Below are 57,671 nucleotides of genomic sequence, written 5' to 3' on the forward strand. Positions count from 1 at the left end.
TGAAAAGGGATTAGCACCTGACATTCCACCAGACATTTTTGATAAACGAGCAATCATAAAGACAGCGATTCCCATTATTAATAATCATGGTACTAATTGTATTAACATCGCTTGTCACATTGGAACAAACTCACGGTCAACTGAAACAAGACCACCTTTTAATTTATTTTTAAAATTTTGATCTCATGTATTTGTTGGTATTTCGTCCTTGTAAGTATAAGCTCTAAAACCTTCACGGTTTCATTCCGAACTATAGCGAACAGTTTTGATAACACCACCCTCATAATATCGAATTACTCCTTCCATAACTACAGTATTTTTACCAACATTAGCCTTAATAGTAATTTCATCAATATTTTGATTGTTATACTTTTGAGTATTACCAATTTTTTGCATATCTCCTTCGCTAATTTTGGTAATATCTGATTTTGTTCATAATACAATTGTTAAAATAATCAAACCAATAAAAATTAACGAACTTATAATTGCAAATCACATTCTTTTTTTATTCATAACTATTTCCTCTCTATTAAGACTTTTAAAATTAATTTTTTTCGGTCATTTGAAACAATGACCCAATTCTAGACTATTTTATCATAAAAAAAAATAAATTGTATTTTTCCGCTAAAGTATTATTAATAAATTTATTAATTTTTAAATCAACTAAATTATTCGCATAAATAAGGTTATTATCCTTATCTAATACAAAATAACTTTTTCGTGCTAAAAGCGATATTTTATTTTTGATAAATCAACGATTTAAACGCATCTTATTAATCATTACATTTCTTAGCAAAGATAAATCGTTGGTAATTGTGATTGGTCATTGTGCTGCTGCTATCATAAAATCATACTTATTTTTAGTTCCCCAATTAATAATATTTTCTTTTCATTTTATTGGTAATCCAGTTGTTGGTGTTATTTGAATTGTTGTTAATTCTAAAAGTTCATTATTAACAATTTCAACATTATCATATGATTTAATTAAAGAATATCTTGAATTAATTTTAAGAATAATATTTGGTTTTAAACTTTTTAATTCCTTAATTATTTCATCTAAAAACTTTCTTTTTTTATTCCTAATTAAATAAACAACCTTATTAATTTTAAAATAATTAAAAATAATAATTTTTTGCAATTGAATATTATTAAGAGCATTAAAATTAGTAACATTAATTTGCCCAAAATTTTCAATCAAATAATTTTTTGCAACTAACTTTAATTGTTCATTTTCCTTATTTTTTTCCTCAATTTCTAATAACATATCTTGTAAATTAATATCCTGAATTTCATTACGAATAATATTTCGATTATAAATCGCTAAGATATTAGTTGAATCAATTGCATAATTAATTTGCTGATGAAATAAATATTCAATAATTTCTTCTCTTGATATTTCTAACATAATCCGCAATATTTTTAGTTTTTTGTTAAACAATTGAGAATAATAATAACTAGTTTTATTTAGACCATAATATTCAACAATCCCATTTCGTTGTTTTTGCAAAATATATGTTTCAATATGATCAGTCAAATTATGGGCAATTAAAACACCCTGGCAACAATATTTTTCACTAATTTGTAAAAAAAAATCATATCGTATGCTACGAGCAACTGCTTGAAAATTATGAGAATTAGTCTGATACTGTTCATAGTCTTTCACTGTCACTTTTTTACATAGACCTTAATATTTCGTTTTTGGCAATATTCAACAACAATTTGTTCATCATAATCACTATCTTTTCGCTTCTGATAATTTACCAAACATACAATGAAATTATTAATATCTAACTCTGAATTATTATAAATATTGTCAAGTAAAAACATACTATCCGGACCACCAGACACCCCGATAACATATTTTTCATTCTGTTTTAAAAGTTTAGTTTCCATTTCTATCACCTATTTTCGAAATAATTTTAAAACTTGTTCTGTATAATGATAATTCTTATTATGAACAATGATTGGTTTTTCAACAATAAGGCCTGCCCCACTTTGAAAACGAGCTTCAATTAAAACATTATTTGCTTCACTTTCTACAAAAGGATGAATAAATTGTAGTCGCTTAATATTAAAACCATACTTAATTAATAATGCAGTAATTTCTAATAATCTTGTTGTACGATGAATAATCGCAAAATACCCTCGATTTGCAACTAATTTCTTAGCAGCAAAAATAATCTCTTCTAATGTGACATCTGTTTCATGGCGTGCTGGAATTAATAATTTATTTTTTTCATTTAATTTTGCTCCATCAACTTTAAAAAACGGCGGATTGCAGACAATTAAATCATATTTAACATTAGCATTAGTTTTAACATATTCATTAATATCATTATGAATAATTTTAATCTGTTCAATTTTATAATTTAATGCAACATTTTCCTCTGCTAATTGTACAGCTTCTTTTTGCAATTCAATGCCAGTAATTGGTGCTGAAGTTAAAGTTGATAAAATTAACGGAATTGCCGCATTATTAGTACCAATATCTAAAATATTTTTTATTTTTGTATTTAATGTTGCAAAACGAGCCAGTAGGACTGTATCCAATGAAAAATTAAACATATCAGTTCGTTGGTTAATTTTAATTCCCTCATAATCTAATAAATCATTTAAAACTTTCACTTTACACCTCGTTATATCAATCAATCAATCCCTTTTCTAAAATTAATTCTTTATTTAAATTTTCCAATAATAAATTGGCAATAGTATAACAAATTTCAATTAACTTGCTATTTTTATGATTTAATTTTTGAATTAAATCTTGATTTGTAATTTGATATTTTTCTCATTCTTTCTTTTTTAAAACATTAGCAATTGCTAAAAAAAATTGGCGGCATTCAACACTATCATAATTATTTAACTGGCGAATATGAATAAAGTTATTTGTCGAGTTACTTGCAAAATTGTTAAAAAAGGTAGAAATAAATTCATTTTTAAAATCATCAACTTCTAATAAATCAGTTGTATTTTCTAAAATAATATTTAAACAACGTGATTTAATAGTATCAATAACATTTGTTTTATTAGTTGTTAACAAAAAAGCGTATGTATTTTTACTAGGCTCTTCTAAAAATTTTAATAATGAATTAGCCGCTTCTAATGTTAATAAATCAATACCATTAATAACATATACTTTTATTCCTGTTTGTTCTAACGCAGAATAATTAAAGGTTTGAATAATTTCTTGAATTGCTTCTTTTTTGATTGTTGTTTCAAAATCACTTTTAATTTTTAAATCATAATAAGTTTTATTATTAATGCGGTGACAAATATCACATTCACAATCTGCTCCTTGTTTTTTAAAACACAATAAAAATTTAATAACTTCTGTTGTAAATTTTTCTAATTTAACTTTATTATTGCAAGAAATCAAAAGTTGATTTGATAAATTATTTTTTAAAATTAAATTTTTAAATAGTGTCATTTTCTCAACATCATTTTTTGTAAATAAATTATCCATTTTCTTTGTCCTTTATTTTTTGAATAATTTCATCAACATAATAATATACTTGTTCTAATACTTCATTCACTGGTTTACTAGCATCAATAACTTTAATGCGATCTGCATTTTCACTAATTAAAACTTGATATCCTTCATATACCTTCTTATGAAACGAATTTTTTTCTAAATCAAGACGGTTCATTTCAACCTCATTTCGAACTTTCATTCTTTCACTTGCCATTGTTGGTTCAATATCAAAAAAAAGAGTTAAATCTGGCTTTGTTGTGCCCAAAACAATGGATTGTACTTCATCTAATGTTCGAATTCCTAATCCACGAGCATATCCTTGATATGCTGAAGTAGAATCCATAAAACGATCACAAATTACAATTTCTTCTCGTTTTAACGCCGGTAAAATATCTTCAACAACATGTTGCCTACGAGCAGCAATATATAATAAAGCTTCTGTTCATGGGTCCATTCCTAAATTATGTTTACTTAAAATAACATTTCTAATTTGCTCAGCAATTTCATTGCCCCCTGGTTCTCGTGTTAAAACAACTTGATATCCTTCTGACCGTAATTTTTCTTTTAATAATTTTGAAATCGTTGTTTTCCCAGAACCATCAATTCCTTCTAATGTTATAAATAGCATCATTACACTCCCTGTTCTTAAACATCTTTACGTCCCTCTAAAGCTTGTTTTAATGTTACCTCATCAATATAATCTAAGGAACCACCAATTGGTATCCCTTGGGCTAAACGTGATATTTTTATATTAAAAGGTTGCAAAAATGTTTTTAAGTATTGAGCTGTTACTTCTCCTTCAAAAGTAGCACCAACAGCAATAATCACTTCTTTTATAATTTTATCATTCATTCGGGATTCTAACGCAGAAAAAGTCAATTTATCTGGTGTAATGCCATTTTTTACATTAATTTCACCATTTAAAACATGATAAACTCCATTAAAAACTTTTGTTGCTTCAATTTTTATAATATCAAAAAAATTGCTAACAACACAAAGCTTTGTTTGTTCACGTAAATTATTATGGCAAAACAAACAAACATTATTTTGCATTAATGTTGAACAAATTGAGCATTGATGATAATTATTTTTGATTTCATTAAAAATATGCTCTAATGATTCCAATAATGATGGTTTAATAATTAATTTATTAAAAATCCTTTCCGCAGTCTTTTTACCAACACCTAAAATAGTTTTTAATTCCATAATTAATTCTTCATAGTTCATTTCAAATCTCCAATCAATTATTCTACTATCTTAATGTTATCAAAAATTTGTTTACCTGTTTCAAGAACATCTTTATGTTCTTCATAGTTATCAATTTGTTTAACTAATAAATTTTGGTAAAACTCTTCAACATCAATTAATGTTGGTTTTGGTAATTTATTTGCTTGTCTAATTTTAACATAATCATTGCGAACACTAGTTCACTCAGTTTCACTTAAGGCAATAATAATAAAATCAAAATCAAATGCTTGGAAAATCTTATTGCGAAATTCTCAATCACACATTTCAAAACTAATTCAATTTGCTTCTGGTTTTGTATTAGTTACAATAATCAGTCCTTGTTCTGATGCAGCCGCATATTTAACATCATAGAAACTAATTAATTTATCTAATTGAACTATTTTACCTTTTTCGTTAATTAATTCCATAAATTTATTTTTAAATTTTTCTCGCTCTTCTTTACTAGCTTTAATTAAAATATTAAAAATTTGATTATTAGAATAATTAATATTAGAAAATTCATAGATATTAACTTTTTTTTTCATATCGTCACGATATTTTTGTAAGTCAGTTATGCCTTCTAATTCTTTTCCATAAGAAATTTGCTCTGATCCAATTGACTGAAAACTTTCTTTTTCCTTTGTTTGTTCAAAATTAGTTTGAAGATCATTTTTATCTACTATTATTTTATCTTGTTGTGGTTCTATGTTACTAAAAGAACTATCATTAGGTTCTTTATCATTAAATAATGAAAAATTATGAAATAATGGTTGGTTATTAGGTAATTTCGGTTCTTTTAAATGAATTATTTCATCATTGTTTTTTAATGGTATCACTTGATCTTTTTCATAATTATTTTCTATTATTTCTATATTTTTAGAAATTTGTTCTATTTTATCATGATTAATTTTTCTTTCCTCTGTATGCTCTAAAATCACTAAATCACTTAATTTTAAATTCTGTAAATTCTTAGTATTATTTTCAAAGATTGCTAAAGCTTTTAATAAAATTAATTCAAAATACATTTCTTGTGTTTTACTATTTCGCATTTTGCTTGCTGCTTCAGTAAACAAATCAAGTAACATAATTAATTCTTTTGAACTTAATTGTTCAGCAAATTCTTTTGCTTGTTCTTCTGATAATAAATTTAAAAAAATTGAATTATTCGTTTGTTTAAACTCAAAAATTTCTTTTAAAATATCTAATAAATTTAATGTTAAAATTTCAAAATCAGAACCTGCTTGATAAATTTTTTTACTAGCCATTAAAACTTCTGTTGTTTTATATTCTAAAATATCTTTTAATAATTTTAATTTAATAGTTTTTGAAACTGTTGCAAAAATAATATTTACATTTTCTAAGGTAACATTTCGATCAGAAAACATAATTACTTGTTCTAAAATACTTAATGAATCGCGAGCACTACCATCAGCCAAAAGAGCAATTTCTTTAATTGCAGCCAAATCATATTTAATTTCCTCTTTTTTTAAAATATTAATAATATTATTTTCTAATTCAACTTTTGAGATCTTACGAAAATTATATTGTTGACAACGTGAAATAATTGTTGTAGGAATCTTATGACTTTCAGTTGTTGCTAAAATAAAAACAACATGTTGTGGCGGTTCTTCTAATGTTTTTAATAATGCATTAAAAGCTGAATTAGTTAACATATGAATTTCATCAATAATATAAACTTTATATTTTGTCATTGTAGGAAGTAACTGAACGTTATTTCTAATTTCTCGAATTTCATCAACACCATTATTTGAAGCAGCATCAATTTCAAATACATCAACTGCTCCAGCACGGTTTATTTCCTGACAACTGACACATTCATTACACGGATTCCCTTTATCTAAATTAATACAATTAATTGCTTTTGCAAATATTTTTGCAATCGAAGTTTTCCCTGTCCCATGTGGTCCTGAAAATAAATATGCATGCGAAAATGTATTATTTATAATTGCATTTTTTAAAGCTTTTCTAATTTCAATTTGTCCAACAATTTTATCAAAATTATTTGGTCGATATTTACGATATAAAGAAATATAATCCATTTTTTATGCTCCCGTCCAATATTATTGTTATAATAATTTTATTTTACTCCTTTAATTACAAATATTCTATCTTAATTGTTCAAAAAATTTCTTTATTAAATCTTTTAAAATCATATTTTCCTTATGTTTTCTAACATGTTGAACTTTTAATTTTGAAACATCAAAAGTATGATTAGACTTTAAAAAACCATATTTTTCATTTGATAAATAATAATTAATAACTTTAATTCCTGAATTAATTATTGCTCCTAGGCACATCATACATGGTTCAACAGTAACTCATATTGAACAATCACTAATTTTATTTGTTCGTTTTTTTCGACATGCTTGATTTAAAGCATAAATCTCAGCGTGTGTTGTTACTGAATTTTTTGTTGTTTTATTATATCCAATGGCAATAATTTTACCATTTTGGTCAACAACTAATGCAGAAATTGGAACATGTTTTTTCTTATATGCTCGTTGTGATAACTTATATAATTTATTGAAAATTAATGTAGTATCTGTCATAAATTCACCCTTATCATAAAAAATGTCATTACACATAGTCCTTAGTCTTATGGCTGCTGCCTTCCGGTCCTGACCAATTTCAAATGTAACTATTGTAATGACATAAATAATTATAGCATAGAATTTTATTTTCCATATCCTTTTTATTAAAAACCGAAATGTTTCACGTGAAACATTTTAAACAATAACAGTTTGACCTTGAAAATAAGGTTGCAATTTTTTTGGAATTGTAATAGTCCCATCTTCATTTTGATAATTTTCTAAAATGGCAGCAATTAAACGATCAATTGCTAAACCTGATCCATTTAAAGTATGAACATATTTTATTTCATTATTATCATCACGATAACGTAATTTCATCCGACGTGCTTGAAAATCAAGACAATTTGAACAAGACGAAATTTCCCGATATTTATTCTGACCAGGCATTCATACTTCTACATCATATGTTTTTGTTGAAGAAAATCCCATATCACCTGAACACAACAAGATTACACGGTATGGAATTTCCAATAATCGAAGAATATTTTCTGCATCTAATACCATTTTTTCTAATTCTTCAAATGAAGCTTTTTCGGTAGTAAATTTAACCATTTCAACCTTTTTAAACTGGTGTAAACGAATAATTCCTTTTGTATCACGCCCAGCAGAACCAGCTTCCTGACGAAAACATGGTGTATAAGCAGTATGATAAATTGATAACTGATCTTCCCTAAAAATTTCTTCACGGTATAAATTAGTTACTGGTACTTCTGCAGTTGGAATTAAATATAAATTATCTTTTTCAATATAATATAAATCCTCTTTAAATTTTGGCAAGTTTCCTGTCCCATACATAATTTGTGGTTGTACTAAAATTGGTGGTTCAATTTCAATATAACCTCGTTTTGCATGTTCATCTAACATAAAGTTCATTAAAGCACGTTCTAATTTAGCTCCCATTCCTTTATATACTACAAAACGTGAACCTGATATTTTAGTTCCCCGATCAAAATCAATTAAGTCTAATACTGTCGCTACTTCTCAATGTTCTTTTACTTTCTTATGATTTGAAATTTTACCTCATTTACGAATTTCCACATTATCGTTTTCATCTTTCCCACTAGGAACTGAATCATCTGGAACGTTAGGCGTAACTTCTAAAATTGCTTTAATTTTTTCTTCAACTTTATTTAGTTGTTCATCAATTACTTCCATTTCTTGTTTAATAGTATTAATTAATTCTTTAATTGTTTGTACTTCTTGGTCTTTTTTTTCTGCTATTAAAGTTCCAACTTTTTTTGATTCAAGATTTCGTTTTTCTTTTAATTTTTCTGATTTAACAATTAATTCGCGACGTTGAACTAATAATTTTTTAATATCTTGTAAATATGAAAAATCATCATGACGGCGATTTAATTTCTTCATTATTTCGTCAAAATTTTCAACAATTTTTTTCTGATCTAACATTTTTATCTTTCTCCTTCAATGTTAATTTTCTTTTTTAAAATTTCAATAACTTCTAATTTATCATCCTGTTCTAATCGCATAATTTTAACACCCGATGTTGTTCGGCCAAATAATGGAATTTGTTCTAGCGAAACACGAATAATATTTCCTTTTTTTGTTCCTACTAAAATATCTTCATCACCACTTACAGCTTGAACAAATTTTAAATATCCTGTTTTATCTGTTAAGTTCATTGACTTAACACCCTTAGTATTTCGTCCTATCAAACGATAATCTTCAATTACTGTTTTTTTCGCATAACCATTCTCAGTTACTGATAAAACATATTTCGCAGACCGTCACCGTCCTGAACTCACCCCAATGGTTTCTCCAACAGCATTGTTAGCAATTCCTTTAACCCCTACTGATTGTCGTGTCATTGGTCTAATTTCTTCTTCATTAAATCGAATTACTTTTCCAATATTATTTCCAATAATAACATCATCATGTCCTTTTGTAATAATCACGCTTACTAATTCATCATTATCTTTTAACTCAATTGCTACTTTTCCTGTTTGACGAATTTGATTAAATTCACTTATCTTTGTTTTTTTAATAAGACCTTTTTTTGTCACAAAAAATAAATTATCCTCTGTTGAAATTGACTCATCTATAGCAATAATTGTTTGAATGCTTTCTGTTTTATCAATTGCGATTAAATTAATAATTGGTAACCCCCGTGCATGTCGTGAATATGTTTCAATTTGATAAGCTCGTAATTTATACACTTTTCCAAAATTTGAAAAAATTAATAATGAGTCAATACTATTAGCACTAATAATTTTCTTTAAACTATCTTCAATATTTGCTAAACCAATAATCCCTTTTCCACCACGATTTTGTAATTTAAAAGTATCATCAGCTACTCGTTTAACATAACCATCTTGTGTTAACATAATTAAAATGTCTTCCCGGCGAATTAATTCTTCTGGATCAATTTCTGTTAACTCTTCCTTAATAATGTGACTACGCCGATCATCACCATATTTTTTCTTGATTTCTGTTAATTCCGTAATCATAATGTCAATTTGTTTTTCACTATTATTAATAATCTCTTCTAATTCAGTTATTGCTACTTTAATATCTTTAATTTCATTAATAATTTTTTCAATTTCTAATCCAGTTAATCTTTGTAAGCGCATTTCTAAAATTGCTCGTGCTTGTTCAACTACCAAATTAAATTTATTAATTAAAGCATTTGATGCAATCTGTGTTGTTTGTGATTGTTTAATAATTGTAATTACTTCATCAATATTATCAAGCGCAATTTTTAATCCTTCTAAAATGATTAAACGATTACGATTTTTCTTTAATTCAAACTGACTACGTTTAATAATAATATCAATTTGATGTTCAATAAAATATTTTAAAATTTGTTTTAAACCCATTACTCTTGGTTGGTTTTTGTATAATGCTAAAATATTTAACGAAAAATTAGTTTGAAGTGGTGTTAATTTATATAACTTATTTAAAATAACATTTTCTTGAGCATCACGTTTTAATTCTAAAACAATACGAACCCCCTCCATGTTTGATTCATCACGAAGATCACTAATTCCATTAATAATTTTGTCGCGAATTAATTCTGCAATTCGTTCCAACAATTTTGCTTTATTAATTTGATATGGAATCTCTGACACAATAATTCTTCTTTTATTATTATTTTCTTCAATATCAATTTTTGAACGAATTGTAATTGCTCCATTTCCTGTTTCATAAGCTTTAATTAAGCCGTTTCCAGCCGTAATTAATGCTCCCGTTGGAAAATCAGGTCCTTTAATAATTTTCATTAATTCAACAGTTGTTATTTCAGAATTTTTTGTTACCGCAATAACACCATCAATTACTTCATTCAAATTATGAGGTGGAATATTAGTTGCCATTCCAACAGCAATTCCACTAGCACCATTAACTAATAAATTTGGAAAATATCCTGGTAAAAAAGTCGGTTCTTCTTCACTGCCATCATAATTGTCAATAAAAATTGTTGTTTCTTTTTCAATATCTTTGATTAGTTCACCAGCAATTTTACTCATTTTTGCTTCCGTATATCGCATTGCCGCTGGAGCATCACCATCCATTGAACCAAAATTTCCATGCCCATCAATTAAAGGATAACGATAAGAAAAATCTTGTGCCATCCGAACCATTGCTTCATAAACAGCAGTATCACCATGGGGATGATATTTCCCAATTACTTCACCAACAATTCGAGCTGATTTCTTATGTTGTTTATCGTAAGTCATTTTTAAATCTCACATTGCATAAATAATACGGCGATGAACTGGTTTTAATCCATCACGAACATCAGGAATTGCACGTGAAACAATAACTGACATTGCATAATCTAAAAAGCCATTTTTTATTTCATCAGCAATATCAATATCACGAATTTTACCATCATAATCATATCCATCATTTTCTGATTTCATCATTATATCTCCCTTCTAGACATCTAAATTTTTAACATATTTTGCATTTTCACGAATAAATTTTTTTCGTGGTTCAACATTTTCACCCATTAATTCATTACAAATTAAATTTGCTTCAAATGCATTATTAACAGAAACTTTCAATAATAAACGCCGTTCTGGATCCATTGTTGTTTCTCATAATTGTTCTGGATTCATTTCTCCTAATCCTTTATAACGTTGAATTGTATAATTTTTATTTTGTTTTAATAATTCTTCTTTATAAAGTTCTAATTCATTATCACTATAAGCATATTGAATCTGATTACCATTTTGAATTTTGTATAATGGTGGTTGAGCAATATAAATATTGCCATTTTCAATCAAATCTTTCATATAACGATAAAAAAATGTCAATAATAAAATTCGAATATGTGCACCATCAACATCAGCATCAGTCATAATAATTACCTTTTGATAACGTAATTTTTTATCATTAAAATTATCTTTAATACCTGCTCCTAATGCGGTAATAATTGAATTAATTTCATTATTTTCAAATATTTTAATTTGTTTTGCTTTTTCAACATTTAAAATTTTTCCTCGTAATGGTAAAATTGCTTGAAATTTTCGATTTCGACCAGATTTAGCACTGCCACCAGCAGAATCCCCTTCAACAATATAAAGTTCAGCTATTTTAGCATCTTTTGTTTCACAATCTGCTAATTTACCTGGTAATGAAAAACTATCCATTACGGTCTTACGACGTGTTGTTTCTTTTGCACGTTGTGCAGCAATTCTTGCTTTTAATGATAAACTTATTTTTTCAATAATTTTTTTTGCATCTTCTGGATTTTCTAACAAATAACTACTTAATCCTTTTCCAACAATATTAGAAACATTTTTTTTAACTTCACTATTTCCTAACTTTGTTTTAGTTTGACCTTCATATTGCGGATCCGGATGACGAATAGAAATTATTGTTGTCATTCCTTCTTTAATGTCATCTCAAGTAAATTTATCTTCGTTACCTTTATTATTTTTATTAATATTTTTAAAATAATTATTTATTTCACGAACAATGGCTAATTTAATACCTTCTTCGTGAGTTCCACCCTCATGGGTATTAATGTTATTACAAAAAGAAAAAATATTTTCTGAATAATTGTCATTATATTGTAACCCAAATTCAACAACTATATTATCTTCTATTCCTTCAACATAAAAAACATCGTTTAGTGGCGTACCAATTGTTTTATTTAATTCTAAAACATAATTTTTAATTCCATTATTAAATTGATAAACAACCATTTTTTCTTCATCATCTTCTCGTAAATCAACTAATGATATTTCTAATCCTTTATTTAAAAAAGCTAATTGTTTAATTCGATTTTGAATTGTTGAAAAACTAAAAATTGTTATTTCTTTAAAAATCTTTTCATCTGGTAAAAAAGTTACTGTTGTTCCAGTTTCTGAAGTTGAACCAACTTCTTTAATTGGTGTTAAAATTTGACCACCATTATGAAACTCCATTACATATTTTTTATTTTTTTTTCTAACTTCAACTTTTAAATATTTACTTAAAGCATTAACAACACTAGCTCCTACTCCATGTAAGCCACCAGAAATTTTATATGTATTTGAATCAAATTTTCCTCCTGCATGTAAAATAGTAAAAACAGTTTCTAATGTTGAAACTTTTGTTTTTGGGTGAATTTCAATTGGAATTCCACGGCCATTGTCAACAACTGTAATTGATTCATCTTTATTAATGATAATTTTAATTTTATTAGCAAAATTAGCTAAAACTTCATCAATTGAGTTATCAACAATTTCTCAAACTAAATGATGTAAGCCTCTAGCATTTGTCGCCCCAATATACATTCCTGGTCGTTTTCGAACTGCTTCTAAACCTTCTAAAATTTGAATTGATTCTGAATTATAATTATCACCCATAAATAATTCTCTCCATTTCTGCTTTCTTTTATTTTACCATTACTACCTAATTTTAGGGCTAAATTATCAAATATATTTTTAAATATTCTAAAAAATATTTTTATATTTTTAGTGTCTAATTTAACCCTATAAAAAAGTTATAAAATAAAAAAACTCAATAATGAGTTTTTAATATGATCGAATTGGTAAAACTAATTGTTGTAATGTTGGATCATCATTAGCAGTAATAATTAATGGTTTTGTTTCATCAATCATTTTAATTGTAATTTCTTTTGTTTTAAAGGCTTTTAAAGCATCCAAAATATACTTTGAATTAAAAGCAATTGTTTGGTCTGCTCCTTCAACTTTAAAATCTTTAATTTCTTCTTCTGTGTTACCAATTTCTTGCGTAAATGAAATAACTAAAACTTTTTGTTCTTTTATTTTTAATGTAACAATTGTTGTCATCGCCTCATTTGATAAAACACTAGCTCGCTCAATAATTTTAATTAGTTCACGATTATTGATTGTTAATGAAGTATTAAAGGAAGTTGGAATAACTTTACTTGTATCAGGATATTTTCCTTCAATAATTTTTGTTTGAACAATTGTATTATTAATAATAATACTAACTGACTTATCAGTAATTTTCATTTTAATTTCTTGGTCATTTTCTGAAATTAAACGGCCAATTTCATTAATAAATTTTCCAGGAATAATAACATCAAAATTATAATTATTACTATAAGCAATCTTTTTACATGATAATCGAAATGAATCAGTGGCAGTAATTATTAATTCTTTATTATTTTGATCTGTTTTAATATTTAAACCATTAAAAACTATTCTTTTTTCTTTTTCTCCAATTGCAAAACTTGTTTGTGAAATAATTTCTTTTAATACTATACTTGTAAAATTTATTTCTTTACCCTCTGTTTCAAATGATAAATGTGGATAATCTGCTGAGTTTAATGTATTTAAAACTGAATCAAAATTACTTGCTTTGATTTTAATTAAATTACCCTCAACTACTTCCAAGGTAATAAATTCATCTTCAATTTTACGAATAACTTCAACAATAAATTTATTTTTAATTAAGACACTTCCAATTCGAGTAATACTTAAATCATTGCCCATAATTTCTGATTTAATTGATGTATCACCATCAGAAGTAGTGAAAGTAATTTTGTCTTTTTTAACTTCAATTAAAATTCCTAGTAGTGAAGGAATTAAAGTCTTTTGAGAAATTATTCGACTTACTTTCAATAATTCATCTAATATTTTATCTCTTTTAATGTTTACAATCATTTTGTTACTCCTTACTTTAGTATATTCTGTAATATATAAATAATTATATACTATTGTTAAAACATTGTTTTTTATTTATTAGTATTATAATGTAGAAAATGTGGAAAACTTGATAAAGTTTTAAATAATATTATTTTTTATTAAAAAACAAGCGTGGAAAACATTGTGCTATTTTCCTTCAATTTTTCTACGAATTGCATTTACTAAATGTTTAAATTCTTTGTTTGTGCTAATATGTGCTTCAACTTTTTTAACACTATTCATAACAGTTGTGTGGTCTTTACCACCAAACTCAGTTCCAATTCTTGTAAATGATTCATCTAATAATGTTCGACAAAAATACATTGCTAATTGTCGTGCTTGCATTACATTACTAACTCGTGATTTACTCATCATTGCTTTGATAGTAATATTATAATTATCAGCAACAATTTGTTTAATTTTTTTAGGGGTAATTTTTTCATTGTTTTGCAGAGGAGCATTTTTAAATGCTTTTTCAACATCAGCTAATGTAATAATTTCATTTGGTTTTTTGTTCATAACAGCTAAAAATAATAATCGCTTAATTGCTCCTTCTAATTTTCTAACATCACTGTTAAAATTTAAAGCAATAAATTCTAGTGATTCTTCTGAAAATAATCCTAAGTTATTTTGATGTTTTAGTTTTTGTTCTAATATTTTAAGAGCTGTTTCAAAATCTGGTGAATCTAAACCAATACTTAAACCATATGAAAAACGAGAAATAATTCTAGATTCAAAACCACCTAAATCATCAGGATATTTATCAGAAGTAATTACAATTTGTTTATTTTTTTCAATATATGAGTTAAAAATATGAAAAAATAATTCATTTGTTTTATTACGTTTTGCTAATAATTGTATGTCATCAATTAATAAACAGTCGTAAATATCATAAGATGTTTTAAAAGCTTCAATAATTTCATGTCCTTGATTTAAAATATCCATAGCAATTTTCCCAAACTCATCAGCTTTTAAATATTTTACTTGGTTATTTGTTTTATAAATTTCATTTACCTTATTTTCAATTGCGTGTAATAAATGTGTTTTTCCTAGTCCAGAGTCTCCATATATGAATAATGGATTTCATTTTTTTCCAAGATCTAGAGCAACTGCTAAAGCTGCTTGCATTGCTTCATGATTAGAATCTCCACGAACAAAATTTTCAAAAGTATAATTTTCATAATAAACAATGTTATTGTTTTCTGTTAATGTATCAATTTTACTAATTACAGATGCTTGCTTATTAATATTTTTTTCTAATTCAAAAGAAATATTATATTGGATTCCAGTCAGTTTTTTTAAAATATTTTTAATTTTTTCATTTAATCCTGCTTCAAAAACACCAATTGCAATTTCTGATTTTGTTGTAATTAAGCAGTTATTATCAGATACAGTATATAAGTTTGTGTCACTAATATAGTAGTTGTAAATTTCTGGGGAAACTGATTCATCACGAGATAATATTTCTTTAACTTCAATCCATAATTCTTTTGTGTTCATTAATTTCATCTCCAATAGTTTTTATCGTTATTAATTATAAAAAAAAATGTGGAAAAGTATTAAAAAATGAGCAAAATTAATAAAAATTAATAGTTTTCCACATTAAATATTTTTTATATTATCTTTAAAAGCATTGTTTTTATTGATTATTTTTATTGTTTTCCACATTATTAACATTTTATGGTGTAAATTGTTTTTTATTGTGGAAAGTGATAAAGTTTTACAATAATATTTATTAATGAAGCATTCCGAACAAGATTTATCCAATTATTTGGTGAAGAAAATTTAAATCATTTATCATATGTTCAAAATTTATTTAGTCAATTTAAATTAACAAATCATGGTAGTGGGCATAATTTATATAATAACAGGATAACTATTCATTTAGTAGAAACTGTTTTTCGTAATCGTGTTGTTGATTACATAAATTCTAACTTATATAGATTTCGTGGTGAAAATCGTGCAACATTTAGTAGCGCAATTTTAGCTGAAGTAAGAGTGTTAGGATTAGATAATTTATCAGAGGAACAATTAATTGAAAATTATTTGAATAATATGAGGCTAATAGGTACTTGGACAGGATCTATTGAAATTGAAGCAATAACTAATATGTTAAACACTAATATTATGAGGAATAACGAACTTTTTTATTTAGAAAATCAAAATAAAAATGAAATTAATCATATATATATTTACTATATTAACCATAATCATTATAATTTTGTTTTAACAAGAGAGACTAATCAAGAGGAAAATAAAATGGATATTGATGAGTCAGAGCAAGTTTCAACACCGATTCCTTTTTCAAGTGTTATTACTAACACTTATTTAGGACAGTTATCGGATAATACTCCCGAAATTATTATTAATAGAATATCACAATTAAATCCTAGATTTGACTTGAATCAAATTTATGTAACTGATATTCAAGAAAATAATGCAGTAGTTTTACCATTTGTTCCTCCTTTATGAAAGGGGAAAATTCCAACAGTAGTTCATTTTTCTTTATTTCAGGATAGAAAAAAACAACCCATTATTCAATATAAAAATGTTCATCAAGATGATTGAAAAACAAAAGAAATTGATTTAAAAAAACAACAATACCTACACCAATAAATTCTCAAATACATTCTAGTTTTTGTACTTTAGCAGTATTAGAGAATCTATTAATTAATAATATTGCAAAAAATCCTAATGTTTCTTTATCACAAAGTGAACTTTTTATTTTTTTAGAAAAGTATAAAATCAATGATATTACTAAAAATGGATTAAACCTTTATGCTATTTATAAATTTTTAAAAGATGATCCTGAAGTTAGTAAAAGTTTAGTAGGTAGATATTCTTATTTTTTCTTTCATAATTTATTTAATGATAAAAAAAGAATGATATAGAGTGCACCCCAAAAAGTAAGTAAAATAAAAAAAGATTTTGCTAAATTTTTATAGGGGGTGCATTTTTATATGGCAAAAAAAGGACAAAAATATAACAAATATACATCAGAATTTAGAACAAAAATCATTGAGGAAATTAAACAAAAAAGTTGTTGAATAGTAGCAAAACAATATAATATAAATGCAAATACAGTAAAATCTTGATGAGCAAATCATAAAAAAGGAAAATTAAACAATCCTAAAGGACCTAAAATTTCTTTTGCCAAAAGAAATTTAGAATATTATAAAACAAGGTATGAATTATTAAAAAAGCTCCATAACTTTTACAATTAAGCAAACTAAGAATTGTCTCTTTTATTAAACAAAATTTTTGTGAATATTCAATAAAATTATTACTAGAAGTAACAGGGTTAAAACGTAGTTATTGAGATAAATATAAAAATTATGACAGTAGCAAAAAAGATAAAAAAGCAATAAATGATATTGTAAAAGTCTATGAAGAAAATTTAAAACAATTTGGTTATCGAAGAATTACTAAATATTTAAAGGAAGATTATGGTATAAAATATAATTCAAAAAAAGTTTTAAGAATTATGCGTGATAATCAAATACAATCTGAATATGTAAGAAAAATGAGAAGAAAAATGAAATATAAACAGAATAAAGAAAAAAGCTTATTGCAATATCCTGATTTAATTAATCGTAAATTCAATGATATAAAAACAAGGTTTTCAGTACTATATACTGATGTAACATATTTAATTTGAAAAGGAGAAAGATATTATCAATCAACAATTATTGATGGATATACTAAAGAAATAGTTGATGTAAAGTGATCTAAATATAATGACAATAAATTAGTAATGGATAATTTAAATGATGCAATTAATAAAATAAAATTAATAAAAAAAGATCTGAATGGAATAATAATTCACTCAGATCACGGATATCAATATACATCCACTATTTATCACGATAAATGTTTATCTAACGGTATTACAATTTCAATGGGAAAAAATTACCACTGTGCAGATAATATTGTTATAGAAAGTTTTCATTCATTACTTAAGAAAGCTACAATCCATAATAAAATATATAATTCACATGAAGAATATATACAAGATGTTATAAAATGAAATACATGATATTCAAATCGTAAAGAAAAAGATATAATTAAAAAAAAGTAAATACTTTTTATTAGTACTTACTAAAATGGGTGCACTCTAATATTATTTCTAATGTTAGTATGAACTTCGCTTTATTTTAGTACTCCTGTTATAATGGGAACATTTAATAGTAAAGGAATGGGACATCGTATTTCAATTTCAGGAATTAGACCAAATGAAAATCCATTTAAAACTGAATATATAATTAGAGACCCCGATATATGAGAAAATAATGTAAGAATCGGGCAAGAATTAAGTATAAATGGGAATGATTTATATAGTTCTTTGTTTAAAAAAGAAGGTATATTTGGTGCTTTATTAATAAGCACTTATGTTTTTGGATCTATATTTATTCCAAGTTTTATAAATATGATGCGTGAAAATATGCCATTTTTTCAAAGTGCTTTGGGAACTATTGACCGTATTCCTACTCCGTTAATAAGTGAAGATAGCATTGCTACTGAAGATGATATTTTAAATTCAAATTATTTATTTGATAATGAACTTTTAAACATATTGTTTAAGAATTTTATGTAGTTAATATGCATTACTAATTGATAAATTTAAATGATTTTAGGAAATGTTTATATAATTTAAAATATAGTTTTAGTAACTTTAATTTTGTTAAAGAAAAAGTGAATTGGTACATTAATTGATATAATAATGAACGAATTTTTGTAAAATATCAAATGTCTCCTATAAATGCACAAAGTTTATGAGAAAATAAGATAAACTTTAAAAAAGTGAACTTATATGGGTAGATACATAGGTATAGTTTTTACAATTTAAATGTAAATTTTATTGGTCTATTTTACTTTTTTTGTTATAATTAATACAATTTAATACTTACAATAATCCTATATATACTAAAAATATGGTCTAGTGTCTCTACAGTTAACCTTAAATTAAATACTATAGGTCTTAATTTATTTTTAATTTGTTAAGACTGTTTGTTAATTGGTTTTAATGGTCATGTTTCTTTTATTAAATTTTTTGTATTAAATATTTTGGAGGAACAAACATGCAAATTAAAAAATCTTATACCTTTGATGATCTACTATTAGTTCCACAAAAATCAGATATTTTACCATATCAGATTGACTTAAGAACTAAACTAACAAAAAATATTGAATTAAATATTCCTTTTATATCTTCAGCAATGGATACTGTTACTGAATCAAAATTGGCAATCGCAATTGCTCGCGAGGGTGGAATTGGAATTATTCATAAAAATTTATCAATTGATAAACAAGCAGCAGAAGTTGAAAAAGTTAAACGTAACGAATCAGGTTTTATTATTAATCCGATAACATTAAAACCAACAATGACAGTTCAGGATGCTGAAAATATTATGGCTCAGTATCGTATTTCTGGTTTACCAATTGTTGATGAAGAAAACAGATTATTGGGAATAATTACAAATCGGGATATTAGAGCATGTCATGATTTAACTGCTTCTGTGGATAAATTTATGACTGTAAAAAACTTAATTATAACTCATGAAAATATTGATTTAGAACAAGCAAAAGATATTTTGTTAAATAATCGTATTGAAAAACTACCAATCGTTAATGAAAAAAATGTGTTAATTGGGTTAATTACCATTAAAGATATTAATAATCGTGACAAATATCCTAATGCTTGTAAAGATGAACAAGGACGATTACGAGTAGGTGCAGCCGTTGGAATTGATGAAAATACATTATTACGTGTTGAAAAACTTGTTGCCGTTGGGGTTGATGTAATTGTTGTTGACTCAGCGCATGGTCATAGTCAAGGTATTATTAATATGGTTAAAAAAATTAAAAAAGCTTTTCCAACGATTAATTTAATTGCTGGGAATGTTGTTACTGCTCAAGGAGCTTTAGATTTAATTGCAGCTGGTGCTAATGCAATTAAAGTTGGTGTCGGACCAGGAAGTATTTGTACAACAAGAGTTGTTGCTGGAGTTGGAGTTCCTCAAATAACAGCCATTAATGATGTTTATGAGGTTTGTAAAGGAAAAGAAATTCCAGTCATTGCTGATGGTGGAAATAAATATTCTGGGGATGTTGTTAAAGCACTTGCAGCTGGTGCTAATGCAGTAATGATGGGTTCAGTTTTTGCATCAACATTTGAAGCACCTGGTGAAGAAATGATTGTTGAAGGTAAAAAATATAAAACATATATGGGAATGGGCTCATTAGCTGCTATGAAAAAAGGTAGTGCTGATCGTTATTTTCAAAATAAAAATCGTAAATTAGTTCCAGAAGGAGTTGAAGGACGAGTTTTATTAAAGGGTAAATTAAGTGATATTTTATTTCAATTTATTGGTGGTGTACGGAGCGGTTTTGGTTATTGTGGTGCAAAAAATATTTTAATGTTGCAAAAAACAGCTCAGTTTGTGGAAATTTCAAATAATGGTTTAAAAGAATCACATCCACATGATATTGCAATTACCAAAGAACCACCAAATTACACAAAATAATATTATTATAAGTAAAAAGATAAATGAAGATGAGAAAGCATATCAATCTCCATTTTTATTTTTTAAAAAAATATTATTTTAATTGATATTTTTTATTAATTAAGATACTATTTATATGATGTCTTAATAATTTATATCATAAGGAGGTGCTAGTAATGAAAGGAACGTGACAACCAAGTAAAATTAAACATAAAAGAACACATGGTTTTCGAGCAAGAATGGAATCAGCTTCAGGCCGTAAAGTTTTAAGTAAAAGAAGAGCGAAAGGAAGAAAAGTATTATCAGCTTAAAAATGCTGGTAAAATACTTTATTTTTCTATTTGTGTCGAAATGTGAAAAAAAATTTATTGTTAAAAAAAATTATGAATTTCAAAAAATAATAAATCATCGTTCTTTTATTAAAACTAACCCTTATTTTATTTATTTTAAAAGAAATGATCTTAATTATCATCGTTTTGGAATATCTGTTGGTAAAAAATTAGGAAATGCCGTTGTTAGAAATAAAGTAAAAAGACAAATTCGAAGTATGTTAAATTTTGATTTTTCAGCAACAGAAAGTTATGATCAAATCATTATTGTTCGAAAATCATATTTTAACAATAGTTATTTAATTAATAAAGAAATTTTATTAAATCAAATCAAAATGTAAAAAGGAGGCGAAATAGTGAACTATCGTGATTATATTTTCTCCGATGGGAAAAGAACACGAAAACCTTGATATTCAATTGCCTGGAAATGAACAAAATTAGTCCTGTATCTTTTTTTAATTATATCAATGTTATGAGGTTGTGGGCAAATGATGGTTCCAAAATATGGGACTGCCCAAATTTTAGATGTTTCTGGTCAGAAAGTATATAAACCAGGAGTTTTCTTTGAAATTATTTTAGGATACGCTAATGTTGGGAAAGAACATTTTTTTCATTTTGAAAATGGACAACTATATGAATATCCATATTTAGCAATTAGAACATGATCTGATGCTTTTGTTAAAACATCTTCACCATTTTATGGTTGTTTTGTGTTTCCTGTTGCTTGAATTTTAGTTAATTTAATTTATGGTTTTGGTGGATTAGATAATGGTGCAGGAATTATTGGCGCATTATTCTTAACTTCATTAATTGTGCGTTTAATTACTTTAATGTTTAGTTGAAAAGCACAACGAAATCAAGACAAAATGCAATTAATGCAAATTAAACAAGCAGAAATTCAGGCCAAATATAAGGATTCAAAAGATCCAACGGCAAAACAAAAGCAACAAATGGAAATGATGCAGTTGTATCGCAAAGAAGGAGTTTCACCATTATCCACAATTGGTTCGTCTTTTTTATCAATTCCGTTTTTAATTGCGATGTATACTGTTGTTAGAGCAACACGAGAATTAAAAATGGCGACAATTGGGCAAATTTCTTTAATTGAAAAGCCATGAGATATGATTACTAGTGGGAATTATGTTTATTTAGCTTTATTATTTGTATATTTGCCTATTCAAATTCTTTCAATGATTTTACCTACTATTTTTAATCTTCGTAAAACAAGAGTTATTACAAAGGAACAGAAAAAAGCACGTAAACGGCAATTTATTATGCAAGGAGTAATGATTGTTGTCTTCTTTGTAGTTACAATTTCAATTGCATCTGGGGTTGCTATTTATTGAATTTTCTCAGCCTTTATTCAAATTTTACAAACATTAGGATTTCATTTCTTACGAGTTAAGAAACGAAGAAAAAAAAAAAAAAAAGAATCGTTTGGACAAAGAATTAAACATTTATTTGTTAGAAAACAACATTTAAAAACAACTAATAATATTGAAAATGTTGAAATTACAAAAACAAAACAAGTAAAAATAAATAATGCCGATAAAATTTCTTATAATCCGGTTAAATCAAAACCTAAAAAATCTAAATTTTCTTTACATAGTAAGAAAAAAAAGATTAATGATTTTGTATAGTGTAAATGCAATTAGTTATTTCCTACTCTTATTAATTAAAATAATAGAACTTAAAAATAAGTTTGCAAGTATTTTTAAATTATTTTTTTAATTTATTTAAAATTAGTATATTTGGGCACACTAAAAAATAATTTATTAAGTTTTTTTATTTAATAAATTTATTAAATAACTGTGTTGGTGTTTCTCAATTTAAACAAGGTCTTATCTTATCATTAATTGTATTAATTATTCAATCTATTTTATCTTGTTTAATAATTCTAAAATCAGTACTTTTTGGTAATTCTCGCCTTATATCTCTATTCATTCTTTCTACAATTGGTTTTTGTGTAGGACTACCTTTATCACAAAAATATACATTTGTTTTAAGATGTTTTTCAATATCTTTTCAATTTCAAAATTCTTTTCCTTGATCAGTTATAATTCCCTTTAAATGTTTTTTTAAAAGTTTATTTTTAAAAATTTGTTTTAAAGTTTCTAATACTTCTGTTGAATTTTTTTCTTTTTTTAAAAAGGTAAATTTAGTTAATTCTTCTGTTAATGTTAAACATGCTGATTTTTTATCTTTACCAACAATAGTATCCATTTGAAATCAACCAAAAGTACCTTTTTCATGTTTTGCTTGTTTAATAGTTTTAAAATCATTGCTTAAATTACCACGTTTATATTTTTTCCCTTTATGTATCTTTTTTTACTATGAAAATACAAATTACGTTTATTTAAACCAAATAAACCTAAATAAATATATTTATAAAGTGTTTAAAAACACATAGGGAATTTATCATTAAATTCAATTTCATATAATTTACATATTTGTTTAGGTGTATAATGAAATTTATTAAATTTTTCATCTAATCATAATAATTGTTTAAAAGTTAAAGTAGTTTTCTTTTTACAATTTTTACGATTTTCTAAATATCGTTTATGTTCTTGCATAGGATGATATCGTTTAATATGTTTATAATGTTTTAAGTGATATTTAATAGTACTTTTACTACGACCCATATATCTTGCTATTTTTGATATATTAAGAGTGCCATTTTTTTCTTAAAAATATCAGATTCTAACGCTTCTTTTAAATTACATCTTTCAATAAAACTTAAATGTTTGAACTTTTTCATTTTTTCCTACCTTTTCTTAAAATATTTACATAATACAATAAAAAAAAAAGTAAATTATTGACATTAAATTTAATTATGATAAGATAATATTGTAAATCTAAAAAGGCAGAATTTTCCTACTCTTAACCTGTTTTAGAAAATTACAAAAATATAGACTTGCAAAAGTCTTTTTTTATGTAAAATATAGATAATAAAAAAAGAACTTGTGAGAGTTCTTTTATACATTAATACAGTTTTTTACTCTTTTATTTAATCATATTGTTTAAATAATAGCAATTTTAATATGCAAAAAAGAGTAAAAAATGGCCAAAAAATGCCAAATTGTAAAAGAAAGGTATTAGCAAGATTTAAAAAAGATAAAAATGGTGATTTAGTAAGAAAAATGCAAGGTGATTGACCAGTGCAATTATGTATTAGTCATTTTAAAGAGTTTCAAATTAAAATGAATGAAACTATTTTATATATGGAACAAAAAAATAAAGAGTATAAAGATATGATTAACACAATGATTGTAAAAAAAGAATTAAATTATGGTATGATATTTTTATAAGGTTAATCTTCCTTTTATAAAAGAGTCCTACCTATAATTTGTTAAAAGTGTTAATCCTACACTCAAATAAGGAGCGAAAAATAATGGCAAATTTAGAAAAAATTAAAGAAATTTTAGAAATTGATGATGAAAAAACGAAAGCAGTTGATGAATTATTATCTGCTCAGGCTAAACAAATTCGTGAATCAATTAAAAATCGTGAAGATGTAGTTGATAAAACAGATTTTGAAATTGTTAATACTAAATTACAAGAATTAAAAAATAAAAGTGATTTATTAGAAAATGAATTATATTTAAAAAATTTTACAGATAAAGATAAAAAGATTATTTCTTCGTTAATTAATAATGATGAATATAAAGATTTATCTAAACAAGAAAGAATAAACAAAATAGCAGAAGAATATAATATTAATTCAGTAGATGGTACTGTTGATGGTGGGTCAGTTATTGATTAAATGCTAAAAAGAAGTGAAGAAATTAAATCTAATCGCTTAGAAGAAATTAAGAAAAATGGTGCTAAAACTGACCAAGATATTATTGATTATGCTAAAAGTTTAACATGACAATAATAAGGAGGATAATAACCTATGGCAAAAGTAGGTGGAAAATCAAGTATTGCATTACCAACAGTTTTTCAAGTTGGTGGTAATACTGCAACAGAAAAAGCAATTAGAGATGTTGCTGTTTTACAAATTAAAAAGATTTTAGAAGCAGATAGTGAATATATTGATGCTACTGAAATGATGATGTTAACTGCTCAACAAGTGTCTATGGCAGAAGGTTTTGAAGCAGGACAATATGTATTCCCAGAGCGTATGGTTTGGGGTAATGATTATGATAAAGATTCTGGAATGGAACAACAATCCGTAGCAGTGCGAAGAGCAACTGTTATGATGGATCAAATGTTAACATTTAAATATGATGTTCCTACATTTGATGTTGTTCGTTTTTTGGAATCACCAGTTGAAGTACGAACTACTACAATTGGAGAGTGAATGAGAACAATTACTCGTAATTGATATTCAAATATAAATGCAATTTATTTACAAGGTGTTGTAGATTCATGTATTGCAACAGGTCAATTTATTAAATTACCTATTCCAAAAGATACTGATACAGCACAAGAAACATTTTATAAAATTAATGCTATTTCAATTAATTTAGTACAAAAAGTAAATGCTTTAATGTTTGGTACTAAAAAAGACGATTTAATGGTACATGTTGCAATGCCAGCATTTGCTCAATTTACAAAAGCATATACTAAAATTTTAGACCAAATAGGAGCAGATACATTAGCAACTGGTCAATTATGGAAAAAATGATTGTAAGCAATTAAACTTGTTGTACTTGTTGCTACTAATGAAATTGTTCCTATTATACTTAATAATTTTTTCATTCCAATTAACCCTCTTTCTATTAATTTCTTACATTATATATACAAGGTTAAGTTAGTTAGAATTATTATCTTTATCACTTTTGTTGTGACTTATATAAAAATTAATAAGATATTCGATTCGTTGTGAATAAGTAAAGTCATTAAATTCATTTCAAACTTTTTCTTGGTTTTCATTTAAATAAATATTAACATTACGAATTAATTTAGAATAATATTTTCCTGTTTTTTTGATTAAATGAATGTTTCATAATATTAACCCTTATAATTAGCAATAATAATGGCATCTCGTAAATGATTACTAATTTTGTCATTATTATATTTTCAACCCTTACCATATTGATAAGTTAAATTACTATCAATTCCCCAATAAATTTTATTTCCATAATACTTACTTTCATTTTCTATATTTTTAACAACTGATTTAGTATGGCGTGGTGAAACATTAGCAATATATCCTTATGTTTCTAACGAACCTAATAATTTCAATAAATCATCTCTTTCTTTTGAGTTATTGGCATTTGTATATAAACAATTTTTTATAAAAACTAAATATTCTAGTTTATGATTATTTGATAATATTTTCCAAAATGGTTTTTCATTTTTTAAATAATTTAGAATAAATTTAGAATGTTTTTTTCAATCTTTATTTATAAACTCTTGTTTATCTAATAAGATATTATTTTCAAAAACAACAATAGCCGTAGTATCAGATCCAGAAGGGTCAATACCTATTTTTATCATGCGTATACATCCTCATCATTGTTAATTGCTGGTACTACATTAGAGATATCTTCTTCTTTAACTACATTATCGTTTGTGTACGCTATTTCATCATTACATGGGGTAAAATTTATATTATTTGATAATGGTTCATGGCTCATATGCCCCTGATTTTTAACGATATTACTATCATTATCAATATAAATCTTTTCATCATTAGTTGTAATAACTGCTTGATCTGATTTATATGCTTGTTGTAATTCAACTGACATAATACCTCATTTTCTTAATAATGATTTTTATACTGTTTTTAATGCCATTTCATCAAAAGTAGCAATCATAAACTTTTTATTTTTAGCATAAGTTTTAGAATATTTCACAAAATGATTTTCGATTTGTTCTCTTGTCATATATAAAGTTTTTTCAAAACCATTAACCATTTTAAAATATGCTGCATAACCTATAATTGGTAATTTTTCTTGTTCATCTTCATTTTGTATTCAATTAAAACTAGTTCCTTTTAAACGATCATAATTTATTAATTCACCATCTTTGACATCAGATACTAACATATCTAAATATTGACCGCTTCTTTGGGCTAATTGAATATAACCTTTATAACCCATTTGAAATTGTGCTTGAATAACTCATTCTTGTATTTCGCGACCATTAATAATTCTTGTTATTTTAGTATTATATGGAACTACATAAGCATATCCAAATTGTTTTTCCATCGGTAAGTTTAATAATACTCCTTGATAACATGCAGTCATAATTGTTTTTGGATCTGCTTTTTGTAACAATTCATTACTATTTGTTATTGCTATCAAATTACTTTTAAATCTTACAATTTCATTTTCATTTGAAAATTTACTTTTAATTCAATCATTTGCTACATCTGTTCTTAAAAATTCTACTATATTTGCCATTTTATTTCACTCCTTTAATTTGAATATTTATTCCTTTAATACCAATTACTTTATTTTCTGTATTTATATCTCATTGTGCTTTAATTATGTTTTTAACTAACTTTTCATCAACAATTAAATATTTAATTAGTTGTTTTAATTCATATTGATTAGCATTTTCTACAAAATCATCATCAATTCCAATTATTTCAATATCTCTAACTAATAATTTTTCTTTACGAAAATTACTAGTAATAATTTTTAATTCTTGCACTTGTTTTGCTACACTTTTAATTTCTAAAAATTGTTCTTTTTTATGATTTTCAATAATTTCATTTTGTTTTTGAAATTGAATATTAATAACACTATTTTTAAAAGAATCATGATTACTTTTAATATTATTTTCTAAATTCAAAATATCTTTTCTAATAAAATTTAATTCATCTTTAAAATTTTTTTTAATTCTAATGGTTCTCTAAAAATATAATCAATTTTTGAAACTACTAATTTTAAATCTTTTAATGATTGTGATTTATATTCTCCATTTATTAATCAAGCTTGTTGTCGATATATAAATTCTGCTAATTCTTGTCCATTTTCATCAATTCATTTTTTAATTGTTAATGCTTTTAAACTTAATTCTTTAAAATCAGAACCTTTTATATAAAACGGAAATGTAATATTATTTACTGTATTTTTTACAATATCACTCATTATTTATCCGCCTTACTAGGTAATTTGTCATATTTTGAACTGTCAACTAATATTCAATCGATAGAACCTGTTGAATATGGATTTTTGTAAAAATCTTCTTTATATAATTGTTGTTGATCAATTTTTTATCTTTTTCAGCAAGTTTTTTTAAGTGTTTCATTTTCTTCTTTTAGTTTGTCAAATTTAATTGATTCTGTTATAGTCATTTTAAAGTTCCTCCAAATTCTTTTCTTCAATTAAAGTATCAATATATTCATAAGCACTTTCTTCTGAATGACATTCTTCTAATGCTTCATTAAATAAATCTTCTTCGGTATAAACCTTACCATCTTCATCTTTTCACATATTATTCACATCCTTTTCATTTAATATTTTCATTTTTTAAATCAATAATTACTGTTGGATAATACTTTTCATTTTTAGCAGTTATTTTTGCTTCTTCAAAAGTATAAAATTAATATGTAGTTAAATATTCATTTTTAATAATTAATAAGTATCTTTTAGTCATAATTTATTCCTCCGAATTCTTTTTATTTACAATTAAATTTTCTAATTGATAAATTTTTAATCAATGTTCTTCACATAATATAATTTCTTTTTTATAACCTAAATTTTACTCTAATTTATCACCAATTTTTTCAATATAATTATTTCCAAAATAAGCATTTTTATTATTACAATTAATTTTTTGACATTTCATAGGTTAGTTTCTCCTAATTTTGTTTTCCTAATGCTCAATGCTCATCAGTCATATCTTCAAATGATACTGGATAACTTTTAAGCATTAATTCTTGTAATTTATTTTTTTGATCGCATTTTGAACAATAACCTCAATATCTTTGTTTAAGACAAGTTTTATTTAACTTTTTCATATTTATTTAATTCCTTACTATTTTCTATTCTTGCTCTTTCATTAGCACGCTCATTTTTTTTCTTATGTAATTGCTTTTTACTTAAAAACTTTCAAGGTTTTTTATTTAACTTTTTCACATAAACCTCCTAAATTACTCCTTTAATTTTTTGATCAATTTGTAATATTCTTCAACCATCTGATGCTAAATCTAAAATATCGTTAATTTTGTAATGTTGCATATAAGAAACAATAACATCTCATCTATTTTTAAATAAATTTAAGTACATTTTGGCTCATTCTAAACATTGCAAATCATAATGATTTTTATGATGTGAAATACGACAATTAATAGGCTGACAATTAACTCAATCAAATGATGTTGTTATTTCATTCCAAGTTTTATTAATATATTTACTTTTATATTCTGTCATTATAATTCCTCCTAGTTTTAACTTGCTGGCACTCACTCCCAAGTGAAAGTGCCAAGCGAGAATTAGTTATATAAGTATTTATCTATTTATTTACTACGCCATCCGCTTCACTGGGGTGAGCGGTGGCGGTATGTTAATTATTTAAATGTTTAATAATACACAGTTGTTTTTTAATATTGACGCCAGACATATATATGTCTTCCTTTATCCGTGCCCATTTGTGCTTTCGCTCTGGGATTTGACGCTCAGTTTTTGAAATTAAATTTACTCGCACCCATACAAAGGACCGAATGCTAAACGCAAATTTAATTGTTTGTGTCACCATCTCAATATTTATTGTCGTTTGATGTTAGCCTTGGACACATCACGACTATCGCTTAGTTCTAATGAACCAGCGCCGATTTACATATTTCCTCATACACTGTTTCAGTACTCGCCTCGGCTGGCTGTGGGAATGAGTATAAACTCATGTTCTTTTGGAAACACTTAGTTATTTAAAATAACCGTCCCACTCTGCATTAAGTTGTTTTGTAAAATTTAAGTTTTAAAAACCCAGTTTCTCAATCAAAGATAATTTTTGAATTTTCTAAACGTTTATAAAACCGCTTTTGTGTTTTATCTTTTACTTTATTCAATAAATCTTTATGTTTTTCACAAGTTCATAAAACTTTATTTGATAAAAATTCTTCAATAATGAATGATATTACTTTATAACAATCATTAACATCACATATTTTTTATTGCTTAATTATCATTACCTCCTTTTAGGAGTTGTTTTATTTCAAATAAAAAAAACAACCCTTTAATAAGAGTTGTTTTGTTCTAATTGGTTTACACTATACAACATCATAAAATTTATTAATGTTATATTGTTTAACATAATTATCTCAATTTTTATATAAATCCATAAATTTATCACTAGGTTTATTGTAAGAAACACCAGTTGAATAACTATCCTTTAAAAAATCTAAGTATCATTTATCATTATAAGTTAATGATTTTGATGTTTTTAAAGTAGGATTAATAAAATAATTGGTATCACTTCAATTTTCAAAAAAGTACTGCGTAAAAACATTGTATTAATAAAATCAGTTTCATTAATACCAGTTTCCACACTCCGCTTTGTTCTTGATTTTTCTGTTGTTTGTGATTGATGGTTTTGTTGTAATATCATTGCCCCTAATGAGAAAAAAGAAATCAATAAAATTGGTACAAAAGAAAATAATACTAAAAACTTACGCATTATTCTCTACCAACTTATTTTTACAATTTTCTTTTATTAATTTAATAATTTCATTAAATAAATAACCATAAAAATAATGAATTATTAAGATATATCACAATATATCAAATCATAAACCATAAATTATATAACCATTTATACCAGCATATTTCTCTTTTAATTCTTCAATCGTTGAAACTGTATCTAAAATACATACAAGCGTTAACGAAAAACTTATAATAAGATATAAAATTAAATCAACCCAAGAAATAAACAAACCATTTTGTTTCTTTTCTTTTTTATTTTCTACATTACTTTTCATAAATTCAACTCCTAACTATATAATGTTTTTGAAATAATAAAACCAATAATATATAAACTTGATATTGTTAACATTAACGGATGACTAAATAAAATCGCCATTTTACCAAAAATAGATAACAACCAAGTATCAGAATTATATAAATCCATAATAATATTTTTTGCTGATGTCAACTGATTAATAATAACTGTAATAAAACCAGTTCCAAATATAGCGATTGCCGCTACCAATAAAACTAACTTAATCATATAAATTCAACTCCTTACTTATTTTTTTATTCTTTTAGTGCTATAAATTCTTTTAAACCCTTGTTCTCTTGTTTTTGTTTGTTTTGCTAAACTTGATAACTGTTGTTTATTGCGACTAACTTTAAATTGTTTTCGTTCTTTAATGTATTTTTGTAAACCTTGTTTAGTACTAGAAACACCCCGAACAGTAGCACCGTATAGTTTAGAACTATTAATAACACCACTTTTAACTGTTGAACTTAAATCGTTATAATTAGTTGATGTTCCATGAATTGCATAAATTGATAACTTAATAACCATAAAAAAGATTAAAAAATAAGCAATAGTTATATTTGTCATTGGTAATTTAGTATTTCAAATCACATCAAAAACAAATAAAAAAGTATCAAAAATAAAACTAAAAATCTTATTTCAATTATCATTATTAACGCTTTCACTTAATAAATTACTCATTTTTTATTTTTCCTTTCCTTTTTTTGCTTTTAAATTTTCTTTCAAAATATCAATATCAAACAATTCTAAGCGTTGTTTATTGTTTAATTTTGATATATCTTTTCAAAAGTATTCTTTTTTATTAATAACTTCATCATTTTTTAAATCACGAACAAAACTTAATCAATAACTATCATATTTATTGGCAAATTCAAGCGGAATAATTATCTTAAAAAACCGAATTCCTAAACCAACATCTGATTTATGTTTTGCTCTTTTACCTTCTGCTGTTCGTTCTACTGATTTTGTTTTTCAAATTTCATAATCCGTAATATCTTGGAAAATACCAATTCGCATAACAAAACTACGATTAAAAATATTACCTAATTTTGACTTAACAGGTTTTTAAAATGAAATCGGAATAATAATACCACTTGCTAAATGACGAATATTATTTCACATCATACCCTCACGCTGTACGGTAAAAATCGTTCTATTTTTAAAATGTCTTGCTAAAACAATCCACACATTTTTACCACCATGAACTTTTTTAACTTCGTGGGGACTAGTTCCATCAATATATAAAAAACTCTCATCAAACAAAATTAAACTATCATCAGGTGGTACTAATTTAGTTCTATCAGTAAAATCTAAGTTATTAAAAGTTAAAAGTTTTATTGCATCATCTTCAATTGGATAATTACTATAAATTTTCTTCGTTAAAAGTTTCATAACTTGTGATAAAAAAGTTAAAAGTAATGTTTTACCAGTTCCTAATTTACCAATAATTACGGATAATGGATTATCTCAAATAAAGTAAACTAAACGAAAAACATTTAACTGATAAAAAACATTTTTTCAAACTCACCAAACAAAATATACACATTGTAAAGCAAATAATAGTCAAAATACTAAACCAGTATAATTTTGTTATTACTGAGGGTGGTAATAATAAAGGCAAAATATCTGTAACAAACGGTTACAATGATGAATTAGCAATTGATGATCTAACTAGTGGCGGTGAGTTTGTTAATTATATGAGAACACGACAAATTGGAATTAAATTAATGCCTACTCAAACAAAAAACAGGTGAATTAGAAATTTGAGACCCTTCATTTAAAAATAATGATATAACTGCTAACTTTGAAATTATTAAAAAAAGTACAACATCAGAATTAAAAATAACTGATGACACATTACCAACTACAAAATATATTAATGAACATTATCAAATTAAAAGTAGTGATTGAGAAATTGTAGATATTACTGATTGAACTCCTAATGTTAGTGAATATCAAATAAAAGATTGAGATAAAAATAAATATAAATATAAAGTATGAGTTGATAATCAATTTTTAAATAGTTTTTATTTATCAACTTATAAAGGATTTACAGAAAATATATCAAGTGGAATAACAACTACTGGTAATGAAAATCAAATTGCACAATTAAGAAATAATAAAAAAATTATAATATATTCAAAAAATGCTGCTGCTAAAATGACTAAATTATATATTGAAAGAAAAAAAGTAAGTTAGGAAGGAGATGTTTTTATGCCAAAAGTAGAAGTTAAAGATGTAATTATGTTTTTGAAAATCTTTGGAGTTTCATCATTGTTTTTTATCGCAGGAATTATTATTTGTTTTATAGGACCTACTAAATTAGGAATTGGTTGATCTGCATATGTAATTATTGGTGCAATGCTTAATGGTTTGGGGTTGTTGTTTTAATTATTGAAACTATTAGATTTATCAAAACACATAACAAACAACAAAAACAAGATAGTATTGAAGATGTTATTAAAAAAGAAGATACAAAATAAAGAGGTGTTATAAATGGGATTATTACCAGCAAAAAAGAAATTAAAAAAAGAATATGATAGAGTGCACCCCAAAAAGTAAGTAAAATAAAAAAAGATTTTGCTAAATTTTTATAGGGGGTGCATTTTTATATGGCAAAAAAAGGACAAAAATATAACAAATATACATCAGAATTTAGAACAAAAATCATTGAGGAAATTAAACAAAAAAGTTGTTGAATAGTAGCAAAACAATATAATATAAATGCAAATACAGTAGAATCTTGATGAGCAAATCATAAAAAAGGAAAATTAAACAATCCTAAAGGACCTAAAATTTCTTTTGGCAAAAGAAATTTAGAATATTATAAAACAAGGTATGAATTATTAAAAAAGCTCCATGACTTTTACAATTAAGCAAACTAAGAATTGTCTCTTTTATTAAACAAAATTTTTGTGAATATTCAATAAAATTATTACTAGAAGTAACAGGGTTAAAACGTAGTTATTGAGATAAATATAAAAATTATGACAGTAGCAAAAAAGATAAAAAAGCAATAAATGATATTGTAAAAGTCTATGAAGAAAATTTAAAACAATTTGGTTATCGAAGAATTACTAAATATTTAAAGGAAGATTATGGTATAAAATATAATTCAAAAAAAGTTTTAAGAATTATGCGTTATAATCAAATACAACCTGAATATGTAAGAAAAATGAGAAGAAAAATGAAATATAAACAGAATAAAGAAAAAAGCTTATTGCAATATCCTGATTTAATTAATTGTAAATTCAATGATATAAAAACAAGGTTTTCAGTACTATATACTGATGTAACATATTTAATTTGAAAAGGAGAAAGATATTATCAATCAACAATTATTGATGGATATACTAAAGAAATAGTTGATGTAAAGTGATCTAAATATAATGACAATAAATTAGTAATGGATAATTTAAATGATGCAATTAATAAAATAAAATTAATAAAAAAAGATCTGAATGGAATAATAATTCACTCAGATCACGGATATCAATATACATCCACTATTTATCACGATAAATGTTTATCTAACGGTATTACAATTTCAATGGGAAAAAATTACCACTGTGCAGATAATATTGTTATAGAAAGTTTTCATTCATTACTTAAGAAAGCTACAATCCATAATAAAATATATAATTCACATGAAGAATATATACAAGATGTTATAAAATGAAATACATGATATTCAAATCGTAAAGAAAAAGATATAATTAAAAAAAGTAAATACTTTTTATTAGTACTTACTAAAATGGGTGCACTCTATGATATTGATAGTTATTATCTTAATTTAGCATCAACGATTACTAATCGTAAAAATGTTACTGTTCAAAAACATAATGAGATTTTAGAAAAAAGAATTTGTGAAGATAATGCTAATTTTTTAAATCCGCGAGATTTAGAAATTAGCATTTATAATCCACTTACTAATCAAAAAATAGATACTAAATTAATTAATAGCTTTTTAAAAATGCAGGACTTTACCAATAAGAATTGATATAACGAATATAAAATTAATAAGAATGGTAAAGGTGCATATTTTATTTTTGCTAATAATTCAAAACTTAATTTTATTACTATTGATTTTTACAATGACCAGTATGATGAATTAAGTAATTTAGTATCTTGCACTTTTGATTATGACCCTTATATTAAAAATGACCAGAGTATTTTTATTACTGAAAAATTAGAGATTGATGCTGTAACTAAACAAGTTAAAGTTATTAGAAAGTTAAAAACACGATTATATAGTACTATTACCGATTTATTTATTGAAAAATATCAAAATTTAAACACGATACAAATAAAGGAAAAAAAATGAGGCTTGAGATCCATTAAAACCATATTATATTGATCTCTTTTTATGGGTTTTTGAAACAAAAGAACAAGATTTATTAATAAATGATCAATCAGAAGGTAAAAAAGAACGAATTTTTTGAAATGAAGATAAGGGACAAAATTTTAAAGCAGTTTATCGTTGAAATGGTGATGGTGAACCTCTTAAACCTTTAATTGATTCAAGTACTGGAAAAATTATTGATTGAAATTTAAAACAACAACCAAATGTTAATAATAACAAAGATAATGAAATTAAAGTAAATGTTAAAAACAAAGATATTTCAGAAAATCCTATTTATCAATTAGAAGCAAATTTTTTTAATTAATTATCATTAACAAATGAATTAGAAACAAATAACATTCCTTCTCTTATTCCATCAGAAAATTTTATTAAAATAGACTATATTTATAGGGGTGGTTGATATTTTTGGGTGGTTATATAGTTTAATTTATAAATTATTTTGTTCTGAAAGGATGGATGGCCACTGTTTGAGTAAGGATGAGAAAGGAAGTAAAAAAATGTTAAATGATACATTAATGATTGCTTTACTTGTATTAGCGGGTGCTGGTGGAATGGGTAGTCTTGGTATTCTTGGATTATCTGCTAAGAAAATTAAAAAATATAAAGCAGAAATTAGAGAATTAAGAACAGCTGTTATTGCACACGAAAAACATTTACGAGGACCTGAATATGCAACAGAATTAGCACTTAAAACAGGTCAAATTAAAAATGTTAAAAAACAAGTTAAAGTAAACAACAAAAAACAAGAACAAAAAGATGCTATTATACAACTAACAAATAGTATTTAAAAAAATAACCTTAATTGGTTATTTTTTATTTTTCTTTATTGTGTTTTATATAAAAATTAATAAGATGTTCTATTCGTTGTGAATAAGTATCAAAATTTAATTTATTTCAAACTTTTTCTTCATTTTCATTTAAGTAAACATTTATATTACGAATTTTACAAGAATAATATTTTCTTGTTTTTTGATTGTATGATTGTTTCATAATATATTACCTCTCATAATGAGCAATAATAATTGCATCGCGTAAATGATTACTTATTTTATCATTATTATAAAATCAACCCTTACCATATTGATAAGTTAAATTAGTATCTTTATCAAATTTTCATAAATAACTATCATTATATTTACTTAAATTTTCTATATTTTTAATCACTGATTTAGTATAACGGGGTGATATTCAATTAACATTATTTAATTTGTGTGTATCATATTTAGTTACTCCAATTATTTTTAATAAATCATCACGGTCTTTTGAACCATTAGCATTTGTATATAAGCAATTTTCAATGTTTACAAGACAAACACTATTGCAGTGTTTAAATAATATATCTTTAATAAAATCAACTTGTTTTATTCATAAATAATTAGTAAATTCTAATTTTTCCTTTAATTTATTATCTTCATAAACAACAATAGCGGTAGTACCAGTTCCTGATGGGTCAATACCTATTTTTATCATTATCTTAAAAATCTTTCTTTAAATTGATAATAAAAATCTTCGCTTTGTTTTCTAATCAGAACTGGTGATAATTTTTCAACATTTAATTCTTCTTTTAATCAATTTTTACCTTTTGAAATAATATCTTGTTCTATTTTTGTATTTGTAATAAAATTTTTAATATTATTGAAATGCTGTTCACTCATTCAATTTGGATTTGAGTTGTTAATAATTTCTGTTTGTTCTTTTTCTTGTTTAGAATTAATTTTACTTATTTCACTATTATCGGGGTCTAATTCTTCGGTTGGTAAACCTAATAGTTTGCTTAAAACATATTTAACTCCATAAGTTAATGCTGACCCAATACTTTTACCGGGGTCAGTATTTTTCCCTGTAAAAGGTCAATAAGTTTTAATTTCTTCTGTTTCTTTACATAAAGTTAATTCCATTTCAAAATATGGTATATCATTAATTACTTTTAAAGTATCTTTCACATAACTCCAAATATATGTAATATGATGCTTTTTAAATTCTTTTTTAACTAATTCTAATACTTGTGCTTCACCAAAATAGTTATAAATTGTTCTACCATTCATTTGCATTGTTTGGTTTTTTTCTAAATATAATGATAAATCGTGTTGTATTTCACCAATACTTGCTATTAATGTTTTTTTAGTTTCTTGTGGCATTTTCTCATTCCTCTCTTTCTTGTCATATTAAAATTGCTTCTTTAATTTGTTCTAAATTTTGTTTAGTAATATCAACTTTTTCTTTAATTACTATTTTTAATTTTGGATTTATAATTATCATTAATATTTTTTTATTATCTATACAAAAGTCTTTTTCTAATAAATAATAAAGTTTTAATTGCCAAATATAGCGTTCAATATCTGTTTTCTCATTAGAACTAGTAATTTTTCAATCACATATTATATATTCATTATCAGTTGTTATTCCAATAAAATCAGTTGTCCCACACATTAAAGGACTATAAAGTGTTTTTTCAGTTTCATAATATTTAAATTTAATATCTTTAAAAGTTTCTTGATATAGTTTTGTAAAATTTTTAAATAATTCACGATGTGATTTTATTTCACAATCAATAAATTCAATTAATTCATCATCAAAATTATTTTTTATTCAAACATCAATCATATTATGTAAACATATTCCACGATTTTGTGCTAATTTTAAAATATTCTCATCAATTTGTGAAAAATCTTTTAGCACTAAAATATTAACAATTTTACTTACACTAGGTATTAAAATACTATACTTATGTAATTCATCATTAAAAATATATAAAGGTTTTAAATCTAATCTCATAAAATTGTTTCATCATTACCAATATTTTGATTATCATTATTAAATAATTCTTTTTTATTCTGTCATTTTTTTCCTCCTAGTTTTAACTCGCTGGCACTCACTCCCAAGTGAAAGTGCCAAGCGAGAATTAGTTATATAAGTATTTATCTATTTATTTACTACGCCATCCGCTTCACTGGGTGAGCGGTGGCGGTATGTTAATTGTTTGAATGTTTAATAATACACAGTTGTTTTTTCTTTTTGAAGCCAGAGAGTTTTTTCTCTCTTCATCCGCACCATTTCAGGTCAAAGCGTTTAGTTTTTAAAATAAATCTACTCGCACCTTGAAGAGCCTAATGCTAGCTTTGTGGTTATTAAAACCGCTGCCATCCTCTATGGGATAAATCTATCGCAAATTTATTTATAAAGTGACCATCTCTTTGTTTATTGTCGTTTGATGTTGACCTTGCACTTATCACGACTATCGCTTAGTTATAAAACCAGCGCCGATTTACTTTTTTCCTCATACACTATTTCAGTACTTGCCTCGGCTGGTTGTGGGAATGAGTGTAAACTCATGTTCTTATGGAAGCACTTAGTTAAAAATAACTGCCCCACACTGCATTAAGTTGTTTTATTAAATTAAAGTTTTAAAAAACCAGTTTCATAATCAAAGATAATTTTTGAATTTTCCAGTTTCTGATAAAACCGCTTTTGTTTTTTATCTTTTGTATGATTTAATAACTCTTTATGTTTTTTACAAGTTCATAAAACTTTATTTGATACAAATTCTTCGGTAATGAATGATATTTCTTTATAGCAATCACTAACATCACATATTGTTTGTTGATTATTAATTTCCATTACTTACTCCTTCCTTTATTAAGTTTTTTTATTAGCAAATTAATTAACTGAAACAGAGAAAGGACAACACCTTAAAATTAGAGAAAAAACAGGTACACTTTGTAAAAATTTCTAAGATATTTAATAAATGTGTAAACAACTTAAAGAGGGTATCAAAAAGTTGTAATAAAAGTTTCTATTTTAAGAATTTAAGATGCTGTCCTTTCTCTGAATCAATTAATAATTTTGGTTTAACAAATAAAAAAACCATTTTAGTAAATGGTTTAATTTATTATTTCTATTCAATTTCTATGTATTTGTTAAAACCCTTCTTTTTTCCATGCGCCCCTTTTAGCGGCAGTAATTTCATCTTGGCTTGGTTGTTTTTCCAAAATAATTTTACATGTTTTTGGATATAAAATTGTTGGTGTTGCATATTGTATTTTACCAATTCATTTAGGATTAGCAGTATCATTATCTAAAACTTGTTGAATAGTATCTATATTAATTGGATATGCTCATACTTGTTTATTAATAATTAAACCATTTACATTAGTAAAATTATAACCTTTATCACGATTAACTTGTCCTTTTGTATATATTTTTTCTAAATGAAAACTTTTAGACACAGGAATACCCATTGCAGTATTTTCATATAATTCACCATTAACCATTGCTTTTAATTGAGCTTGTGAACCAATTACTTTTAAATAAGCAGGTGTTAATCCTAAATATGCTCTTCGTCCTAAAACCATAAACATTTTATCTGTTGGTAAACCAAAATATAAATTACTAATTTGATTTGTTAATTCAATCAAAGTTTAATTTAATGTAAAGAATGCTTTATTTGCATCATCAGCATTTTCAGCTGTATAACTACGAAATGGAATTACTTCATATTGACCATCTGCTAAACAATAATCATAAATAGCCTGAATTAATTCACATTCTAAATTAACAAATTTATTCTGTACAACACTAGAAATAGCATTAGCAATAACACCATTTTTAATATTTTGTTCTATTAATGCCAAATCAAATGCTTCATTCATTAATTTTAAATTAAATCTTTTATCAATAGGAACTGGAATTCTTGTTAATCCCATTGTTTGAGTTGTCCCACCATTTGGTAATGAATAATCATCTTGTCATACTACACGATGAGTTAAATTATATAGTGCTTGTCCTGCATTTGATAATCAAGCAACTTGTTCTGCGGTTGCAGTAGCATACTGCATAATACTTGCATATTCATTATATAAAGGTCCACGCAATAAAGCATTAACCATATCAACATACGCTTTTTGATCTGTTGTATTACCTTGTAATATAAAAGGTACTTGTGGCAAGTTAATTGTTGCCATAATATTTCACTACCTTATTATCTAAGGTTTTTAAGTGTATAATCAGTTAATTTTTTAATTTCATCAGGAGTATATGCTCCTTTTTCTTTAATAGTTTCAATTTCATCATTCTTATTTTCAGTTGATTTTTCAATCATATCTTTAATAAAATTAGTTGGTGAAACTGATGGTTGTTCTTCAACAAACAAATCAGGTTTTAATTCTTTTAAAGTTTGCATTTTTTCAATTAAAGAACTACCACTAACTTTTTCTAAATTAGTTTTAATATCTTCAATTTTAGTAGATGGAACATCTTTAAATGCTTTTAATTCATCTAATTCATTAGATAATTTAATAAAGTCTTCTTTTGATATAACATCTTCGCGTTTTTGCACACTTTCTCTAATTTGCTTTGCTTCATTATTAAACTGATTTAAGATATTTTCTGCAATCTCTTCACTTAAGCCTTGTTCTATTAATTGTTCTTTTGTAAGTGCCATTTTATAAACTAGAGTGCACCCATTTTAGTAAATACTTTTTATTAGTACTTACTAAAATGGGTGCACTCTAATTGACTCTTTTTTTGCTAATAAATATGAAGAAAGTAAAATTTTATTTATAGAACATATTAAAAACCTTGATGATGAAATATTTTCTAAAAAAGAATATAAGAAAGATAAATGATTCGTAAAAGAAAAACGATCTAGAAAAATAGTTGATGAATGAGGAGAATTAATTTATCTACGAAGAATTTATCGTAGATGAAATAAAGAAACTAATTCATGAGAAAACAAAGCATTTGTAGATGAAAAAATAGGAGTTTTAAAATATCAAACATTAACTTTAAATTTAGAATTAAAAATATTAGAATTATCTGAGGGAAAAAGACAAAAAGATATTTTACATTGTTTTCCAAACATAAACTTAACTAGAATGAAAATTTCAAATGTTATTAGAAAATGTGATATTGAGTATTTTAGTAGTCATTTATTTAATGAATTTGAAAAGATTAAGTTAGAAGAAAATTCATGTCTTTATATTTTTATGGACGAAGGTTTTGTTTCATTAAAAGAAGATAAACAAATTAAAGATTTTAGATGTCGGATTACAACATTTAATACTGGTTTTAATTTTAAAAAATGTAAATATAACAGAAAAGTATTAGCAAATAAAAGAGGTTTTGTTATATTAAAAGAACAAAAAACAGGTGAAATTAATACCGAAAATTATGTTCAAAGAATATTAATGGAATTAGAAAGATATTATATTTTACCTGAAAAATTTAAAATTATTGTTGGTGGCGACGGTGACGGTTGAATTATACAAACAGCTTCTTTTTTAGGAGCTAAGTATGTTTTAAATCGATTTCATTTTTCGAAAGAATTAAAAAGAGCTTTTTAAAAGGAAGAAAAACCGAAACAAAAACAAATATTTATAATGAATGTTATAATTTGTTTATTAATGGTAAGTATGATAAATTATTAAAAATTGCTAATTCTTATCACAAAACTAAATTAGTTAGATATATTAAAAATCATAGTAAAGGCATTAAAAACCAAAAAATAGAATATAACATTGGTGTTTCAGCTGAAAGTGATATATCTTGATTTCTTAAATCAACTTTGGGGTATGGGGCAAAAGCCTACGCATATAAAACATATAAAAATTTACTATACTTAAAATTAGCAAAAATAAATAAAATTGATGTAATAGCAAATATTAAGAATTTTTATACTTTTAAATAATTAAAATAAGGTAAATTTAAAAATTTATTACTTTTTGGTCGTCTTATTAAAATAATGTGTTAATATAAATTTAACAAATAAAGAGGGGTTGTTTCATTTAGGAACAATAATTAATCCTTAAAAAAACCCGTATTTAATTTACTTACCCATTATGGAATAATTTTTAGGAAAGATTAAGATTTATGTTATAATGTTTTTGTATTGTATTCTCTATCTGAAATTAAATATAGAGACTAGCAATTCATTTTATTGATTAATCACAAATATATTAATCTAACTAATTAATTTAACAAGAAACAGGAGAACAAAATTACATGGCTTTATTTAATAGTGCAAAAAAACCGGCTTTCGTTTCTATGGATTTAGGAACTGCTAATACATTAGTATATGTTTCAGGTTCAGGAATCGTTTACAATGAGCCTTCAATTGTTGCTTACAGAATTAAAGAAAACAGAATTATTGCTGTAGGAGCCGAAGCTTACAAAATGATCGGAAAAGGAAATAAGTCAATTCGTATTGTTAGACCAATGGTTGACGGAGTTATTACAGATATTCGTGCAACAGAAGCACAATTAAGATATATCTTTACAAAACTACGTATTACAAAACAATTAAAACATTCAATTATGTTATTGGCTTGTCCTTCAGTAATTACTGAATTAGAAAAAGCTGCTTTGAAAAAAATTGCTATGAACTTAGGAGCATCAAAAGTTTTTGTAGAAGAAGAAGTTAAAATGGCTGCATTAGGTGGCGGGGTTGATATTTACAAACCTGCTGGAAACCTAGTGATTGATATGGGAGGAGGAACAACAGATATTGCTGTTATGGCCTCAGGAGATATCGTATTATCAAAATCAGTTAAAGTTGCTGGAAATTACTTAAATGATGAAGCACAAAAATTCATTCGTTCACAATATGGTCTAGAAATTGGATCAAAAACTGCTGAACAAATTAAAATCGAAATTGGGTCATTATCAAAATACCCTGACGAAAGAAGAATGAAAGTTTATGGACGTGATGTTGTTTCAGGATTACCAAGAGAAATTGAAGTAACGCCTGAAGAAATCAGAGAAGTATTAAAAGTACCAGTATCAAGAATTATTGACCTAACAGTTCAAGTGTTAGAAGAAACACCACCAGAATTAGCTGGTGATATCTTCAGAAATGGAATTACAATCTGTGGAGGAGGAGCTTTAATCAAAGGGATTGATCGTTACTTTACAGATACATTACAATTACCATCAAAAATTGGAGAACAACCATTATTAGCTGTTATTAATGGAACTAAAAAATTCGAATCAGACATCTTTGATATCTTAAGATTGGAATCAATGCATGTAAAAGAATTAAATTACTAGAATAATCATTAATTAATTGATTATAATAGTTATTAAATTGTTAAGGAGGACAAAAACGTGAGACCAGAAACTAGACCATTTATTTCTCTTGACTTAGGAACTGCTAATGTTTTAGCATATGTTTCAGGACAAGGTGTAGTCTACAATGAACCATCATTAATGGCTTATAACAATAAAACTAACAGTTTAATTGCTTTAGGGAAAGCTGCCTATGATATGGTAGGAAAAACACACGGAGATATCAGAATGGTGACACCATTAGTAGATGGAGTTATCGCAGACATGGAAGCTGCACAAGATTTATTAAAACACATCTTTTCAAGAATGAAAATGATGAACATTTGAAAAAATGCTATTGTATTATTAGCATGTCCAAGTGGAGTTACTGAACTTGAAAGAGAAGCATTAAAAAATGTTGCTAAAGAAATGGGCGCTGAATTAGTTATCATTGAAGAAGAATCTAAAATGGCCGCATTAGGAGCAGGAATTAATATTGAATTACCTCAAGGTCATTTAATCATTGATATTGGTGGAGGAACAGCTGATTTAGCTATTATTTCATCAGGTGATATCGTTGTTTCAAGATCAATTAAAGTTGCCGGAAATCATTTTGATGATGATATTCGTAAATACATTCGTTCAGAATATAACATTGCAATTGGGCAAAAAACAGCTGAAGATGTTAAAAAATTCATTGGTTCATTAGTTAAATACCATAACGAAAGATCAATGCAAATCTACGGACGTGATATTGTTTCAGGATTACCAAAAGAAGCAAAAATCTCTTCAGAAGAAATTAGAAATGTTTTATTAAATGCATTTTCTAAAATTACAGATTTAGTAATTGAATTATTAGAAAATACACCACCAGAATTAGCTGGTGATATTATTAGAAATGGAATTACAGTTTGTGGGGGAGGAGCTTTAATTAGAAATATTGATAAATATTTCTTTGATATTTTCCAATTACCAACCAAAATAGCTTCAGATCCATTAAATTGTGTTATCGAAGGAACAAAAATCTTTGAAAAAACAATTAAGAAAAACATCGAAAATGGTTTATATAATTTCCAAGAAAAAGGATTATTATCATTAGGTAAAAAAAGAAAATAAATTGAAGCAAAAAAAATATTAGGTTAACCTAATATTTTTTTATTGTAATTTTTAAATTTAAAATTAAAAACTAATCAAGGTTAAATAACTTGCGTGCATTCTTATTAGTAATACGAATCATTTCTTCAACTGGCATATTCTTTAATTCTGCTAATTTTTTAACTGTATACATAATAAATTTAGGATAATTCTTTTTCCCTCGATATGGATCAGGAGTTAAATATGGTGCATCAGTTTCCACTAAAATTTTATTTAATGGTACCATTTTAGCAACTTCCCGTAATTCCTGAGCATTTTTAAAAGTAATATTACCAGCAAACGAAAGATAAAATCCTAAATCTAAAAATTTTTGAGCCATTTGAATTGTCCCATTATAACAATGCATCAAACCTTGTGTTATTTTTTGTTCTTTTAATATTTCATAACAATCTTCATAAGCATCACGGCAATGAATGGCAAGTGGAAGATTATGTTGTTTTGCTAATTCAATTTGTTTAATAAATCAATGCTTTTGTAAATCTGGAGAAACAGTTTTATGAAAATAATCTAAACCAATTTCGCCAACAGCAATTACTTTATCACTATTTAATAATTGATCTAATTTCTCTAAATCTGAAAACCCATATTTAGCAACATCAGTTGGATGAAACCCAATTGTTGCAAAAACATTATCATACTGCATTGCATGGCGAACTGCTGCTTGGCTAGAATCTAAATCATAACCAACATTATTAAGTCAAAACACGCCACTAATTTTAGCATCAGCTATTATTGCTGATGTTTCTTCGTTCTCATATTCATGTGACATTAAATGACAATGTGTGTCAAAAATTCCTTGCATATTTTCCTCCTATTTTCCTAGGCAATACTTACTAAAAATTGTTGTTAATAAGTCTTCTTCATAGTTTTCACCTAGAATATCACCCAATATTTCTCAAGCCTCATGTAAGTCAACATTAATAATATCAACCGGAAATCCACTCGTACTATTATTATATGCATTTTTTATTGAATTTGCTACCTTCTCCAATAAAGAAATTTGTTTTATATTTGACAAAACTAGTTGATCATCTTTTGTAATCTGGGCTGTTTTATATAAATTTAAAATTTTTTCAATAAGAGACTTGATATCTCGGTTTAATGCTGAAATTAAAAGAATATTTTGTTGCAAATTTTCATTTTGTACTTGCATATTAAGTAAATCGCTTTTATTTAAAACTAACAAATATTCTTTATTTTTAATTAGTTTTTTAAGTTCGAGACTTAAATTCATTAAATCAGCATAATTATCAGCAACAATTAAAATTAAATCAGCATTAATAACTTGTTGACGTGCTTTATCAATTCCAATTTGCTCAATTTTATCAACTGTCTCACGTAAGCCAGCTGTATCAATAATATTTAATGTTAATGGTCCTAAATTAATCTTTCCTTCAACAATATCTCTTGTTGTTCCTGGCAAATCAGAAACAATAGCTTTATCTTCGTTCATTAATGCATTTAATAATGATGATTTTCCAACATTTGGCTTTCCTAAAATTAAGACATTAATACCATCATCAATCATTTTTCCAACTTTACTAATTTTAACTAAATCATTAATTTTTTGTTCTAAAATTAATAACCGCAGGTTTAATTCTTGTGTAGTTAAATCACCAACACCATCATATTCAGGATAATCAATATTTACTTCAATATTTGCAATGATATCTAATAATTCATCACGATATGTACTAATTAAATAAGTATTTTTATTTTGCAAATTATTCAAAGCTATTTTTGCACTAGTATCATTTGTCGCATTAACTAAGTTATTAATAGCATCTGTCTGAATTAAATTAAGTTTTCCATTTAAAAACGCTCGTTGTGAAAATTCACCTTTATTTGCTAAACGTGCTCCATTTTTTAGTAATAACTTAATAATATTATTTGTAACTAATACGCCACCATGGCAATTAATTTCAATAATATCTTCTCCAGTAAAAGAATTAGGTTTTTGAAAACAAACCAAAATAACTTGGTCAATAATCTCTTTGCCATCTCTTAAATAACCATAGTAAATTTGATTCCCGTGTGGAATAATTTTTTTTGAAAAAACTTTATTAATAATTTTATAACTATCCACTCCAGACATGCGAATAATTGCAATTGCTTGCTTTACCATTGCAGTTGCTGGAGCAATTATTGTATCTTCAATCATTTTATAAAACTCCTCTTTTATTAATTTATTATATTATATCAAACAATAAATTATAAATTCAAGTATAAAATATATAATTTTTTTGACAAATTAAAAGGAAAATATTTTATATTTTCCCTAAATTTAATGTAAATATTACACTATCTAATTCTTTTTTTAAAACGAAAATAAAATCAAACTATTCCAATTATTATTCCAATTATTGGAATAATAATAACTGGTAACAATCATCCTAAATATTTTTTATCTCCTGACGTTGGCATTTCTGGATTTATCGGATCAATTGGATCAACAGGGTTAGTCGGATCGGTTGGATCAGGATTAGGTTTATTACCATCAATATAATTTTCAAAAACAAATTCGGTTTTTCCTTCAGCTAAATCACTTGCATCATTAGCATATACTATAACAGTTATTTTTTTAGAATTTTCTAAATTATTTAAGAAATCAGAAAATATTTCATCATTAAAATAACCAGGAACATTATTATGATTTTCATCCGTTGGTGGAATATCATTAATTGAAATTCCATAGTCTTTATTAAAAACTAAATCTGTATAATCAGATTTTTTTAATCCTAAATTAATATATTTTATAATTCAATTTTTTATTTCTTCAATTGAAAAATCACCAAAGTTAAATTTTTGATCATTAAATTTAATTTTTGATAAGTCTTTTACTTTTTCTGGATCATAATTTCGTGAATTCTTAATACTTCCATTAGCTTCATCAATTAATATAGAGGAAAATTGTTTTGTTTTAATTATAATATTAAGATATTTTGTTTCCGTCGCATTATCTAACAATGGTTTTAAAGCATCAACATTACTACTAATATCAATACCCTCTTTTGTTACGACATAATAATCAATACCTAATTTTGCCCCACTTGCTTTTTGGTTAATATAATTTTGAGCATAAGCTAAAACTAAGGAACGAATTTTATTCGTATCAATTTCATTCATTTTAATTGCTGGAAAATTACCAGAAATATCAACAAAATTAGACGGATTTGGATCTGGAGGAATACGCTGTGCTATTATATCTGAAGTATATTCTTTTCAATAACTAGAAACTTGTTCAAAATTTAATTTTTTAATTTTAGTTACATCAAGTTTTTTATAATCAACTAAATAATTTTTTAGATGAATGCCATGAATAGTTGTTTAAAAATCAACTGCAATGTTATTATTACCTAAAAGATCTAAAAAACAGGGGTATTTATCTTGATATTTTGCGCCAATTAATACATATTTTTCATATGCTAAACTATCATTAGTTCTTGTAATATAATGCCAAAAGCCTTTTCAAAACCAATACCTATTAACTGAATCCGGTTCTATTTTAGTTAATCGCTCACGTTCTGTTGGATTAGCAGGACTATCTAAATTACTGTTAACTCCTTCTCGCCAAACCTTATTAACTTCTGCTGGATTAAATAATTGCTGAACTCCCATTCCAACAACTGAGCCTTCTGCTAAAAAGCCTAAATCATAATCTTGTGGATTTCTTTTAGGGTCAATAACTTCACCATATTTATTTAAAGGATTTAATGGAAAAGGATATTGAGATTTTTTCTTTACTCATAATATTTGGGTTTTTGTACCAGTTTCTGGATTAACTTCGGGGGCATACTTTGGATTAGGTTTACCATCAATTGATGGTACAATTAAATCATTTTGATTAGGATTTTTAGCTGGATCTCACGCATATCATTTAGGTAATAAAGTTGGTACTAAATTAGAAATTTTATATTTTATTTGATATTTTGCTTTTTTTCCATCATCATGACTAACAACAATATCATAAATACTTGTGCCATCTTTGCCTTCCGCAACACGTTGATCTTTCATATTGTAAACAAATTTGTTATTAATAACTTCAACAGGTTGACCATTTACTATCATTCATTCAAATGAGTCATTAAGTCCATCAAATTGTAAATGCGCAGTTGTATGAAATTCTAATGTCCCACCATAAGTATCACTTACTTTATCAGGTTCTAATTGGATTGGTTTATCAGAAACCATCCCTTGAGTAGAATCATTTGGATTAACAATTTGTCCCGGAAAAAAATTTAATCTAGCACTTAGTGACTTACCTCAATAATTTTTTGATAATTTTATATTAATCGGTGTTTCAAAAGTTCATATTTCTTGATTGCCAGTATTAGAATTTTTAAATTTAAAAACAGTTGTTGCTTTACGTGTATTAGGGTGAGTAAATTAAATACGGTTTTTTTCTTTTAAGGATTAATTATTGTTCCTAAATGAAACAACCCCTCTTTATTTGTTAAATTTATATTAACACATTATTTTAATAAGACGACCAAAAAGTAATAAATTTTTAAATTTACCTTATTTTAATTATTTAAAAGTATAAAAATTCTTAATATTTGCTATTACATCAATTTTATTTATTTTTGCTAATTTTAAGTATAGTAAATTTTTATATGTTTTATATGCGTAGGCTTTTGCCCCATACCCCAAAGTTGATTTAAGAAATCAAGATATATCACTCTCAGCTGAAACACCAATGTTATATTCTAATTTTTGGTTTTTAATGCCTTTACTATGATTTTTAATATATCTAACTAATTCAGTTTTGTGATAAGAATTAGCAATTTTTAATAATTTATCATACTTACCATTAATAAACAAATTATAACATTTATTATAAATATTTGTTTTTGTTTCGGTTTTTCTTCCTTTTAAAAAGCTCTTTTTAATTCTTTCGAAAAATGAAATCGATCTAAAACATACTTAGCTCCTAAAAAAGAAGTTGTTTGTATAATTCAACCGTCACCATCACCACTAACAATAATTTTAAATTTTTCAGGTAAAATATAATATCTTTCTAATTCCATTAATATTCTTTGAACATAATCTTCGGTATTAATTTCACCTGTTTTTTGTTCTTTTAATATAACAAAACCTCTTTTATTTGCTAATACTTTTCTGTTATATTTACATTTTTTAAAATTAAAACCAGTATTAAATGTTGTAATCCGACATCTAAAATCTTTAATTTGTTTATCTTCTTTTAATGAAACAAAACCTTCGTCCATAAAAATATAAAGACATGAATTTTCTTCTAACTTAATCTTTTCAAATTCATTAAATAAATGACTACTAAAATACTCAATATCACATTTTCTAATAACATTTGAAATTTTCATTCTAGTTAAGTTTATGTTTGGAAAACAATGTAAAATATCTTTTTGTCTTTTTCCCTCAGATAATTCTAATATTTTTAATTCTAAATTTAAAGTTAATGTTTGATATTTTAAAACTCCTATTTTTTCATCTACAAATGCTTTGTTTTCTCATGAATTAGTTTCTTTATTTCATCTACGATAAATTCTTCGTAGATAAATTAATTCTCCTCATTCATCAACTATTTTTCTAGATCGTTTTTCTTTTACGAATCATCCATCTTTCTTATATTCTTTTTTAGAAAATATTTCATCATCAAGGTTTTTAATATGTTCTATAAATAAAATTTTACTTTCTTCATATTTATTAGCAAAAAAAGAGTCAATAAAATTATCTTGTTCTTTATTTTATATGTTAAACTAAATTTACTTGCATCTTTTCACGCAAATAGTGCTTCTCAACTAAATTTTTGTTGATAAGTTTGTAAATATCATTGTTCAAATGTTTCTCGGTCTCTTTGTGTTGCTTGATTAGCAATATCTCCGAAAATTCTTTGTGGATTTTGTGCCACAATTATCTCCTTCTTTCTATTTATTAAATACATTGTCAGTATCAATAATTTTATTTTCATCTGTTTTATTTGTTGATACTCCACCAGTATTTACTGGTTTTAATTTCATTAAATCTTGATAATCAGATTTTAACTTAGCTTTAATTACAGCAACATCGTCTTTAATATCATAATTTGTATTGCTTAAAACTTTTCTAATTTCTTCATCGAAGTTAATGAATCAATAAAATTTCAAATATCAATTCTTTTTAACTTTTCGGCTTGTTTTTCAGAAAGTGTAACTAATTCGCTAATTCTTTGTTTTTGTTCTGATTTTAGTTTTATAAGTTCTGCATTATGTGCATCTAATTCTTCTTGATTTGCAAAAACAAATTCTGCATTTTGAATAGCTAAACTACCATCATCATTTAAAATAGCTTGATTATTGTCATCAACTAAAACATATTTTACTGCCATTTTTTAAATTCCTCCTTTTTTCATTGATGATTGTATAATGCAAAAATAAAAAATGCAGAACACAATCCGCATTTTTTATAAAAACTCCTGATTTAAAGAAGTTGTTTCATTTAGGGTGTAACATTACTGCTACTGTTAAATTATATATTATAAATTTATTTTTGATTATTTTTGGAACGAGTTCTCGGTACTTTTTTAATAATTTCAAATTTTTCAACTCTAATACAATGAAAATATTTTTTTGTTACCTTATTTAAAGTATTTTAAATACTACCAGTTACTCTAATTTCGTCATCTTTTCTTAATTTTAAAAAAGTTGATAATAAATTCGGTTCATATATTGATAAAGTAGTATAATTCATTCCGGATCAACTACATCCTGCAGAACCCGCATCAATTTCTACACCACCAGCTGTTTTGGATACAATCTTAGTTTTTATAGGATCAGAATGAATTTTAACATCAATTATTATTTTATTTATTCATTCTCGTTTTTTCTCTACAATTTCTTTTTTTTGTCACATTCTTTTTAATCGTAGAGCTAACAGCATTTTTTGTAATAGTTGTTTTCTTTTTAGTCACTGGTTTATTTTTTTTATTAACTAAATTGCTTTGAACTCTTGGCATTTTTATTTGACTCCTTTTTTAGAAAATATTGTAAATGTTTTCAAGCATCTAATTCATGTTCTGACATTTTTATATTTTCTTTATAATTTAATTTTATTGTACCTTTAACATTTGGTTCTTGAATTCTTTTCTAATATTTTCTAATTTAGAAATAATTTCATTATCCTTATATTTTTTTGCTAATGCTTTTAACCAAAAAAATGTTTTGATTCCACTTTTATTCCTCCTTATAACAATAAATTTTAATATTTTGTGTATGAAACTGTTTTTTTGTACGATAAACAACTTGATGAACATACTTTTTTTTAATTTCAAAAAGCGGATTATCTGGACTAACCTGATAATAATTAATTACTACATCTTCTACTAATTCATAAATACCAACTAAATCATCATTTATGTCATATATTGCATATACTAAATTTTTAGCTAATCCCATAAAATATCATTCTTATTAAAATTTATTGGTTCAGTATTATTTTTATTAGACTCTTTTTCTGGGTCATTTATTTGCCGTGAATATGCCGACTGATTACCTTTTGCTTGTTTCTCAATAAGTTCTTTAAATTCAGAACCTAAAATATGACAAGTAATAATTTTTTTATTATTTTTAAAAATAAACTCTTCATACAATTGATTTGAATAAATACCTAATCTTACCTGATTAGGAAATTTACCTGGTCAAATTAATTTTTTTGGCTGTAATCAGCTCGCACCATAAGTTTTTGGCGAAACGCAGTTTCTACAATTAAAAGTATCAAATTTTACATCTCGTATATAATTTTTATTCATATAAACATATACAAGTTTTTGACTATATTCAATTTTAAAAACCTCCAGTCTGTTGTTAATAAAGTGTTTTTAAACATGTTATCTAACATGTTATTGAACACATTATTTAACTAATTATTTAACTTGTTTATTAACTTGTTGGTGTTAGTAGAAAAAAGCATACTAAAAAAACATTTGTTAACTTTTTTGTTAATTTAACAAATTTAATTAAAAGTTTAATAAACAAGCTTGTTTTTAACAAATAAAAACGGATTTTCCCTTTTTGGAAAAACCCGTATCTTTTTTACTCGCCCCATAAGTTTAGTATCGGTTTGTATTAATGCTTAAAGGAATTACAAAAGTGGGTGACATAATTGTTAAAATTCTAATTAAACTATTAACTAAATTTTCAATTCATTGATTTGCTTCATCAATTGTTTAAAAGTATTTAGTTAATTTTAAATATTTAACTTCAACTGTTTTTTAAAAAAGTTAAATATTTTTTAACTAATGTTGTAATATAAGTATTAATATCAGTTGGTGTTTTATATCGATATTCAATTTCAATTGCTGATTGCTCACGCTTATATTTATATTCAAAAATTTATGTATCAGATAAAATTATAATTGGATTATAAATCGTCATATAAATAAAGAAAGTTTTTAAATCATAAATATTAATTTTGCCTTCTTCAATGCTGGTAATAGTTGAATTAAATCAATCACTATAGATTTCTTCAATATTTGTTGAACTAGGATAAGGCCAGGCAATACCGCTATTATTATTTAGTAATTGATTTCAAGGTTTATCAATATTAATGTAACCAGACGAAGTCAAAATTTGTTGAATAAATCAATATGAGAAATATGGTTCATTAATTGTTTTGTCAGAATTAAAAACTGCTCCAAAAATTGGTTGATCAGTTTTTGACGTATAAGTTCAATTTGCCAAAGCTTGGCGAATTCGTACATCAATTGTTGAACAACTTACAACTGAATTAATTGCTGGAGTTATAAAAGTTAGTGCTGTTAAAAATGATAATACTTTTTTCATTATTGCCTCACCTTATTATTATAATTTTATCATTTTTCTAAAAATTATAATAAAAAAAAGATAAGTAGTTTTAAACTTATCTATTTTTTTTGTTTTCTTCAATTAAGTCGGTTCTATTTTTTTCTCATAAGCAATACATCCATCAATAACAGATGTTTCGGCGTTTTTAGCTACACGAACAGGAATTTTAAAATAATCTGATAGAAATTCTTTAATTCCGGCAATTTGACCACATCCTCCAGTAACTAAAATTCCATTAGCAACAGCATTACCAGCTAACTCAGCTGGAGTTTTTTCTAAAACTTCGGTTATTAATTGTGTAATTGATGAAAAAATACTTATTAATAATTTCCTAATTTCTGAATCTAAAATTTCTGCTTCTTTTGGCATTCCTGTTACAACATCACGACCGAAAATAATCATTTTTTTATTTTCTTTTGTTTTGCATAATGAACCAATTTGTTTTTTAATTTGTTCAGCAGTAACAACACCAATTAAAATAGTATGCTTCGCACGAATGTATTTTAAGATTTCTTCATCAATATAATTCCCAGCAGTTTTAATTGATTTACTTTCAACAATTCCACCAGCTGAGATAATAGTACAACTTGATTTTCCACCACCAATGTCTAAAATAAAAGTTCCTTTTGGTGCAAAAATATTTTCACCCGCTCCTAAGGCAGCCATTAATGAATCTTCCTCAATTTTTACAAAGTCAGCACCAATATTTTTACACATCTTGATTATTGCTTGTTTTTCTAAGTCTGTAATATTTTTGGGACATGCAATTAAAACAATAGCATTTTTTCATAAATCAGTTACTTTTGCTTTTTTCCCTATTTGTTGAATAAATTCTTCTGCAATAGTTAAATCCGTAACTGCTCCATTACGTAATGGCGAGTAAATTTCAATTTTATCGTATGTTTTGCCATTAACTTTTTAGCATCATCACCTAATGCTATTAGTTTCTTAGTTCCGATTTCATATGCCATTACTGATGCTTCATTAAAAATAATGCCTCTCCCAGCAACATAAGCAATCGAATTAGTAGTTCCTAAATCGAAAGCAATGAATTTCCGGGGTGCTTTTGGCGAAATGTTAAATGTATTTTTCAATACGTCTGATATTGCCATCTTTAAAATGTCTCCTTCCGTTTATTGCTTCGTTAAAAAACATAGCAATAATAATAACATAATAATTTTTTTAAATATTAAACCCTTTATTTGTTATAAAACATTCAATATCAAGTAACTTTATTATATAAAATCTGGTATAATTTGCAATTAAAAATGATAATTTCAAGTTTCTTTTTTCTTTTTTAAAAATTTTAGTTTTTTTTATATTATTAGTTCTTTGGAAAATAAAAAAAGTATATTTTAGAGTGCACCCCAAAAAGTAAGTAAAATAAAAAAAGATTTTGCTAAATTTTTATAGGGGGTGCATTTTTATATGGTAAAAAAAGGACAAAAATATAACAAATATACATCAGAATTTAGAACAAAAATCATTGAGGAAATTAAACAAAAAAGTTGTTGAATAGTAGCAAAACAATATAATATAAATGTAAATACAGTAGAATCTTGATGAGCAAATCATAAAAAAGGAAAATTAAACAATCCTAAAGGACCTAAAATTTCTTTTGCCAAAAGAAATTTAGAATATTATAAAACAAGGTATGAATTATTAAAAAAGCTCCATGACTTTTACAATTAAGCAAACTAAGAATTGTCTCTTTTATTAAACAAAATTTTTGTGAATATTCAATAAAATTATTACTAGAAGTAACAGGGTTAAAACGTAGTTATTGAGATAAATATAAAAATTATGACAGTAGCAAAAAAAGATAAAAAAGCAATAAATGATATTGTAAAAGTCTATGAAGAAAATTTAAAACAATTTGGTTATCGAAAAATTACTAAATATTTAAAGGAAGATTATGGTATAAAATATAATTCAAAAAAAGTTTTAAGAATTATGCGTGATAATCAAATACAACCTGAATATGTAAGAAAAATGAGAAGAAAAATGAAATATAAACAGAATAAAGAAAAAAGCTTATTGCAATATCCTGATTTAATTAATCGTAAATTCAATGATATAAAAACAAGGTTTTCAGTACTATATACTGATGTAACATATTTAATTTGAAAAGGAGAAAGATATTATCAATCAACAATTATTGATGGGTATACTAAAGAAATAGTTGATGTAAAGTGATCTAAATATAATGACAATAAATTAGTAATGGATAATTTAAATGATGCAATTAATAAAATAAAATTAATAAAAAAAGATCTGAATGGAATAATAATTCACTCAGATCACGGATATCAATATACATCCACTATTTATCACGATAAATGTTTATCTAACGGTATTACAATTTCAATGGGAAAAAATTACCACTGTGCAGATAATATTGTTATAGAAAGTTTTCATTCATTACTTAAGAAAGCTACAATCCATAATAAAATATATAATTCACATGAAGAATATTTACAAGATGTTATAAAATGAAATACATGATATTCAAATCGTAAAGAAAAAAATATAATTAAAAAAATAGTAAATACTTTTTTATTAGTACTTACTAAAATGGGTGCACTCTATTTTAAAAATATACTTTTTATGAAATTTTGTATTCATTTGCATCAAGTAATTGAATTCTTTCAATTACAGCACCTAAATTTTTTTCATAAGTTTTAGCACCATCAATTACACACATTAATGGATCATTTGCAGCTTTTACTTTTAATTGGAAAATTGATTCAAAATATTTTACAATTCCACGAATTAAAGCTCCTCCGCCACAGATGGTAATACCATTTCTAATAACATCACCAGCTAATTCTGGTGATGTTTGTTCTAATACTTCTACTAATAAGTCTGTAATTCTTGAAAAAGGGGCTAATAAAACGTTTTTAATTTCTTCAGGTTTAATTAATACTTCTCGTGGTAATCCCGTAATAATATCACGACCAAAGGTACGAACTGGTTTTTCATTAATTATTTTAACTAATGCACCAATTTCTTTTTTAATTTGTTCAGCCGTTCTAATTCCGACTAGCACATTGTATTCAACACGAATATATTTTTGAATTTCTTGATCTAAGTGTTTTCCTGCAACTTTAACTGATTTTGAAATTACAATATCACCAGCTGAAATAATTGCAATATCTGTTGTTCCTCCACCAATATCAATTACTAAATTTCCTTGTGCTAGACCAATATTAATGCCAGCTCCTAATGCTGCTAGTTTAACTTCTTCTTCTACTAAAACGTGACTTGCTCCCATATCTTTTGCAATAACTTTTAAAGCACCACGTTCTAATTCGGTAACTCCACTGGGGCATGCCAATATTACTAGTGAATTTTTTCAAATTCCTGATAATTTTAATCTACTAAAAATGTGTTTTAACAAATCTTGAGCCGCTTCCATATCGGAGATAACTCCGTCTACTAATGGTGTTACCATTCTAATATGATCATGCGTTTTTCCAACCATTTTGTATGCTTCATTTCCTAAGGCAATTAATGAGTTACTTAAAGTGTCATATGCCATCATCGAAGGTTCGTTATAAACAATTCCCTGACCTGATACATAGGCTACCGTGTTAGCTGTCCCTAAGTCTAGTGCTAAAAACGAGTAGTCTTTTCCAAATTTATAATTAGCCATATTTCTTTTTGCCTCCTACTCCTATATTTAAAATTTATGATTATTTTAATATAACAGTATAGTATAATTATACTATAAAATCAGGATAAGTAAATAAAAAAGGTGTTTATCGGGGAGTGAAGGCTAAAATGGGAGTATTTGTGATTGTTGAAGGTAAGACAGATTCAACAAAGTTAAAAAGTATTTTTCCTAATATTAAAACAATTGAAACTAACGGTAGTGGGATTACAAAAGAAAAATTAGCATTGATCAAAAAAATTAGTTTAAATAATAAAGTAATTATTTTTACTGATCCTGATTATCCTGGACAAAAATTACGCCAAATTATTAGTGATTATTTAGAAAACAACTGCCTGCATGCTTTTATAAGTAAGAATGATGCAACCAAGGGTAAAAAAGTTGGAATTGCTGAGGCATCTGAAGATGCAATTAAAAATAGTATTAATAATTTAATTAGTTTTTCAAACCAGCCAGTTGATAATTT

The 57,671-nt window shown here is 25.4% G+C and carries 69 protein-coding genes, 1 other RNA gene, 5 pseudogenes and 1 riboswitch (2 of these 76 running past the window's edge); of the genes and pseudogenes, 22 read left to right on the forward strand and 53 right to left on the reverse strand.

Annotated elements, in window-relative coordinates:
- The 15 genes from ftsH to dnaA all read right to left on the reverse strand — a co-directional run.
- Positions 1-513 carry the beginning of an ATP-dependent zinc metalloprotease FtsH gene (gene ftsH, locus AACL22_RS06620; protein ID WP_338990548.1) on the reverse strand. The gene continues 1,506 nt to the left of window position 1, outside the view, so 513 of the gene's 2,019 nt are visible here — the first part of the coding sequence; it begins with the start codon at positions 511-513; the stop codon falls past the left edge of the window.
- Between the two features lie 73 nt (positions 514-586).
- Positions 587-1,663 carry a tRNA lysidine(34) synthetase gene (locus AACL22_RS06625; RefSeq protein ID WP_338990550.1) on the reverse strand — a complete coding sequence of 359 codons (1,077 nt, stop codon included), beginning with the start codon at positions 1,661-1,663 and terminating at the stop codon, positions 587-589.
- Positions 1,546-1,893: an ATP-binding protein gene (locus tag AACL22_RS06630; RefSeq protein WP_338990552.1), complete on the reverse strand. Its 348-nt coding sequence runs from the start codon at positions 1,891-1,893 to the stop codon at positions 1,546-1,548. The genes AACL22_RS06625 and AACL22_RS06630 overlap by 118 nt, the downstream gene beginning before the upstream one ends.
- Before the next feature lie 9 nt (positions 1,894-1,902).
- Positions 1,903-2,625, reverse strand: a complete 723-nt coding sequence (locus tag AACL22_RS06635; protein WP_338990555.1) for a tRNA1(Val) (adenine(37)-N6)-methyltransferase — start codon at positions 2,623-2,625, stop codon at positions 1,903-1,905.
- 1 nt (position 2,626) lies between these two features.
- Positions 2,627-3,463 carry a DNA polymerase III subunit delta' gene (locus tag AACL22_RS06640; protein ID WP_338990557.1) on the reverse strand — a complete coding sequence of 279 codons (837 nt, stop codon included), beginning with the start codon at positions 3,461-3,463 and terminating at the stop codon, positions 2,627-2,629.
- Positions 3,456-4,100, reverse strand: a complete 645-nt coding sequence (gene tmk, locus AACL22_RS06645; protein WP_422397501.1) for a dTMP kinase — start codon at positions 4,098-4,100, stop codon at positions 3,456-3,458. The genes AACL22_RS06640 and tmk overlap by 8 nt, the downstream gene beginning before the upstream one ends.
- Before the next feature lie 17 nt (positions 4,101-4,117).
- A complete protein-coding gene (gene recR / locus AACL22_RS06650) occupies positions 4,118-4,699 on the reverse strand; it encodes a recombination mediator RecR (protein WP_338990561.1) in 582 nt (193 codons plus the stop codon).
- Positions 4,700-4,716: 17 nt separating this feature from the next.
- Positions 4,717-6,759, reverse strand: coding sequence for a DNA polymerase III subunit gamma/tau (gene dnaX / locus AACL22_RS06655; RefSeq protein WP_338990564.1), 2,043 nt, complete (start codon positions 6,757-6,759; stop codon positions 4,717-4,719).
- Between the two features lie 66 nt (positions 6,760-6,825).
- On the reverse strand, positions 6,826-7,269 hold the full coding sequence (locus AACL22_RS06660) for a deaminase (RefSeq protein ID WP_338990565.1): 444 nt from the start codon (positions 7,267-7,269) through the stop codon (positions 6,826-6,828).
- Positions 7,270-7,285: 16 nt separating this feature from the next.
- An RNA gene (gene ffs / locus AACL22_RS06665) (signal recognition particle sRNA small type) lies at positions 7,286-7,376 on the reverse strand.
- A 70-nt stretch (positions 7,377-7,446) separates the two neighbouring features.
- Complete coding sequence (gene serS / locus AACL22_RS06670; RefSeq protein ID WP_338990568.1) at positions 7,447-8,718, reverse strand: serine--tRNA ligase; 1,272 nt, start codon at positions 8,716-8,718, stop codon at positions 7,447-7,449.
- A gap of 2 nt (positions 8,719-8,720) precedes the next feature.
- Positions 8,721-11,189: a DNA gyrase subunit A gene (gene gyrA, locus AACL22_RS06675; protein WP_422397502.1), complete on the reverse strand. Its 2,469-nt coding sequence runs from the start codon at positions 11,187-11,189 to the stop codon at positions 8,721-8,723.
- Positions 11,190-11,204: 15 nt separating this feature from the next.
- Positions 11,205-13,124: a DNA topoisomerase (ATP-hydrolyzing) subunit B gene (gene gyrB / locus AACL22_RS06680; RefSeq protein WP_338990573.1), complete on the reverse strand. Its 1,920-nt coding sequence runs from the start codon at positions 13,122-13,124 to the stop codon at positions 11,205-11,207.
- A 168-nt stretch (positions 13,125-13,292) separates the two neighbouring features.
- On the reverse strand, positions 13,293-14,411 hold the full coding sequence (gene dnaN, locus AACL22_RS06685) for a DNA polymerase III subunit beta (RefSeq protein ID WP_338990576.1): 1,119 nt from the start codon (positions 14,409-14,411) through the stop codon (positions 13,293-13,295).
- Between the two features lie 168 nt (positions 14,412-14,579).
- Complete coding sequence (dnaA, locus tag AACL22_RS06690) at positions 14,580-15,932, reverse strand: chromosomal replication initiator protein DnaA (protein WP_338990580.1); 1,353 nt, start codon at positions 15,930-15,932, stop codon at positions 14,580-14,582.
- 498 nt (positions 15,933-16,430) lie between these two features.
- On the opposite strand from dnaA, the gene AACL22_RS06695 reads away from it, so the two are divergent.
- The 8 genes from AACL22_RS06695 to yidC all read left to right on the forward strand — a co-directional run bounded on the left by AACL22_RS06695 (position 16,431) and on the right by yidC (position 22,904).
- Positions 16,431-17,048, forward strand: coding sequence for a hypothetical protein (locus AACL22_RS06695; RefSeq protein WP_338990583.1), 618 nt, complete (start codon positions 16,431-16,433; stop codon positions 17,046-17,048).
- Between the two features lie 344 nt (positions 17,049-17,392).
- The gene (locus AACL22_RS06700) at positions 17,393-17,656 is read left to right on the forward strand and encodes a hypothetical protein (protein ID WP_338990585.1); all 264 of its coding nucleotides are present in this window, start codon (positions 17,393-17,395) and stop codon (positions 17,654-17,656) included.
- Between the two features lie 140 nt (positions 17,657-17,796).
- Positions 17,797-18,510 (forward strand): IS3 family transposase, encoded by a 714-nt coding sequence (locus tag AACL22_RS06705; protein ID WP_338992935.1) that lies wholly within the window; start codon positions 17,797-17,799, stop codon positions 18,508-18,510.
- Positions 18,511-18,603: 93 nt separating this feature from the next.
- A complete protein-coding gene (locus AACL22_RS06710) occupies positions 18,604-19,026 on the forward strand; it encodes a hypothetical protein (RefSeq protein ID WP_338990588.1) in 423 nt (140 codons plus the stop codon).
- A 300-nt stretch (positions 19,027-19,326) separates the two neighbouring features.
- A riboswitch (purine riboswitch) is annotated at positions 19,327-19,424 on the forward strand.
- Between the two features lie 86 nt (positions 19,425-19,510).
- Entirely contained in the window at positions 19,511-20,956 is a 1,446-nt protein-coding gene (guaB, locus tag AACL22_RS06715; RefSeq protein ID WP_338990590.1) for an IMP dehydrogenase, read from the forward strand.
- A gap of 155 nt (positions 20,957-21,111) precedes the next feature.
- Positions 21,112-21,246: a 50S ribosomal protein L34 gene (gene rpmH / locus AACL22_RS06720; protein ID WP_338990593.1), complete on the forward strand. Its 135-nt coding sequence runs from the start codon at positions 21,112-21,114 to the stop codon at positions 21,244-21,246.
- Between the two features lie 32 nt (positions 21,247-21,278).
- Positions 21,279-21,605, forward strand: coding sequence for a ribonuclease P protein component (rnpA, locus tag AACL22_RS06725; protein ID WP_338990596.1), 327 nt, complete (start codon positions 21,279-21,281; stop codon positions 21,603-21,605).
- Positions 21,606-21,752: 147 nt separating this feature from the next.
- Positions 21,753-22,904 carry a membrane protein insertase YidC gene (yidC, locus tag AACL22_RS06730; protein ID WP_338990598.1) on the forward strand — a complete coding sequence of 384 codons (1,152 nt, stop codon included), beginning with the start codon at positions 21,753-21,755 and terminating at the stop codon, positions 22,902-22,904.
- Positions 22,905-23,049: 145 nt separating this feature from the next.
- Here yidC and AACL22_RS13795 read toward each other — a convergent pair.
- Positions 23,050-24,022 (reverse strand): annotated as a pseudogene (locus AACL22_RS13795) (IS30 family transposase).
- A 283-nt stretch (positions 24,023-24,305) separates the two neighbouring features.
- Between AACL22_RS13795 and AACL22_RS06745 the strand changes: the two are divergent.
- The 3 genes from AACL22_RS06745 to AACL22_RS06755 all read left to right on the forward strand — a co-directional run bounded on the left by AACL22_RS06745 (position 24,306) and on the right by AACL22_RS06755 (position 25,900).
- Positions 24,306-24,572: a hypothetical protein gene (locus AACL22_RS06745; protein WP_338990609.1), complete on the forward strand. Its 267-nt coding sequence runs from the start codon at positions 24,306-24,308 to the stop codon at positions 24,570-24,572.
- 83 nt (positions 24,573-24,655) lie between these two features.
- Positions 24,656-25,027, forward strand: a complete 372-nt coding sequence (locus tag AACL22_RS06750) for a hypothetical protein (RefSeq protein ID WP_338990611.1) — start codon at positions 24,656-24,658, stop codon at positions 25,025-25,027.
- Positions 25,028-25,159: 132 nt separating this feature from the next.
- The gene (locus AACL22_RS06755) at positions 25,160-25,900 is read left to right on the forward strand and encodes a hypothetical protein (protein WP_338990614.1); all 741 of its coding nucleotides are present in this window, start codon (positions 25,160-25,162) and stop codon (positions 25,898-25,900) included.
- Positions 25,901-25,905: 5 nt separating this feature from the next.
- Here AACL22_RS06755 and AACL22_RS13800 read toward each other — a convergent pair.
- From AACL22_RS13800 to AACL22_RS06830, 16 genes and pseudogenes are all read right to left on the reverse strand, one after another.
- Positions 25,906-25,968, reverse strand: a pseudogene (locus tag AACL22_RS13800) (lipoprotein); the annotation flags it as partial.
- 456 nt (positions 25,969-26,424) lie between these two features.
- Complete coding sequence (locus tag AACL22_RS06760) at positions 26,425-26,709, reverse strand: hypothetical protein (protein WP_338990617.1); 285 nt, start codon at positions 26,707-26,709, stop codon at positions 26,425-26,427.
- A complete protein-coding gene (locus AACL22_RS06765) occupies positions 26,703-26,960 on the reverse strand; it encodes a hypothetical protein (RefSeq protein WP_338990055.1) in 258 nt (85 codons plus the stop codon). Before AACL22_RS06765 ends, AACL22_RS06760 begins: the two co-directional genes overlap by 7 nt.
- 27 nt (positions 26,961-26,987) lie before the next feature.
- The gene (locus AACL22_RS06770; RefSeq protein WP_338990621.1) at positions 26,988-27,617 is read right to left on the reverse strand and encodes a recombinase RecT; all 630 of its coding nucleotides are present in this window, start codon (positions 27,615-27,617) and stop codon (positions 26,988-26,990) included.
- Position 27,618: 1 nt separating this feature from the next.
- Positions 27,619-28,011 carry a hypothetical protein gene (locus AACL22_RS06775; protein WP_338990623.1) on the reverse strand — a complete coding sequence of 131 codons (393 nt, stop codon included), beginning with the start codon at positions 28,009-28,011 and terminating at the stop codon, positions 27,619-27,621.
- Between the two features lie 20 nt (positions 28,012-28,031).
- Positions 28,032-28,310 (reverse strand): hypothetical protein, encoded by a 279-nt coding sequence (locus AACL22_RS06780; RefSeq protein ID WP_338990626.1) that lies wholly within the window; start codon positions 28,308-28,310, stop codon positions 28,032-28,034.
- Between the two features lie 207 nt (positions 28,311-28,517).
- Positions 28,518-28,655, reverse strand: a complete 138-nt coding sequence (locus AACL22_RS06785; protein WP_338990629.1) for a hypothetical protein — start codon at positions 28,653-28,655, stop codon at positions 28,518-28,520.
- Positions 28,656-29,023: 368 nt separating this feature from the next.
- Positions 29,024-29,182 carry a hypothetical protein gene (locus AACL22_RS06790; protein WP_158613866.1) on the reverse strand — a complete coding sequence of 53 codons (159 nt, stop codon included), beginning with the start codon at positions 29,180-29,182 and terminating at the stop codon, positions 29,024-29,026.
- Positions 29,166-29,300 carry a hypothetical protein gene (locus AACL22_RS06795; protein ID WP_338990632.1) on the reverse strand — a complete coding sequence of 45 codons (135 nt, stop codon included), beginning with the start codon at positions 29,298-29,300 and terminating at the stop codon, positions 29,166-29,168. Before AACL22_RS06795 ends, AACL22_RS06790 begins: the two co-directional genes overlap by 17 nt.
- Positions 29,301-29,309: 9 nt before the next feature.
- Positions 29,310-29,594: a hypothetical protein gene (locus tag AACL22_RS06800; protein ID WP_338990635.1), complete on the reverse strand. Its 285-nt coding sequence runs from the start codon at positions 29,592-29,594 to the stop codon at positions 29,310-29,312.
- 842 nt (positions 29,595-30,436) lie between these two features.
- Positions 30,437-30,837, reverse strand: a pseudogene (locus tag AACL22_RS06805) (spiroplasma phage ORF1-like family protein); the annotation flags it as partial.
- Entirely contained in the window at positions 30,830-31,138 is a 309-nt protein-coding gene (locus AACL22_RS06810) for a hypothetical protein (RefSeq protein WP_338990637.1), read from the reverse strand. The gene AACL22_RS06810 and the pseudogene AACL22_RS06805, both read right to left, overlap by 8 nt.
- An 11-nt stretch (positions 31,139-31,149) precedes the next feature.
- Positions 31,150-31,386, reverse strand: coding sequence for a hypothetical protein (locus AACL22_RS06815; protein ID WP_004028554.1), 237 nt, complete (start codon positions 31,384-31,386; stop codon positions 31,150-31,152).
- Between the two features lie 18 nt (positions 31,387-31,404).
- Positions 31,405-31,839 carry a hypothetical protein gene (locus AACL22_RS06820; RefSeq protein WP_338990639.1) on the reverse strand — a complete coding sequence of 145 codons (435 nt, stop codon included), beginning with the start codon at positions 31,837-31,839 and terminating at the stop codon, positions 31,405-31,407.
- 3 nt (positions 31,840-31,842) lie between these two features.
- Entirely contained in the window at positions 31,843-32,175 is a 333-nt protein-coding gene (locus AACL22_RS06825; protein WP_338990642.1) for a hypothetical protein, read from the reverse strand.
- A gap of 48 nt (positions 32,176-32,223) precedes the next feature.
- Entirely contained in the window at positions 32,224-32,550 is a 327-nt protein-coding gene (locus AACL22_RS06830; RefSeq protein WP_338990644.1) for a hypothetical protein, read from the reverse strand.
- 822 nt (positions 32,551-33,372) lie between these two features.
- On the opposite strand from AACL22_RS06830, the gene AACL22_RS06835 reads away from it, so the two are divergent.
- From AACL22_RS06835 to AACL22_RS06850, 4 genes are all read left to right on the forward strand, one after another.
- Entirely contained in the window at positions 33,373-33,549 is a 177-nt protein-coding gene (locus tag AACL22_RS06835) for a hypothetical protein (protein ID WP_338990646.1), read from the forward strand.
- A gap of 221 nt (positions 33,550-33,770) precedes the next feature.
- Positions 33,771-34,034 (forward strand): hypothetical protein, encoded by a 264-nt coding sequence (locus tag AACL22_RS06840; RefSeq protein ID WP_338988671.1) that lies wholly within the window; start codon positions 33,771-33,773, stop codon positions 34,032-34,034.
- 140 nt (positions 34,035-34,174) lie between these two features.
- The gene (locus AACL22_RS06845) at positions 34,175-35,581 is read left to right on the forward strand and encodes a DDE-type integrase/transposase/recombinase (RefSeq protein WP_338993028.1); all 1,407 of its coding nucleotides are present in this window, start codon (positions 34,175-34,177) and stop codon (positions 35,579-35,581) included.
- Positions 35,582-35,973: 392 nt separating this feature from the next.
- Positions 35,974-36,309 (forward strand): hypothetical protein, encoded by a 336-nt coding sequence (locus AACL22_RS06850; RefSeq protein ID WP_338990647.1) that lies wholly within the window; start codon positions 35,974-35,976, stop codon positions 36,307-36,309.
- Positions 36,310-36,334: 25 nt separating this feature from the next.
- Here the strand turns inward: AACL22_RS06850 and AACL22_RS06855 are convergent, their stop codons facing one another.
- The 8 genes from AACL22_RS06855 to AACL22_RS06890 form a co-directional block, all read right to left on the reverse strand.
- Positions 36,335-36,511, reverse strand: coding sequence for a hypothetical protein (locus AACL22_RS06855; protein ID WP_338988709.1), 177 nt, complete (start codon positions 36,509-36,511; stop codon positions 36,335-36,337).
- Between the two features lie 6 nt (positions 36,512-36,517).
- On the reverse strand, positions 36,518-36,991 hold the full coding sequence (locus AACL22_RS06860) for a hypothetical protein (RefSeq protein WP_338990649.1): 474 nt from the start codon (positions 36,989-36,991) through the stop codon (positions 36,518-36,520).
- Complete coding sequence (locus AACL22_RS06865) at positions 36,991-37,659, reverse strand: ERF family protein (RefSeq protein WP_338990651.1); 669 nt, start codon at positions 37,657-37,659, stop codon at positions 36,991-36,993. Before AACL22_RS06865 ends, AACL22_RS06860 begins: the two co-directional genes overlap by 1 nt.
- Positions 37,643-38,296 (reverse strand): hypothetical protein, encoded by a 654-nt coding sequence (locus AACL22_RS06870; protein ID WP_338990653.1) that lies wholly within the window; start codon positions 38,294-38,296, stop codon positions 37,643-37,645. Before AACL22_RS06870 ends, AACL22_RS06865 begins: the two co-directional genes overlap by 17 nt.
- A 621-nt stretch (positions 38,297-38,917) precedes the next feature.
- Positions 38,918-39,139, reverse strand: a complete 222-nt coding sequence (locus AACL22_RS06875) for a hypothetical protein (protein ID WP_338990656.1) — start codon at positions 39,137-39,139, stop codon at positions 38,918-38,920.
- Positions 39,140-39,438: 299 nt separating this feature from the next.
- Positions 39,439-39,936 carry a hypothetical protein gene (locus tag AACL22_RS06880; protein WP_338990659.1) on the reverse strand — a complete coding sequence of 166 codons (498 nt, stop codon included), beginning with the start codon at positions 39,934-39,936 and terminating at the stop codon, positions 39,439-39,441.
- A 3-nt stretch (positions 39,937-39,939) separates the two neighbouring features.
- Positions 39,940-40,482, reverse strand: coding sequence for a hypothetical protein (locus AACL22_RS06885; RefSeq protein WP_338990661.1), 543 nt, complete (start codon positions 40,480-40,482; stop codon positions 39,940-39,942).
- Positions 40,483-40,499: 17 nt separating this feature from the next.
- Positions 40,500-40,961, reverse strand: coding sequence for a hypothetical protein (locus AACL22_RS06890; protein WP_338990663.1), 462 nt, complete (start codon positions 40,959-40,961; stop codon positions 40,500-40,502).
- A 433-nt stretch (positions 40,962-41,394) separates the two neighbouring features.
- Here AACL22_RS06890 and AACL22_RS06895 point away from each other — a divergent pair, with 433 nt between their 5' ends.
- The 4 genes from AACL22_RS06895 to AACL22_RS06910 all read left to right on the forward strand — a co-directional run bounded on the left by AACL22_RS06895 (position 41,395) and on the right by AACL22_RS06910 (position 44,677).
- On the forward strand, positions 41,395-41,862 hold the full coding sequence (locus AACL22_RS06895; protein WP_338990666.1) for a UPF0236 family transposase-like protein: 468 nt from the start codon (positions 41,395-41,397) through the stop codon (positions 41,860-41,862).
- A gap of 50 nt (positions 41,863-41,912) precedes the next feature.
- Positions 41,913-42,206, forward strand: a complete 294-nt coding sequence (locus AACL22_RS06900) for a hypothetical protein (protein WP_338990669.1) — start codon at positions 41,913-41,915, stop codon at positions 42,204-42,206.
- A gap of 314 nt (positions 42,207-42,520) precedes the next feature.
- Complete coding sequence (locus tag AACL22_RS06905; RefSeq protein ID WP_004028011.1) at positions 42,521-43,564, forward strand: rod shape-determining protein; 1,044 nt, start codon at positions 42,521-42,523, stop codon at positions 43,562-43,564.
- A gap of 57 nt (positions 43,565-43,621) precedes the next feature.
- The gene (locus AACL22_RS06910; RefSeq protein ID WP_338990676.1) at positions 43,622-44,677 is read left to right on the forward strand and encodes a rod shape-determining protein; all 1,056 of its coding nucleotides are present in this window, start codon (positions 43,622-43,624) and stop codon (positions 44,675-44,677) included.
- Between the two features lie 70 nt (positions 44,678-44,747).
- Here the strand turns inward: AACL22_RS06910 and AACL22_RS06915 are convergent, their stop codons facing one another.
- The 12 genes and pseudogenes from AACL22_RS06915 to AACL22_RS06975 all read right to left on the reverse strand — a co-directional run bounded on the left by AACL22_RS06915 (position 44,748) and on the right by AACL22_RS06975 (position 54,644).
- The gene (locus tag AACL22_RS06915) at positions 44,748-45,518 is read right to left on the reverse strand and encodes a TatD family hydrolase (protein ID WP_338990679.1); all 771 of its coding nucleotides are present in this window, start codon (positions 45,516-45,518) and stop codon (positions 44,748-44,750) included.
- 9 nt (positions 45,519-45,527) lie between these two features.
- Positions 45,528-46,877: a tRNA uridine-5-carboxymethylaminomethyl(34) synthesis GTPase MnmE gene (mnmE, locus tag AACL22_RS06920; protein WP_338990681.1), complete on the reverse strand. Its 1,350-nt coding sequence runs from the start codon at positions 46,875-46,877 to the stop codon at positions 45,528-45,530.
- Positions 46,878-47,017: 140 nt separating this feature from the next.
- A pseudogene (locus AACL22_RS13805) lies at positions 47,018-49,090 on the reverse strand (Mbov_0399 family ICE element protein); the annotation flags it as partial.
- A 153-nt stretch (positions 49,091-49,243) separates the two neighbouring features.
- Positions 49,244-49,537: a hypothetical protein gene (locus tag AACL22_RS06935; RefSeq protein WP_338990687.1), complete on the reverse strand. Its 294-nt coding sequence runs from the start codon at positions 49,535-49,537 to the stop codon at positions 49,244-49,246.
- Positions 49,538-49,587: 50 nt separating this feature from the next.
- On the reverse strand, positions 49,588-50,055 hold the full coding sequence (locus AACL22_RS06940; RefSeq protein WP_338990689.1) for a UPF0236 family transposase-like protein: 468 nt from the start codon (positions 50,053-50,055) through the stop codon (positions 49,588-49,590).
- 311 nt (positions 50,056-50,366) lie between these two features.
- Positions 50,367-50,603: a hypothetical protein gene (locus tag AACL22_RS06945; RefSeq protein WP_338990692.1), complete on the reverse strand. Its 237-nt coding sequence runs from the start codon at positions 50,601-50,603 to the stop codon at positions 50,367-50,369.
- A gap of 183 nt (positions 50,604-50,786) precedes the next feature.
- Positions 50,787-51,059 (reverse strand): hypothetical protein, encoded by a 273-nt coding sequence (locus AACL22_RS06950; RefSeq protein WP_338990694.1) that lies wholly within the window; start codon positions 51,057-51,059, stop codon positions 50,787-50,789.
- A 263-nt stretch (positions 51,060-51,322) separates the two neighbouring features.
- Complete coding sequence (locus AACL22_RS06955) at positions 51,323-51,583, reverse strand: hypothetical protein (protein WP_338990697.1); 261 nt, start codon at positions 51,581-51,583, stop codon at positions 51,323-51,325.
- A 320-nt stretch (positions 51,584-51,903) separates the two neighbouring features.
- Positions 51,904-52,125 (reverse strand): hypothetical protein, encoded by a 222-nt coding sequence (locus AACL22_RS06960; RefSeq protein WP_338990700.1) that lies wholly within the window; start codon positions 52,123-52,125, stop codon positions 51,904-51,906.
- The gene (locus AACL22_RS06965; protein WP_338990703.1) at positions 52,116-52,478 is read right to left on the reverse strand and encodes a hypothetical protein; all 363 of its coding nucleotides are present in this window, start codon (positions 52,476-52,478) and stop codon (positions 52,116-52,118) included. Before AACL22_RS06965 ends, AACL22_RS06960 begins: the two co-directional genes overlap by 10 nt.
- A 583-nt stretch (positions 52,479-53,061) precedes the next feature.
- The gene (locus AACL22_RS06970; protein WP_338990706.1) at positions 53,062-53,511 is read right to left on the reverse strand and encodes a hypothetical protein; all 450 of its coding nucleotides are present in this window, start codon (positions 53,509-53,511) and stop codon (positions 53,062-53,064) included.
- 102 nt (positions 53,512-53,613) lie between these two features.
- Positions 53,614-54,644, reverse strand: a pseudogene (locus tag AACL22_RS06975) (rod shape-determining protein).
- 316 nt (positions 54,645-54,960) lie between these two features.
- On the opposite strand from AACL22_RS06975, the gene AACL22_RS06985 reads away from it, so the two are divergent.
- Complete coding sequence (locus AACL22_RS06985; protein ID WP_338990712.1) at positions 54,961-55,224, forward strand: hypothetical protein; 264 nt, start codon at positions 54,961-54,963, stop codon at positions 55,222-55,224.
- A gap of 111 nt (positions 55,225-55,335) precedes the next feature.
- Positions 55,336-56,217 (forward strand): IS3 family transposase, encoded by an 882-nt coding sequence (locus AACL22_RS06990; protein ID WP_338990715.1) that lies wholly within the window; start codon positions 55,336-55,338, stop codon positions 56,215-56,217.
- Here AACL22_RS06990 and AACL22_RS06995 read toward each other — a convergent pair.
- Positions 56,138-57,187, reverse strand: coding sequence for a rod shape-determining protein (locus tag AACL22_RS06995; RefSeq protein ID WP_338990717.1), 1,050 nt, complete (start codon positions 57,185-57,187; stop codon positions 56,138-56,140). The genes AACL22_RS06990 and AACL22_RS06995 overlap by 80 nt on opposite strands.
- Before the next feature lie 128 nt (positions 57,188-57,315).
- Here AACL22_RS06995 and rnmV point away from each other — a divergent pair, with 128 nt between their 5' ends.
- Positions 57,316-57,671, forward strand: the 5' portion of a protein-coding gene (gene rnmV / locus AACL22_RS07000; RefSeq protein ID WP_338990719.1) for a ribonuclease M5. It continues 163 nt past the right edge of the window; 356 of the gene's 519 nt are visible here — the first part of the coding sequence; its start codon is at positions 57,316-57,318; its stop codon lies beyond the right edge, outside the window.

This window comes from Spiroplasma endosymbiont of Seladonia tumulorum, assembly GCF_964020235.1.
Lineage (GTDB): Bacteria > Bacillota_I > Bacilli_A > Mycoplasmatales > Mycoplasmataceae > Spiroplasma.